The 57,671-nt window shown below is 71.2% G+C and carries 46 protein-coding genes and 1 pseudogene (2 of these 47 running past the window's edge); 31 read left to right on the top strand and 16 right to left on the bottom strand.

All coding sequences use genetic code 11. The annotated features are described in order from the left end of the window. From AC3AGO_RS14610 to AC3AGO_RS14575, 8 genes are all read left to right on the top strand, one after another. A protein-coding gene (locus tag AC3AGO_RS14610) for a GMC family oxidoreductase (RefSeq protein WP_487820632.1) crosses the window boundary here: on the top strand, positions 1-1,076 show its 3' portion. It extends 481 nt beyond the left edge of the window; only the last 1,076 of its 1,557 coding nucleotides appear in the window; the start codon falls outside the window, past its left edge; the stop codon is at positions 1,074-1,076. After that, complete coding sequence (locus tag AC3AGO_RS14605) at positions 1,076-2,212, top strand: quaternary amine ABC transporter ATP-binding protein (protein ID WP_487820631.1); 1,137 nt, start codon at positions 1,076-1,078, stop codon at positions 2,210-2,212. The genes AC3AGO_RS14610 and AC3AGO_RS14605 overlap by 1 nt, the downstream gene beginning before the upstream one ends. Next, positions 2,209-4,254 carry an ABC transporter permease gene (locus tag AC3AGO_RS14600; protein ID WP_487820630.1) on the top strand — a complete coding sequence of 682 codons (2,046 nt, stop codon included), beginning with the start codon at positions 2,209-2,211 and terminating at the stop codon, positions 4,252-4,254. Before AC3AGO_RS14605 ends, AC3AGO_RS14600 begins: the two co-directional genes overlap by 4 nt. Before the next feature lie 50 nt (positions 4,255-4,304). Continuing rightward, a complete protein-coding gene (locus AC3AGO_RS14595) occupies positions 4,305-5,309 on the top strand; it encodes a glycine betaine ABC transporter substrate-binding protein (RefSeq protein WP_487820629.1) in 1,005 nt (334 codons plus the stop codon). A 184-nt stretch (positions 5,310-5,493) separates the two neighbouring features. Further along, on the top strand, positions 5,494-6,576 hold the full coding sequence (locus AC3AGO_RS14590) for a quaternary amine ABC transporter ATP-binding protein (protein WP_487820628.1): 1,083 nt from the start codon (positions 5,494-5,496) through the stop codon (positions 6,574-6,576). Beyond that, positions 6,573-8,651, top strand: coding sequence for an ABC transporter permease (locus AC3AGO_RS14585; protein ID WP_487820627.1), 2,079 nt, complete (start codon positions 6,573-6,575; stop codon positions 8,649-8,651). Before AC3AGO_RS14590 ends, AC3AGO_RS14585 begins: the two co-directional genes overlap by 4 nt. A gap of 62 nt (positions 8,652-8,713) precedes the next feature. Beyond that, entirely contained in the window at positions 8,714-9,679 is a 966-nt protein-coding gene (locus AC3AGO_RS14580; protein WP_487820626.1) for an ABC transporter substrate-binding protein, read from the top strand. A gap of 224 nt (positions 9,680-9,903) precedes the next feature. Then, the gene (locus AC3AGO_RS14575) at positions 9,904-10,680 is read left to right on the top strand and encodes an MBL fold metallo-hydrolase (RefSeq protein WP_487820625.1); all 777 of its coding nucleotides are present in this window, start codon (positions 9,904-9,906) and stop codon (positions 10,678-10,680) included. 106 nt (positions 10,681-10,786) lie between these two features. Here AC3AGO_RS14575 and AC3AGO_RS14570 read toward each other — a convergent pair whose 3' ends face one another. Next, positions 10,787-11,263, bottom strand: coding sequence for a carboxymuconolactone decarboxylase family protein (locus AC3AGO_RS14570; RefSeq protein WP_487820624.1), 477 nt, complete (start codon positions 11,261-11,263; stop codon positions 10,787-10,789). A gap of 47 nt (positions 11,264-11,310) precedes the next feature. Between AC3AGO_RS14570 and pdxR the strand changes: the two are divergent. Next, positions 11,311-12,777: pseudogene (gene pdxR / locus AC3AGO_RS14565) on the top strand (MocR-like pyridoxine biosynthesis transcription factor PdxR); the annotation flags it as partial. Between the two features lie 43 nt (positions 12,778-12,820). Here pdxR and rocD read toward each other — a convergent pair. Then, positions 12,821-14,035 (bottom strand): ornithine--oxo-acid transaminase, encoded by a 1,215-nt coding sequence (gene rocD / locus AC3AGO_RS14560; RefSeq protein ID WP_487820623.1) that lies wholly within the window; start codon positions 14,033-14,035, stop codon positions 12,821-12,823. A 206-nt stretch (positions 14,036-14,241) separates the two neighbouring features. On the opposite strand from rocD, the gene trpS reads away from it, so the two are divergent. The 3 genes from trpS (at position 14,242) to AC3AGO_RS14545 (ending at position 17,150) form a co-directional block, all read left to right on the top strand. Next, entirely contained in the window at positions 14,242-15,255 is a 1,014-nt protein-coding gene (trpS, locus tag AC3AGO_RS14555; protein ID WP_487820622.1) for a tryptophan--tRNA ligase, read from the top strand. Positions 15,256-15,299: 44 nt separating this feature from the next. Further along, on the top strand, positions 15,300-15,932 hold the full coding sequence (locus AC3AGO_RS14550; RefSeq protein ID WP_487820621.1) for a 2'-5' RNA ligase family protein: 633 nt from the start codon (positions 15,300-15,302) through the stop codon (positions 15,930-15,932). 138 nt (positions 15,933-16,070) lie between these two features. Continuing rightward, positions 16,071-17,150, top strand: coding sequence for a YihY/virulence factor BrkB family protein (locus tag AC3AGO_RS14545; protein WP_487820620.1), 1,080 nt, complete (start codon positions 16,071-16,073; stop codon positions 17,148-17,150). On the opposite strand, the gene AC3AGO_RS14540 is transcribed toward AC3AGO_RS14545, so the two are convergent. Further along, entirely contained in the window at positions 17,041-18,291 is a 1,251-nt protein-coding gene (locus tag AC3AGO_RS14540) for a D-alanyl-D-alanine carboxypeptidase family protein (protein ID WP_487820619.1), read from the bottom strand. The two genes, AC3AGO_RS14545 and AC3AGO_RS14540, sit on opposite strands and share 110 nt — an antisense overlap. A 124-nt stretch (positions 18,292-18,415) precedes the next feature. Between AC3AGO_RS14540 and AC3AGO_RS14535 the strand changes: the two genes are divergently transcribed. Continuing rightward, positions 18,416-18,691 (top strand): SCO4848 family membrane protein, encoded by a 276-nt coding sequence (locus AC3AGO_RS14535; RefSeq protein ID WP_487820618.1) that lies wholly within the window; start codon positions 18,416-18,418, stop codon positions 18,689-18,691. Positions 18,692-18,746: 55 nt separating this feature from the next. Then, positions 18,747-20,069, top strand: a complete 1,323-nt coding sequence (locus AC3AGO_RS14530) for a metallophosphoesterase (RefSeq protein ID WP_487820617.1) — start codon at positions 18,747-18,749, stop codon at positions 20,067-20,069. On the opposite strand, the gene AC3AGO_RS14525 is transcribed toward AC3AGO_RS14530, so the two are convergent. Both AC3AGO_RS14525 and AC3AGO_RS14520 read right to left on the bottom strand, forming a co-directional pair. Further along, on the bottom strand, positions 19,973-21,610 hold the full coding sequence (locus AC3AGO_RS14525) for a sensor histidine kinase (protein WP_487820616.1): 1,638 nt from the start codon (positions 21,608-21,610) through the stop codon (positions 19,973-19,975). The genes AC3AGO_RS14530 and AC3AGO_RS14525 overlap by 97 nt on opposite strands. After that, the gene (locus tag AC3AGO_RS14520; protein WP_487820615.1) at positions 21,607-22,398 is read right to left on the bottom strand and encodes a response regulator transcription factor; all 792 of its coding nucleotides are present in this window, start codon (positions 22,396-22,398) and stop codon (positions 21,607-21,609) included. Before AC3AGO_RS14520 ends, AC3AGO_RS14525 begins: the two co-directional genes overlap by 4 nt. A gap of 166 nt (positions 22,399-22,564) precedes the next feature. Between AC3AGO_RS14520 and AC3AGO_RS14515 the strand changes: the two genes are divergently transcribed. Next, complete coding sequence (locus AC3AGO_RS14515; RefSeq protein ID WP_487820614.1) at positions 22,565-25,123, top strand: MMPL family transporter; 2,559 nt, start codon at positions 22,565-22,567, stop codon at positions 25,121-25,123. A gap of 722 nt (positions 25,124-25,845) precedes the next feature. Here the strand turns inward: AC3AGO_RS14515 and AC3AGO_RS14510 are convergent. Together AC3AGO_RS14510 and AC3AGO_RS14505 are read right to left on the bottom strand one after the other, a co-directional pair. After that, positions 25,846-27,015, bottom strand: coding sequence for an acyl-CoA thioesterase/BAAT N-terminal domain-containing protein (locus AC3AGO_RS14510; RefSeq protein ID WP_487820613.1), 1,170 nt, complete (start codon positions 27,013-27,015; stop codon positions 25,846-25,848). Positions 27,016-27,382: 367 nt separating this feature from the next. Beyond that, complete coding sequence (locus AC3AGO_RS14505; protein ID WP_487820612.1) at positions 27,383-28,399, bottom strand: trypsin-like serine peptidase; 1,017 nt, start codon at positions 28,397-28,399, stop codon at positions 27,383-27,385. Between the two features lie 251 nt (positions 28,400-28,650). Here AC3AGO_RS14505 and AC3AGO_RS14500 point away from each other — a divergent pair, with 251 nt between their 5' ends. Next, complete coding sequence (locus AC3AGO_RS14500; protein ID WP_487820611.1) at positions 28,651-30,126, top strand: protein kinase domain-containing protein; 1,476 nt, start codon at positions 28,651-28,653, stop codon at positions 30,124-30,126. 117 nt (positions 30,127-30,243) lie between these two features. Here AC3AGO_RS14500 and AC3AGO_RS14495 read toward each other — a convergent pair whose 3' ends face one another. The 5 genes from AC3AGO_RS14495 to AC3AGO_RS14475 all read right to left on the bottom strand — a co-directional run bounded on the left by AC3AGO_RS14495 (position 30,244) and on the right by AC3AGO_RS14475 (position 34,407). Further along, entirely contained in the window at positions 30,244-31,008 is a 765-nt protein-coding gene (locus AC3AGO_RS14495) for a succinate dehydrogenase iron-sulfur subunit (protein WP_487820610.1), read from the bottom strand. Then, entirely contained in the window at positions 31,008-32,765 is a 1,758-nt protein-coding gene (sdhA, locus tag AC3AGO_RS14490) for a succinate dehydrogenase flavoprotein subunit (RefSeq protein ID WP_487820609.1), read from the bottom strand. Before sdhA ends, AC3AGO_RS14495 begins: the two co-directional genes overlap by 1 nt. Positions 32,766-32,792: 27 nt before the next feature. After that, positions 32,793-33,290, bottom strand: coding sequence for a succinate dehydrogenase hydrophobic membrane anchor subunit (locus AC3AGO_RS14485; RefSeq protein ID WP_487820608.1), 498 nt, complete (start codon positions 33,288-33,290; stop codon positions 32,793-32,795). A gap of 6 nt (positions 33,291-33,296) precedes the next feature. Next, a complete protein-coding gene (sdhC, locus tag AC3AGO_RS14480; protein WP_487820607.1) occupies positions 33,297-33,677 on the bottom strand; it encodes a succinate dehydrogenase, cytochrome b556 subunit in 381 nt (126 codons plus the stop codon). 175 nt (positions 33,678-33,852) lie between these two features. Further along, positions 33,853-34,407 (bottom strand): 2-oxo-4-hydroxy-4-carboxy-5-ureidoimidazoline decarboxylase, encoded by a 555-nt coding sequence (locus AC3AGO_RS14475; RefSeq protein WP_487820606.1) that lies wholly within the window; start codon positions 34,405-34,407, stop codon positions 33,853-33,855. Positions 34,408-34,576: 169 nt separating this feature from the next. On the opposite strand from AC3AGO_RS14475, the gene AC3AGO_RS14470 reads away from it, so the two are divergent. From AC3AGO_RS14470 to AC3AGO_RS14455, 4 genes are all read left to right on the top strand, one after another. Next, positions 34,577-36,172: a family 20 glycosylhydrolase gene (locus AC3AGO_RS14470; protein WP_487820605.1), complete on the top strand. Its 1,596-nt coding sequence runs from the start codon at positions 34,577-34,579 to the stop codon at positions 36,170-36,172. 266 nt (positions 36,173-36,438) lie between these two features. After that, on the top strand, positions 36,439-37,158 hold the full coding sequence (locus tag AC3AGO_RS14465) for an RNA polymerase sigma factor (protein WP_487820604.1): 720 nt from the start codon (positions 36,439-36,441) through the stop codon (positions 37,156-37,158). 47 nt (positions 37,159-37,205) lie between these two features. Further along, the gene (locus tag AC3AGO_RS14460; RefSeq protein ID WP_487820603.1) at positions 37,206-38,402 is read left to right on the top strand and encodes a hypothetical protein; all 1,197 of its coding nucleotides are present in this window, start codon (positions 37,206-37,208) and stop codon (positions 38,400-38,402) included. A gap of 382 nt (positions 38,403-38,784) precedes the next feature. Continuing rightward, positions 38,785-40,383: an acyl-CoA mutase large subunit family protein gene (locus AC3AGO_RS14455; protein WP_487824660.1), complete on the top strand. Its 1,599-nt coding sequence runs from the start codon at positions 38,785-38,787 to the stop codon at positions 40,381-40,383. A 73-nt stretch (positions 40,384-40,456) separates the two neighbouring features. On the opposite strand, the gene AC3AGO_RS14450 is transcribed toward AC3AGO_RS14455, so the two are convergent. Next, positions 40,457-41,185, bottom strand: a complete 729-nt coding sequence (locus AC3AGO_RS14450; protein WP_487820602.1) for a FadR/GntR family transcriptional regulator — start codon at positions 41,183-41,185, stop codon at positions 40,457-40,459. 173 nt (positions 41,186-41,358) lie between these two features. On the opposite strand from AC3AGO_RS14450, the gene AC3AGO_RS14445 reads away from it, so the two are divergent. Both AC3AGO_RS14445 and AC3AGO_RS14440 read left to right on the top strand, forming a co-directional pair. Continuing rightward, positions 41,359-41,895 carry a gluconokinase gene (locus tag AC3AGO_RS14445; RefSeq protein WP_487820601.1) on the top strand — a complete coding sequence of 179 codons (537 nt, stop codon included), beginning with the start codon at positions 41,359-41,361 and terminating at the stop codon, positions 41,893-41,895. Positions 41,896-41,950: 55 nt separating this feature from the next. Continuing rightward, positions 41,951-43,354 carry a GntP family permease gene (locus tag AC3AGO_RS14440; RefSeq protein ID WP_487820600.1) on the top strand — a complete coding sequence of 468 codons (1,404 nt, stop codon included), beginning with the start codon at positions 41,951-41,953 and terminating at the stop codon, positions 43,352-43,354. A 36-nt stretch (positions 43,355-43,390) separates the two neighbouring features. Here the strand turns inward: AC3AGO_RS14440 and AC3AGO_RS14435 are convergent, their stop codons facing one another. The 3 genes from AC3AGO_RS14435 to AC3AGO_RS14425 are packed head-to-tail and all read right to left on the bottom strand — an operon-like array spanning position 43,391 to position 46,873. Beyond that, positions 43,391-44,524: an acyltransferase family protein gene (locus AC3AGO_RS14435; RefSeq protein WP_487820599.1), complete on the bottom strand. Its 1,134-nt coding sequence runs from the start codon at positions 44,522-44,524 to the stop codon at positions 43,391-43,393. A 13-nt stretch (positions 44,525-44,537) separates the two neighbouring features. After that, a complete protein-coding gene (locus tag AC3AGO_RS14430; RefSeq protein ID WP_487820598.1) occupies positions 44,538-45,896 on the bottom strand; it encodes a polysialyltransferase family glycosyltransferase in 1,359 nt (452 codons plus the stop codon). Further along, positions 45,896-46,873, bottom strand: a complete 978-nt coding sequence (locus AC3AGO_RS14425) for a glycosyltransferase family 2 protein (RefSeq protein ID WP_487820597.1) — start codon at positions 46,871-46,873, stop codon at positions 45,896-45,898. The genes AC3AGO_RS14430 and AC3AGO_RS14425 overlap by 1 nt, the downstream gene beginning before the upstream one ends. 187 nt (positions 46,874-47,060) lie before the next feature. Here AC3AGO_RS14425 and AC3AGO_RS14420 point away from each other — a divergent pair, with 187 nt between their 5' ends. From AC3AGO_RS14420 to AC3AGO_RS14380, 9 genes are all read left to right on the top strand, one after another. Continuing rightward, a complete protein-coding gene (locus AC3AGO_RS14420; RefSeq protein ID WP_487820596.1) occupies positions 47,061-48,479 on the top strand; it encodes a DUF6716 putative glycosyltransferase in 1,419 nt (472 codons plus the stop codon). A gap of 244 nt (positions 48,480-48,723) precedes the next feature. Continuing rightward, positions 48,724-50,028: a cytidylyltransferase domain-containing protein gene (locus AC3AGO_RS14415; RefSeq protein ID WP_487820595.1), complete on the top strand. Its 1,305-nt coding sequence runs from the start codon at positions 48,724-48,726 to the stop codon at positions 50,026-50,028. A 19-nt stretch (positions 50,029-50,047) separates the two neighbouring features. After that, positions 50,048-50,989, top strand: a complete 942-nt coding sequence (locus AC3AGO_RS14410) for an N-acetylneuraminate synthase family protein (RefSeq protein ID WP_487820594.1) — start codon at positions 50,048-50,050, stop codon at positions 50,987-50,989. Positions 50,990-51,072: 83 nt separating this feature from the next. Then, on the top strand, positions 51,073-52,173 hold the full coding sequence (locus AC3AGO_RS14405; RefSeq protein ID WP_487824659.1) for a hypothetical protein: 1,101 nt from the start codon (positions 51,073-51,075) through the stop codon (positions 52,171-52,173). 118 nt (positions 52,174-52,291) lie between these two features. Further along, the gene (locus tag AC3AGO_RS14400) at positions 52,292-53,578 is read left to right on the top strand and encodes a M20 family metallopeptidase (RefSeq protein WP_487820593.1); all 1,287 of its coding nucleotides are present in this window, start codon (positions 52,292-52,294) and stop codon (positions 53,576-53,578) included. Between the two features lie 73 nt (positions 53,579-53,651). After that, positions 53,652-53,873, top strand: coding sequence for a hypothetical protein (locus AC3AGO_RS14395; protein ID WP_487820592.1), 222 nt, complete (start codon positions 53,652-53,654; stop codon positions 53,871-53,873). A gap of 448 nt (positions 53,874-54,321) precedes the next feature. Next, positions 54,322-55,365 (top strand): BMP family lipoprotein, encoded by a 1,044-nt coding sequence (locus AC3AGO_RS14390; protein ID WP_487820591.1) that lies wholly within the window; start codon positions 54,322-54,324, stop codon positions 55,363-55,365. Between the two features lie 225 nt (positions 55,366-55,590). After that, positions 55,591-57,234 carry an ABC transporter ATP-binding protein gene (locus AC3AGO_RS14385; RefSeq protein ID WP_487824658.1) on the top strand — a complete coding sequence of 548 codons (1,644 nt, stop codon included), beginning with the start codon at positions 55,591-55,593 and terminating at the stop codon, positions 57,232-57,234. Then, positions 57,231-57,671, top strand: partial view of an ABC transporter permease gene (locus AC3AGO_RS14380; RefSeq protein ID WP_487820590.1) — the 5' end (the start) only. The gene runs 687 nt beyond the window's last position; the window shows 441 of its 1,128 coding nt (coding positions 1-441); it begins with the start codon at positions 57,231-57,233; its stop codon lies beyond the right edge, outside the window. Before AC3AGO_RS14385 ends, AC3AGO_RS14380 begins: the two co-directional genes overlap by 4 nt.

The following is a 57,671-nucleotide window of genomic DNA, read 5'->3' as shown; positions in this document are numbered from 1 at the left end:
ACGACCAGCCCTTCGAGGAGGGCGTCGGCTTCTTCGACCTCTCGTACCACCCGGAGGACAACAAGCGCTCCTCCGCCTCGGTGGCCTATCTGCACCCGCACATCGAGGCCGGTGACCGCCCGAACCTGGACATCCTCCTGGAGACCTGGGCGTACAGGCTGGAGCTCGGCGGCGAGGACGGTCTGACCGCCACCGGCGTGCACGTCCGCACGAAGGACGGCGAGGAGCGGCTGCTGACCGCGGACCGCGAGGTGCTGGTGTGCGCCGGCGCGGTGGACACCCCGCGGCTGCTGATGCACTCGGGCATCGGCCCGAAGAAGGATCTGGAGGCGCTGGGGCTCCCCGTCGTCCTGGACCTGCCGGGCATCGGGGAGAACCTCATCGACCACCCGGAGTCGGTGATCGTGTGGGAGACGAACGGCCCGCTGCCGGACAACTCCGCGATGGACTCCGACGCCGGTCTGTTCGTGAAGCGGGACGCGGACCACAAGGGTCCCGACCTGATGTTCCACTTCTACCAGATCCCGTTCACGGACAACCCGGAGCGGCTGGGCTACGAGACCGTCGAGCACGGCGTCTCGATGACCCCGAACATCCCCAAGTCCCGCTCCCGCGGCCGCCTTTACCTCACCTCCGCGGACCCCGAGGCGAAGCCCGCCCTCGACTTCCGCTACTTCGAGGACGAGGACGACTACGACGGGCAGACCCTCGTGGACGGCGTGAAGATCGCGCGGAAGGTCGCGCAGTCCGAGCCGTTCGCCAAGTGGCTCAAGCGCGAGGTGTTCCCCGGCCCGGAGATCACCACCGACGAGGAGATCTCCGAGAAGGTGCGCAAGGCCGCGCACACCGTCTACCACCCGGCCGGCACCTGCCGCATGGGTGCCGCGGACGACGAACTCGCGGTCGTCGACCCCGAGTTGAAGATCCGCGGCATGAAGGGCATCCGTATCGCCGATGCCTCCGTCTTCCCGACGATGCCCGCCGTGAACCCGATGATCGGCGTGCTCATGGTCGGCGAGAAGGCGGTCGATCTCATCCGACCCGAATCGACTACGGCACCGGGAGGTGTTGCGTGATGTCCGCGACCCAGCAGACCGGGACCCAGGCCCAGACGCAGGAGTCCACCGACGAGTCCCCGGTGTTCTCCGTCCGCAACCTGTGGAAGGTCTTCGGCCCGAAGGCCCACAAGGTCCCCGGCAACAAGGAACTGGCCGGCCTGTCCGGCGCCGAGCTCACGCAGAAGACCGGCTGCACCGCCGCCGTCCGCGACGTCTCCTTCGACGTCCGCAAGGGCGAGGTCTTCGTGGTCATGGGCCTCTCCGGTTCCGGCAAGTCGACCCTCGTACGCTGCCTCACCCGCCTGATCGAGCCGACCTCCGGCCAGCTGGAGATCGACGGCGAGGACGTCATCGGCATGGACCGCAAGCGGCTGCGCGAACTGCGCCGCCGCCGCGCCGCGATGGTGTTCCAGAACTTCGGCCTGCTCCCGCACCGCTCGGTGCTCGACAACATCGCCTACGGCCTGGAGATCCAGGGCCTGGGCAGGGCCGAACGCCGCGCCAAGGCCGCGGAGATGGTGGAGAAGGTCGGCCTCAGCGGCCTCGGCCACCGCCGTCCCGGTCAGCTCTCCGGCGGTCAGCAGCAGCGTGTGGGTCTGGCCCGCGCGCTCGCCGTGGACCCGGAAGTCCTGCTGTTCGACGAGCCGTTCAGCGCGCTGGACCCGCTGATCCGCCGCGACATGCAGGAAGAGGTCATCCGTCTCCACCAGGACGAGGGCCGCACCATGGTGTTCATCACCCACGACCTCAACGAGGCGCTGCGCCTCGGCGACCGGATCGCGCTGATGCGCGGCGGCGAGATCGTGCAGTGCGGCACCCCCGAGGAGATCGTCGCCTCCCCGGCCGACGACTACGTACGGGACTTCGTCCGCGACGTGCCCCGCGAGCAGGTCATATCCGTCGGCCGCGCGATGCGCCCCGCCAACGGTGACGAGAGCGAGACCGGTGTCTCGCTGGCCCCCGACACCGTCGTTGCCGAGGCCGTCGAGGCCGTCGCGCGCAGCGGTGAGCACGCCCGCGTCGTCGACAAGGGCCGCACCCTCGGCATCGTCGACGAGCACCAGCTGCTCAACGTCGTCGCCGGCCTCGACGAGGGCAGCGAGACCGATGAGTCGAAGGGCAAGCCGGAGGAGGAAGAGGTGGCGCCGGTATGAGCACGGCTGCCCCCGAGAAGACCAAGGAGCCCGCGACGGGCGGTGCGACGGCGGCCCCGGCCCCCGCGCCGGCCGACGGTGCGGCGGCGCGCGGCGGGCTGAGCACGCTGCTGAGCCGCGCCAAGCTGCCGGTACTCCTGCTGGTGCTGATCGTCGCGGTCGTCAGCTCCGTCGCCGTCAGCCACGCCGAGTGGCCCAGCGCCCTCACGTACGACGTGAAGACGCCGCTGGACCAGGTGAGCAACTGGCTGACCGACAACCGCGACAAGTCCTGGCTGTTCCTCTACTTCCTGCTGCACATCAGCAACTGGGCCGAGGGCGGCGTCGACCAGCTGTACAACGTCTTCGCCTCCATGGGCTGGGCCGGCGTCACCGTCGTGGCGACGCTGCTGTCCTGGTACGTGTCCGGCGCCGGCCTGCGCAGCCGGTCGCTGCGCGTCGTCGGGATCACCGTGCTCGCCTTCGCGGTCCCCGGCATCCTCGGCATGTGGGACTACATGCTGGAGACGCTCGCGCTGATGATCCTGTCGGTCGTCGTCGCCGCCGTCTTCGGCGTGCTGCTCGGCCTGATCGCCGGGCTGTCCGAGCGCGGCGACCGCATCATGCGGCCGGTGTTCGACACCATGCAGGTCATGCCGGCGTTCGCCTATCTGCTGCCGCTGGTGCTGCTGTTCGGCATCGGCGCGCCCGCCGCGATGGTGGCCACCGTCATCTACGCGGCGCCGCCCATGGCCCGGCTCACCTCGCTCGGCCTGCGCGGCGCGAACCCGGCCGCGCTGGAGGCGTCCGCCTCGCTCGGCGCGACGCCCTGGCAGCGGCTGCGGACGGCCCGGCTGCCGCTGGCGCGCAAGGAGATGCTGCTCGGCCTCAACCAGACGATCATGCTGGCGCTGTCGATGGTCACCATCGCGTCCGTGATCGGCGCCGGCGGCCTCGGCGACAAGGTCTACCAGGGCCTGTCCAAGGACAACGTCGGCATGTCGCTGATCGCCGGTGTGGCCATCGTGCTGATGGCGATCTGGCTGGACCGCGTCACCGCCGCGGCCGGCGAGCAGCTGGACGCGCCGGCGCCCGCGGGTGACGGCGGCGTGCTGCACAAGCTGCGCGGCTGGCCGTCCTGGGCCGCGATCGTCGTGCTCGGCGCCGTCGCCTACCTGGCGGGGCCGGTCGGCGCACGGCAGTGGCCGGACGGCTGGACCGTCCGGCTGTCCGCGCCGATCACCGAGTTCATCACCTCGATCACCGACAAGATCGGCAGCGGGCTGCCCGTGGTCGGCGGCACCGACGTGTGGTCCTCGAACCTGACCGCGTGGGTGCTCAACCCGCTGCGGGACGGCCTCCAGGCCACCCCGTGGTGGGCGATGGTCCTCGTGGTCGCGGCGCTGGCCTTCTGCGTCGGCTCGGTGCGGGCCGGCATCACCGGCATCCTCTCCCTCGCCGTCATCGGCGTCATGGGCCTGTGGAGCAAGTCCATGGACACCCTGGCGCAGGTGCTGGTCTCGCTGGTGATCACGCTGATCGTCGGTGTCGTCATCGGCATCCTCGGAGCCCGGATGGACCGCTTCATGCGCCTCATCCGCCCGGTCCTGGACGTCATGCAGACGATGCCGCAGTTCGTGTACCTGGTGCCGGTGGTCGCGCTGGTCGGCGTCGGCCGTCCCGCCGCCATCTTCGCCGCGGTCATCTACGCCCTGCCCGCGGTCGTGCGCATCACCGCGCAGGGCCTGGCGACCGTCGACGCCGCGTCGATGGAGGCGTCCCGTTCGCTGGGTGCCACGAGCCTCCAGCAGCTCCGTCAGGTGCAGCTGCCGCTGGCCCGCCGCCAGTTGCTGCTCGCCGTCAACCAGGGCGTCGTCCTGGTGCTGGCCATCGTCGTCATCGGCGGTCTGGTCGGCGGCGGCGCGCTCGGCTACGACGTGGTGTACGGCCTGCAGAAGAGCGACCTGGGCGTCGGCATGACCGCGGGCATCGCCATCGTCTGCCTCGGTCTGCTGCTCGACCGCCTCACGCAGTCCGCGGGCACACGGAAGGGCGGCCGTTAGGGGGCGCGGAACTTCCCGTTTCGCCATCCCCCGACGACAAGGAACCTCTCATGCACACACCGACAGACGAGAAGAAGCAGAAGAAGGGCCTGCCGCGGTCCCGCAGGGGCCGCACCGCACTGATCGCCGGCGTCGGCGCGCTCGCGCTGACCGTCTCCCTGAGCGGCTGCGGCAAGGCGGACCCGTACTACACCGGTGCCAAGAACACCGTGACCCTTCCGTACGCCTCCTGGGCGGGCGCCGAGGCCAACGTGGCCGTGGCCGCGCAGATCCTGGAGAAGAAGCTCGGCTACCGCGTGAAGCCCACGCAGATGGACGAGCCGGTCTCTTTCGACGCCCTCAACTCCGGCAAGGCCGACGCGCTGCTCGAGGACTGGCGCGGCGTGCCCAAGAAGGAGAAGAAGTACGTCGAGGAGAAGAAGACCGTCACGTACGAGGGCCCCATGGGCGTGGTCGGCCACATCGGCTGGTTCATGCCCACGTACTACGTCAAGAAGCACCCGGAGCTGAAGACCTGGAAGGGTCTCAAGAAGCGGGCGAAGGACTTCAAGACGCTGGAGAGCGGCAACAAGGGCCAGCTGCTGGAGGGTTCGCCCTCCTTCAGCACGTACGACGACGCCATCATCAAGAACCTCGGTCTGGACATGAAGACGGTCTACGCAGGCAGTGAGGCCGCCCAGACCAAGGAGATGCAGAAGAAGTACGCGGCCAAGGAGCCGTTCATCACCTACTGGTGGACCCCCCAGTGGCTGAACGAGAAGCTCGACCTCACCGAGGTCAAGCTGCCGAAGCGGACGCCCGGGTGTGACGCCGACGAGAAGAAGGTCGACTGCGCCTACCCGCACACCAAGCTCGCGAAGTTCTTCAGCAAGGACTTCGCCGAGAACGGTGGCAAGGCGGCCGAGATGCTGAAGAAGTTCAAGTGGTCCACCGCGGACCAGACCCAGGTTGTCAAGTGGATGACCATCGACAAGATGGACACCGACGAGGCGGCCGCCAAGTGGGTCGAGCAGAACCCGGACAAGTGGAAGAAGTGGATGCCCTCCGAGAAGTAGGCAGCCACCGGAAACGGTCCGCACGAGGCCCGCGCCGCCCGCCCGCACGGGGGAGGCGCGGGCCTCGTCGTGTTCGCAACGTTCCCTGTTCGCAACATCGTTGAAGGCTGCATCTCGTTGCGCAGCGGGTATCTTTCAAGCTTCCCGGCCGAGGGCGCCGGGGCTGGACACCGGAGGTGTCGCGATGACCGCTGAAGCCGATGAAGCAACAGCCCGGCAATCGGTACTGTCCGTCGACGACCTGTGGAAGGTCTTCGGCCCCGCCCCGCAGTCCGTCCCCGGGAATCCCGAATACGCCGGCCTCTCGGCTGCCGAACTGCGCGAACGGACGGGTACGACAGCTGCGGTACGGGGCGTCTCCTTCGACGTACGCAAGGGCGAGGTCTTCGTGGTGATGGGCCTGTCCGGATCGGGCAAGTCGACACTCGTACGCTGTCTGACCCGGCTCATCGAACCCACCGCGGGGAGAGTCGAGATCGACGGCGCGGACGTACGGGCCATGGACCGGAACCGGCTGCGCGAACTCCGCCGCCACCACACCGCGATGGTCTTCCAGAACTTCGGCCTGCTCCCGCACCGCTCCGTCCTCGACAACGTCGCGTACGGCCTGGAGATCCAGGGCATGGGCAAGTCCGAACGGCGCGCCCGCGCCGGTGAGTTGATAACCAAGGTCGGCCTGGAGGGCATGGAGCTCCGCCGTCCCGGCCAGCTCTCCGGCGGCCAGCAGCAGCGTGTGGGTCTGGCCCGCGCGCTCGCCGTGGACCCGGAAGTCCTGCTGTTCGACGAGCCGTTCAGCGCGCTGGACCCGCTGATCCGCCGCGACATGCAGGAAGAGGTCATCCGGCTGCACCGCACCGAGGGCCGCACGATGGTCTTCATCACCCACGACCTCGCGGAAGCGCTGCGCCTCGGCGACCGGATCGCGCTGATGCGCGACGGCGAGGTCGTCCAGTGCGGCACCCCCGAGGAGATCGTGTCGTCCCCGGCCGACGACTACGTACGGGACTTCGTCCGCGACGTGCCCCGCGAGCAGGTCGTCTCCGTACGCCGCGCCATGCGGCCCGCCAACGCGGCCGAGGAGGCGGACACTTCGGGACCGGTGCTCGGACCCGACGCCATCGTCGCCGAGGCCATCACCGCCGTCGCCCGCACCGGATCCCCGGTGCGCGTCATGGAGAACGGTCAACTCCTGGGCATCGTCGACGAACAGCGGCTGCTGGCCATCGTCGCCGGCCTGGACGGACACGGGGCGGAGGCGGCGGCATGAGCGCCACCGGCACGGCCCCGCCCGCTCCCGTATCCGAGCCCGAGCCGCAAAAGGGCGGTTCCGAGCGGCGGTTGGGGGACCGGCTCGCACAGTTCGGCCGGTACCCCTCCGTACGCAAGCTCATGGCGCTGCTCGCCGTCGCCGTCGTCCTCGCCCCCGTCGCGGCCGTGCTGTGGGGCAGCGGTGGCTGGCCCAGCGAGCTGAAATTCGACGTGCAGGGGCCCCTGGACGACGCCAACCAGTGGGTCGCCGACAACCGGGACACCAACCCGGTCTTCCTCTACTTCCTGCTGCACCTCAGCAACGCGGCCGAGTCCTCCGTGGACGGCGTGCTGTCCCTGCTGGACGCCATCGGCTGGGTCGGCTCGCTCACCGCCGTCACCGCCATCGCCTGGTACGCGTCGGGGCTGCGCCTCGACCGCCGGGCCGCACGCGTGACCGCCACCGCGCTGGGCGCCTTCGCCGTGTGCGGGCTGCTCAACGTGTGGGAACCGACCATGGAGACCCTGGCGTTGATGGTCGTCGCCGTGGCGGTCGCCGCACTGGTCGGGCTGCTGCTGGGGCTCGCCTCCGGACTGTCCGAGACCTTCGACAAGATCCTGCGGCCGGTGTTCGACACCATGCAGGTCATGCCGGCGTTCGCGTACCTGCTGCCGTTCGTGCTGCTCTTCGATGTGGGCGTGCCCGCCGCGCTGTTCGCCACCGTCATCTACGCGGCGCCCCCGATGGCGCGGCTGACCGCGCTCGGGCTGCGCGGCGCGGAACCCGCGGCGCTGGAGGCCTCGGCCTCGCTCGGTGCGACGCCCTGGCAGCGGCTGTGGACGGCCCGGCTGCCGCTGGCCCGCAAGGAGATGCTGCTGGGCCTCAACCAGACCATCATGATGGCCCTTTCGATGGTGACCATCGCCTCCGTGATCGGTGCGGGCGGCCTCGGCGACGAGGTGTTCCGCGCACTGTCGAAGGTCAACATCGGCGAGGCGCTGGCCGCCGGCACCGCCATCGTCCTGGTCGCCGTGTGGCTGGACAGGACCACGGCCGCCGCGGGGGAGCGGCTGGAGGAGTCCGCCGTCGAGGCGAGCAGCACGGACGACCGCGCGCCCGGCCCGCTCGGATACGCGCGCGTCGCCGTGACGAAGTGGTGGGGCCAGATCGCCGTGGTCCTCGGGCTGACCGCCGTGGCCGCCGCGATCGGCAAGGCCGCGGGCGAGGAGTGGCCCGAATCCTGGACGGTCGAGCTCGCCAAACCGGCGAACACGGCGGTCAACTGGTTCACGGACAACTTCGCCGAGGGAGTGCCCGTCCTGGGCGGCACCCAGGTGTGGGCGGACAACTTCACCCTGTGGATCCTCAACCCGCTGCGGGACGGACTGCAGGGCACGCCCTGGTGGCTGCTGCTGCTCGTGGTCGCCGCGCTGGCGCTGGTCGTCGGCGACTGGCGTACGTCGCTGACCGGCACACTCGGTCTGGCCGCGATCGGCGTCATCGGCGTCTGGGACACCTCCCTCGACACGCTGTCGCAGGTACTGGCCGGTCTGGTCGTCACCCTGCTGCTGGGCTTCGCGATCGGCATCGCGGCGGCCCGCGCCGGCTGGCTGGAACGCACGATCCGGCCCGTACTCGACGTGCTGCAGACACTGCCGCAGTTCATCTATCTGATCCCCGTCGTGGCGCTCGCCGGCGTCGGCAGGGCCGCGGCGATCACGGCGGCGCTGCTGTACGCGCTGCCCGCCGTCGTCCGCATCACCACGCAGGGCATCAAGGGCGTCGACCCCTCCTCGCTGGAGGCGTCCCGCTCCCTGGGCGCGAGCAGCATGCAGCAACTCCGCGGGGTCCAGCTGCCGTTGGCCCGGCCCGCGCTGCTGCTCGCCGTGAACCAGGGCGTCGTCCTCGTCCTCGCCATGGTCGTCATCGGCGGCCTGGTCGGCGGCGGCGCGCTCGGCTACGACGTGGTCTACGGCCTGCAGAAGAGCGAACTCGGTATCGGCCTGACGGCCGGCGCGGCGATCGTGCTGCTCGGTCTGGTACTGGACCGGGTCACACAGCCGGCGGGCGCCGCGCGGCGGCGCGACTGGTGAGGCCCGGCCTCCCGTTGAACCACCCCCCGCCACCACTCCAACTGAAGAAGGCGATGTACTCCATGACAGTTCAGCGGAAACTCCGGCACGTACGTACTCCGTTGGTCGTCGGCGCGGCAGTGCTGGGCCTCGCCGTGGCGACGGCAGGCTGCGGCAAGGCCGACACCGGCAAGGAGGGCGGCGACAAGAACCTCACGCTGCTCGTGCCCTCCTGGGTGGGCGCCGAGGCGAACGTCGCGGTCGCCAAGAACCTCCTCGAGAACGAGATGGACTACAAGGTCAAGTCCCAGCAGATGGACGAGCCTGTGGCCTTCGACGCGCTCAACTCCGGCAAGGCGGACGCCCTGCTGGAGGACTGGCGCGGCGTTCCCAACAAGGAGAAGCAGTACATCGAGAAGAACAAGACGGTCGTGGACGGCGGCGACCTCGGCGTCACCGGACACATCGGCTGGTACGTCCCGAAGTACTTCGCCGACAAGCACCCGGACGTCCTCGACTGGAAGAACCTCAACAAGTACGCGAAGCAGCTGCGGACCACCGAGAGCGGCAACAAGGGCCAGCTGCTGGAGGGTTCACCGTCGTACACCACGAACGACAAGTGGATCATCCAGAACCTCAAGCTGGACTACAAGCCGGTCTACGCGGGCAGCGAGGCCGCGCAGATCACCCAGATGAAGAAGTACGTCAAGGACGAGAAGCCCTTCATCACCTACTGGTGGACCCCCCAGTGGCTGAACGACGAGCTGAAGCTGCAGGAGGTCAAGCTCCCCGCCTACAAGGAGGGTTGTGACAAGCCGGTCAAGAAGACGGCCTGCGCCTACCCGAACACCCCGCTGAAGAAGTTCTTCAACAAGGACTTCTCCGAGAACGGCGGGGACGCGGCGAAGTTCCTGCGGAACTTCAAGTGGTCCACCGAGCAGCAGAACCAGGTGGCCGGATGGATCGCGGGCGACGGCATGTCCTCGGAGGCCGCGGCCGAGAAGTGGGTCAAGGAGAACAAGGCGACCTGGCAGAAGTGGATGCCGTAACCACCCCGGCGCACTCTCCGCGCACAGGCCGAGGGGCACACGGCACGCGCCGTGTGCCCCTCGCCGTGCGCCCGTACGCCGTCCACCGGCCCCGGCAGGCGTCAACCGGCCCCGGAACGAGTACATATGAGGTAACGGAACTTCAGACTCGGGTGGTCAGCAACACCCCCGTGACGCTTCCGCACGACACGGCGTCACGGTGCGCGAACCGGGAGGCGGCGGCTATGACGGCAGGACAACGGGTGGGCAGCGCGGAACGGCCGGCGGTCGAGGAGGTGGCCCGGGACGTCTTCCTCGTACGGGCCAGCGACGTCAACTGCTATCTGCTGCGGGACGGTGAGGACGTCACCCTCGTCGACGCCGGCTATCCGGCGGACAGGTTCACCGTCACCAACGCCCTGGAGAATGTCGGGCGCCGCCCGCAGAACGTCAAGGCCGTCCTCATCACGCACGCGCACGCCGACCACATCGGCGCCGCCTCGTACTTCCACGAGAACTACGGCACCCCCGTCTACGCCGGCGCCCACGAAGTCGCGCACGCCCATCGCGAATACCTCGAACAGGCCACGCCCCTCAGGCTGCTGCTCAACATCTGGCGGCCCGGCGCGATCCCGTGGTCGGTGCGGGCCGCACGGAACGGCGGGCTGAAGAAGCTGAAGCTGCCGTACGCCGAGACGTACGACCCGGACGAGGGCGCCATGGACCTGCCGGGCCACCCGATGCCCGTCACCACGCGCGGCCACACCACGGGGCACACCGCGTTCTGGCTGCCCGACGCGGGCGCCGTCATCACCGGCGACGCCCTCGTGACCGGGCATGCCATCTCCCGGCGCACCGGCCCCCAGTTGCTGCCGAAGGTGTTCAACCACTCGCAGGAGGAGACCCACCGGGCCCTCGGCGAACTCGACAAACTGGAAGCCGACTTGCTCCTCCCGGGCCACGGCGACCCATGGCGGATCCCCATCACAAAGGCAGTGGAGGCAGCCCGCAACGCCAACTGAGGTGTGGGCAGTCGTTCCGCAGGGGCGGAACGGGTGGGCACACCGGAACCGCACCCGCGAGGTCACGTCCCCACGCACCCAACGCAGGCGCCCGCACAGGACCCCGCTACGACGCGCGCTCGCCGGCCGCCAGGCTGGCCGGCACGGCCCGCGTCGTCACCTGAAACCGGTTCCACGCGTTGATCGCCACGATCTGCGCGATGAGCCGCGCCAGTTCACTCTCCTCGAAGTGCCGAGCCGCCCGCCCGTACACCTCGTCCGGAACGAACCCGTCCGTCAGCACGGTGACCGCCTCGGTGAGGGCGAGCGCGGCCTGCTCCCGCTCCGTGTAGAGGGCGCCGCTCTCCTCCCAGGCGGCCAGCAGGTCGAGCCGGAGCTGCGTGATGCCGAGCTTCCGCGCGTCGGCGAGGTGCATGTCCAGGCAGAACGCGCACTTGTTGAGCTGCGAGGCGCGGATCTTCACCAGCTCGCCGAGCACGGGGTCGAGCCCTTCGGACGCGGCGGCCTGGAACGCGGCCATGCCCTGATAGACGTCGGGGGCGGTCTTCCAGAGGTTCATCCGGGGTGCGTCGTGTGTCGTCATACCGGCGACCCTACGGCGCGGGCGTCCCAAGGGTATGGTCCATTTCCATGCCGGATTCCTGGGCCAATTCCCCTGACGACGCACCGGACGGCGCCCCTCTCAGTGCCCCTCTGAACGGCGCCGACCTGCACCTCGACCTGACGGCCGGGGGTGCGGGCCGCCGCGACTCCGTCATCCGGGCACTCCGGGAGGCGGTCCGCGGCGGGCGGCTCGCGCCGGGCACGCGGCTGCCCTCGTCCCGCTCCCTCGCCGCCGACCTCGGCCTCGCCCGCAACACCGTGGCCGACGCGTACGGCGAACTCGTCGCCGAGGGCTGGCTGGTGGCCCGCCAGGGCTCCGGCACCCGCGTGGCGCGGCGCGCGGAGCCGCCGCCCCGGAGCCCGTCCCGTACGGAAACCGGGCCGGCCCGGGCCCGGCCCACCTGGGTGCGTCCGCCGCACAGCCCCTCCCACGACCTGCGCCCCGGCATGCCCGACGCCTCCTCCTTTCCTCGCCGGGACTGGCTCGCCGCGGCCCGCCGCGCCCTCACCGCGGCACCGGCGGAGGCCTTCGGGCCCGGCGACCTTCAGGGGCGCCCGGAGCTGCGCCGCGCGCTGGCCGGCTATCTCGCACGGGCCCGCGGAGTGCGCGCGGAACCCGAACGCATCGTCGTCTGCGCCGGGTTCGTGCAGGCCCTCGCCCTCCTCGCACGGGTGCTGCCGGACGAGGTCGCCGTCGAGTCGTACGGCCTCCCCTTCCACCGCGACATGCTGACCGCCGCCGGCCACCGCACCCCTGCGCTCACCGTCGACGAACACGGCGCGCGGACGGACGAGTTGGACGCACTGCCCTCGGCGGGCGCCGTACTCCTCACCCCGGCGCACCAGTTCCCGACCGGCGTGCCGCTGCATTCCAACAGGCGGGCCGAGGCCGTCGACTGGGCGCGGCGCGGCGGACGGCTCGTCCTGGAGGACGACTACGACGGCGAGTTCCGCTACGACCGGCAGCCCGTAGGCGCGTTGCAGTCCCTCGACCCGGAGCGGACCGTCCATCTGGGCACCGCCAGCAAGTCCCTCTCGCCGGCGCTCCGGCTGGCCTGGATGGTGCTGCCCGAACGCCTCGTCGGCCCGGTGCTCGCGGCCAAGACGCCCGCCGAGTGGACCGTCGGCGTCACGGACCAGCTCACGCTCGCCGAGTTCCTCGAACGCGGCGCGTACGACCGGCACGTACGGGCCATGCGGCAGCGCTACCGGCGGCGCCGCGACCGGCTCGTCGAGGCCGTCGCGGCACACGCGCCCGCGGTACGGGTGACGGGGATCGCGGCGGGACTGCACGCGATCCTCGAACTCCCCGCCGGCTGCTCCGAGTCGGACCTGCTGACCCAGGCCGCGCACCGGGGCCTGGCGCTGGAGGGGCTGGCCGCCTTCCGGCACCCCGCCGCGCCGGACGACGGCCGCGCGGGACTCGTCGTCGGCTACGGCACCCCGCCGGAGCACGGCTTCGGCGCGGCTCTCCACACCCTGTGCACAGTGCTGGAGCGCGGCGTGCAGACCGGGACCCGGCGGGGGAGCGCGGGGGTCAGCCGGCCAGGACCGTACGGAGCTGGTCGAGGCCCCAGTCGAGGTCCTCCTTCGACACGACCAGCGGCGGCGCGATCCGCACCGTCGACCCGTGCGTGTCCTTCACCAGCACCCCGCGGTCCATCAGCCGCTCCGAGATCGCCCGCCCCGTTCCGTGCGACGGGTCGATGTCGACGCCCGCCCACAGGCCCCGGCCGCGCACCTCCCGTACGGCGCCGCCGCCCGTCAGCAGCCCCAGCTCGTCATGCAGATGCTCGCCCAACTCCGTGGCCCGCTGCTGGAATTCACCGGTCCGCAGCATCGCGATCACCTCCAGCGCGACGGCGCACGCGAGGGGGTTCCCGCCGAAGGTCGAGCCGTGCTCGCCGGGCCGGTACACACCCAGCACCTCGGCGGACGACACCACGGCCGAGACCGGCACGACGCCGCCGCCGAGCGCCTTGCCCAGCACGTACATGTCGGGCACCACGCCCTCGTGTTCGCAGGCGAACGTGGCCCCCGTACGCCCGAGGCCCGACTGGATCTCGTCCGCGATCAGCAGCACGTTCCGCGAGCGCGTCAGCTCCCTGGCGCCCGCGAGATAGCCGGGCGGCGGCACCAGGACACCCGCCTCGCCCTGGATCGGCTCCAGCAGCACCGCCACCGTGCTGTCCGGGTCCTCGTCGACGGCGGCGCGCAGCGCGTCGAGATCCCCGTAGGGGACGACGGTGAACCCCGGCGTGTACGGGCCGAAGTCCGCGCGCGCCTCCGGGTCGGTGGAGAAGGAGACGATCGTGGTCGTCCGGCCGTGGAAGTTGTTGTCCGCGACGATGATCCGCGCCCGGCCGTCCGGGACGCCCTTGATCCGGTACCCCCACTTCCGGGCCGTCTTGACCGCGGTCTCCACGGCCTCGGCGCCGGTGTTCATCGGCAGCGTCATCTCCATGCCGCACAGCTCGGCGAGCTGGGTGCAGAAGCCGCCGAACAGATCGTGGTGGAAGGCGCGGGAGGTGAGAGTGACCCGGTCCAGCTGCGCTCTCGCGGCGTCGATCAGCCGCGGGTGCCGGTGGCCGAAGTTCAGCGCCGAGTAGCCGGCGAGCATGTCGAGATAGCGGCGCCCGTCGACGTCGGTCATCCAGGCCCCCTCCGCGGAGGAGATCACGACGGGCAACGGGTGGTAGTTGTGCGCGCTGTGCGCGTCGGCGGCGGTGATCAGCCCTTCCGTTGCGGACATGGTGATGTCTCCCATCTTTCCGGCCTGGTGCTGCGCGAGTGCCTCTTTCTATGGTCGGCCGCCCGGTACGCGAAGAAACCATCCCGGGGAGCTGTTTGCGGTCCGTGGCGGAACCGTCGCGGGGCGGGACGTGCCGTCCGTCTCGGTGCCGGAACTCACGTGGGAACGGGGCCGGACGGGGTCCGGGACCTGAGAGAATGGGCCGCATGGCCAATGATCGTCCTCGCGTGTTGTCCGGTATCCAGCCCACCTCGGGCTCGTTCCACCTCGGCAATTACCTCGGCGCCGTGCGCCAGTGGGTTGCCCTGCAGGAGTCGCACGACGCCTTCTACATGGTGGTCGACCTGCACGCGATCACGGTCCAGCAGGACCCGAAGGAGCTGCGGAACAACACGCGGCTGGCCGCGGCGCAGCTGCTCGCCGCCGGCGTGGACCCGGAGCGCTGCACCCTCTTCGTGCAGAGCCACGTCCCGGAGCACACCCAGCTGAGCTGGGTGATGGAGTGCCTGACCGGGTTCGGCGAGGCCTCCCGGATGACGCAGTTCAAGGACAAGTCCGCGAAGCAGGGCACCGACGGCACGTCCGTGGGCTTGTTCACATACCCCGCGCTGATGGTCGCCGACATCCTCATCTACCTCGCCGACCAGGTGCCGGTGGGCGAGGACCAGCGGCAGCACATCGAGCTGACCCGCAATCTCGCGGAGCGCTTCAACACCCGGTACGGGCACACGCTGACCGTCCCGGAGCCGTACATCCTCAAGGAGACGGCGAAGATCTACGACCTGCAGGACCCGTCGGTGAAGATGAGCAAGTCGGCGTCCACGCCGAAGGGCATCATCAATCTGCTCGACGAGCCGAAGGCCTCCGCGAAGAAGATCAAGAGCGCGGTGACCGACACGGACACCGAGATCCGCTTCGATGAGCAGGAGAAGCCGGGGGTCTCGAACCTCCTCACGATCTACTCCTCGCTCACGGACACCGGAATTCCGGAACTGGAAGACCGGTACGCCGGCAAGGGCTACGGTGCTCTGAAGACCGACCTCGCCGAGGTCGTCAGCGACTGGGCCGCCCCCTTCCGGGAGCGGACCTGGGAATATCTGGGTGATCCGGAGACGCTGGACGGCATCCTGGCCAAGGGCGCGGAGAAGGCGCGCGCCGTGGCCGCGGAGACCGTGGCCCAGGTGTACGACAGGGTGGGCTTTCTGCCCGCGAAATACTGACGCATGACGCACGGACGGACGAGCTGGTGAAGGAGGGAGAAGCGGTGGGGACTGCGGGCACAGTGACACTCGGCGTATCGCTGGCCGTCCCGGAGCCGTACGGTCGTCTGCTCCAGGAGCGGCGCGCGGGCTTCGGCGACGCCGCGGCGTACGGCATTCCCACGCACATCACTCTCCTTCCGCCGACGGAGGTGGACGCGGCCCTGCGGCCGGCGATCGAGGCGCATCTGGCGCGGGTCGCCGCGGCGGGCCGGCCGTTCACCGTCCGGCTGTCCGGCACGGACACCTTCCGTCCGCTGTCCCCGGTGGTCTTCCTCCAGGTCGCCGAGGGCGGCCCGGCCTGTCACCGGCTCCAGGAGCGGGTGCGTTCCGCCGAAGGGCCGCTGGTGCGGGAGCTCCACTTCCCGTACCACCCGCACGTCACCGTCGCGCACGGCATCGACGAGGCCGCGATGGACAAGGCGTACGAGGAGCTGGCCGGTTTCGAGGCGGCCTGGACCGCCACCGGCTTCGCGCTCTACCAGCAGGGGACCGACCATGTATGGCGGCTGCAGCGGGAGTTCGGCTTCGGCCCGCAGACGCCCGGGGGATCCGAGATCGGCGGCGCGGCGCTGACGGCGGTGCCGCGCCAGCCTTCGACCGCCTGCGGCGGCGCCTCCTTCGCCCCCCTCGGCTGAGCCCACCGCCCCACCGCTCGCCTGTCACCCCGCCCCGGCCCGCCGCGACCCGGCGGGCCTGATCGTCGCTGTCACGGGTACCGATTACGCTGACGTGGTGACAGGACTGCAGAGCGTGACCACAGGCAGGCGGTGATCATGGACTGGCTCACCAGGCTTCCGGTGATCGGGCCGGCGGCGAAGTGGTTCTTCGCCTCCCGTATCTGGCGGGTGTACGAGCACCTGGACGAGCGGAAGTGGACCCGGCTCGCGGCGGCCATCACCTTCACCAGTTTCCTGGCGCTGTTCCCGATGCTCGCCGTCGGTGCCGCGATCGGCGCCGCGCTGCTGACGCCGACCCGGATGCGTACCGTGCAGGACTGGCTCTCGGACCAAGTGCCGGGCATCTCCGACCAGTTGAACCTCCAGTCGCTCGTCGACAACGCCGGCACGGTCGGCTTCATCGCGGGCATCCTGCTGCTGTTCACCGGCGTCGGCTGGGTCGGCTCGATGCGCGAATCCCTGCGCGTCCTGTGGGACTTGGAGGAGGACCCGGGCAACCCCGTACTGCTCAAGATCAAGGACCTGGGCGCGCTGATCGGCCTCGGCGTCATCGGGGTGCTGTCGATGGCCGCCTCGGCGTTCGCGGTCAACGCCGTCGGCTGGGTCGCCCGTCAACTCGGCCTGGTCGAGGGCGGTGTCGGCACGGTGCTGCTGCGCATCGCCGGGTACGCGGCGGCCGTCGCGGCCGACTTCGTGCTGCTCTGGTACGTACTGACGATGCTTCCGCGGGTCCGCCCGCCGCGCCGCGCGACGATCGCCGCCTGCCTGATGGGCGCCGTCGGGTTCGAGCTGCTCAAGGCGCTGCTCAGCGGCTATCTGCAGGGCGTCGCCGCGAAGAGCATGTACGGCGCGTTCGGTGTGCCCATCGCGCTGCTGCTGTGGATCAGCTTCATGACCAAACTCCTGCTGTTCTGCGCCGCCTGGACGGCGACGAGCAGCAAGGAGACCGTGGACGCCGAGCCGTTGGCGCCCACGGAAGAGCCGTCCCCGGAGGAGCCTTCTTCCGAGGACGGGTCCTCGGACGCTGAGCCCTCGGAGGACAGCGGGACCTCCTCCGGAGCGGGCGTCAGGCGTCCGGGCCGGGGTGACGGCGGAACCGGGCCGGGCCGGGCAGCGGCCACCGCCGGTGGACCGCGTATCCGACGATGGCGAGCAGCACGAGGCAGCCGCCCGTGATGCCGAGCGCGGTGCCGACGCCGCCGGACGGGCCGTGCTTCGTGGTCACCGCGTGGTCGGCGGCGTGCCCGGCGTCGGCGGCGCCCGCCGTGTCGCCGGCGCCCTGCGGGCCGCCGGCCGCGCCCGGCGCGACGAGCGAGCCGACGGGGTCGACCTTGCCGGCCGCAGCGAAGCCCCAGTCGAAGAGCTTCGCCGTCTCCTTGTAGATCCGCTGCATGTCGCCCTTCTTGGGGTGCATGGCGGTCACCAGCAGCACCCGGTCGCCGTGCTGGGCGACACCCGTGAAGGTCGAACCGGCGTTGGTGGTCGTGCCGTTCTTCACGCCGGCGATGCCCGGGTACGGCTTCAGCCCCAGATCACCGGTCAGCAGCCGGTTGGTGTTCTGGATCTCGAAGTGCTCGCGCTTCTTCTTCCCGTTCTTGCCCTTCTTCGTCTCACCGGGGAACTTCGCGTGCGCGGTCGCCGCGTACTCCCGGAAGTCCGCCTTCTGCATGCCGGAGCGGGCGAACAGCGACAGGTCGTACGCCGAGGAGACCTGGCCCTTCTCGTCGTACCCGTCGGGGCTGACGACGTGGGTGTCGCCGGCGTTCAACTTCTCGGCGTGCGCCTGCATTTCGCGCACGGTCGACTCGGTGCCGCCGTTCATGGCGGACAGCACGTGCACCGCGTCGTTGCCGGAACGGAGGAACACGCCGCGCCACAGGTCGTGCACGCTGTACGTCTCGCCCTCCTTCACGCCGACCAGGCTGCTGCCCTCGCCCATCCCCTGGAGATCGGCGGGAGCCACCTTGTGGGTACGGGACTTGTCCAGCTTCGGCAGCACCGTGTCGGCGAACAGCATCTTCAGGGTGCTGGCCGGCGGGAGCTTCCAGTGCGGGTTGCGTGCGGCGAGGACCTCGCCCGACTCCGCGTCGGAGACGATCCACGAACGCGACGTGATCCCCTTCGGCAGCGCGGGCGGTTTCGCGGCGCCCTGCTTCGACCGCATCTGCGTACCGGGGTGGCCGAGCTGCTCACCGCCGACCGCCGACATGGAAGCGGGCGGTCTGGCCTCGGCGTACGCGGGAGCGGCGGCGGTGGGAAGCAGGAGCGCGGTGGCCGTGGCGCCGGCCAGAGCGAAGGTCAGTGAAGAAGTCGGCACGTCGTTGAACGTACAGGGCCGGAGGCCGCTTGTGGACCGATGGTCGTACGGGTGTCGCCTTCCGGGTTTCGCTCGCCGACCCCCATCGTCGGGAAGGTTTCACCTTGTGGCCATACTTGACACCATGCGCCACCCCTCCGGGGGGCATGCTTCCGGCCCCCGCATTCTCAGCCGTCCCGTCTCCTGGTTTCTCCTCGCCTTCGGCGTGTGGTCCTGGTTCGTCTGGATCACCTTTGTGAAAAACCTGTGGAAGGACGGCAGCGGGCTCGCTTTCGACGATGCGGGCGATCCGACGGGCTACTTTTGGGTTCATCTGGTGCTCGCCGTCGTGTCGTTCGCGCTGGGGACGGCGATCGGCGTCATCGGCCTGCGGGGGCTCCGCGCGCTGCGGCGCGCGTAGCCGGCACGCGTAGTCGGCACGCCGGCCGGGCGCGGGGAGAGGGAGGGGAACGTCGATGCTGTTCGTCCTGCTCGGTGTGGCCGTCGTGGTCTGCGTGCTGGGAGGCGTGCACTTCTATCTGTGGCGGCGTCTGGTACGGGATGTCTCCGTGCCGGGCGGCTGGTGGCGGAGGACCGGGACGGTTCTCGCCTTCGCGCTGCCGGCGGTGACGGTCGCCACGTTCGTGTCGGGCCGCGCGAACGCGCCGTTCGCGGTGGAACGGGCGCTGGCCTGGCCGGGCTACCTGTGGCTCGCCCTGATGATCTACCTCCTCCTGTCACTGGCCGCAGGAGAACTCCTCCGCCCGCTCCTGCGGAGGGCCCTCGCCACCTCCTCCCGCCGCAACGGCGGGGGACCGGAGCCGGACGACTCGGCGGTGTCACGCGAAGCGGTGTCCGCGCGGGGCGCGGAAGCGGGGGCGGAGGGGGCCACCCCTTCTTCTTCCCGCCGCGGCGGCGAGGGGCCGGACGCTGACGGGGCGGCGGTTACACGCGAAAGCGAGACCGCACGGGACTTGTCCCGTCGGAAGGCGATTTCGCGTGGTGTCGCGATCGGCGCGGGGATCGTGGCCGGGGCGACCGTGGCCGGGGGCGCGTACGGCGTGCTCAACGGGCCGACGCTGAAAAGGGTGACCGTCCCCCTCGCGAAACTCCCCCGTGCCGCGCACGGCTACCGCATCGCCGTAGTCAGCGACATGCATCTCGGCCCGATCCTGGGCCGCTCGCACACGCGGCGCGTGGTCGACCTCATCAACCGTACGCAGCCCGACATGGTCGCCATCGTGGGCGACCTCGTCGACGGCACCGTGGAGGATCTCGGCCCCGCCGCCGACCCGTTGCGCGCGCTCCGCTCCCGGCACGGCACGTTCTTCGTGACCGGGAACCACGAATACTTCGGCGAACCCCGCCCGTGGATCGACCACCTCCGCGGCATGGGCGTGCACCCGCTGGAGAACGCCCGCCGGGAGATGCCGCACTTCGATCTGGCCGGGGTCAACGACGTACAGGGCGAAGAGAGCGGCCAGGGGCCGGACTTCGGGAAGGCGCTCGGGGACCGGGACACGTCCCGCGCCTCCGTGCTGCTCGCGCACCAGCCCGTACAGATCCACGAGGCCGTGGACCACGGCGTCGACCTGCAGCTGTCGGGACACACGCACGGCGGCCAGATGTGGCCGGGCCCGTACCTCGCCGCGCTCGCCAACCCGACCGTCGCGGGCCTGGAGCGGTACGGCGACACGCAGCTCTACGTGACGCGCGGCGCCGGCGCCTGGGGCCCGCCCGTACGGGTCGGCGCGGACTCCGACATGACGGTCGTGGAGCTCGCCTCCAAGCAGTCCTGACCCTTCCCGGACGACGCGCCGCCGGCCGACGCGCCGCCGGCCGACGCGGCGTCGCACGCCGCGGCGTCAACGGGCAGTGACACCGTCACACTCAGCCCCGCACCCGGAGCGGTGATCACCCGTACGGTGCCCCCCAGGGCCTCGACTCCCGCCCGTACGACGGACATTCCCAGTCCGCTGCCGCCGCCCCCGTCCGCGCGGAAGAACCGGTCGTAGACGCGTTCCGCGTCCTCGGGGCGCATGCCGGGCCCCTCGTCGGCGACGCGCAGCACCCCGTGGCCGTCCTCCTGCCGGACGGCGACCGCCACCGGTACGTCGTGGGGCGTGTGCACCCGTACGTTGGCGACGAGGTTCCCCACGACCTGCCGCAGCACGGACTCGTCGGCCAGGACGGAGCAGCCGTCGCGGCCGGTGAACTCCACGGGCCGGTCCGGCTGTTGGGCCGTCAGGTCGTCCAGCGCCTCCTGGGCGAGCCGGGCCAGGTCGACGGGGCGGGGCCGGAGTTCGGGCTGCTGGTCGAGGCGGGCCAGCGCCAGCAGCTCGTCGACGAGCCGGCCCATCCGCTCGGACTCGGCGGTCATCCGGGACAGCGCCCGGTCCCGCTGGGCCTGTTCGCCGAGCATGCCCCGCTCGTACAGCTGGAGGTAGCCGCGGATCGCGGCGAGCGGCGTGCGCAGTTCGTGCGAGGCGTCGGCGACGAATCTGCGCAGCTGCGCCGCCGCGTGTTCCCTGGTGAGGAAGGCCGCCTCGACCTGGTGCAGCATCGCGTTGAGCGCGACCCGCAGCTGTTCGACCTCGCCGACGGTGTGCCGGCTGGGCGGTGCCGCGACCCGCCGGGACAGGACGAGCCCGGACGCGCCGCTTCCGTCGTCCTTCTCGGCGCTGCCCTCCGCGATCGCGGACGCGGTCTCCACCATGTCCTCCAGGGGCCGCAGCCGGCGCCGCGAGCCGAAGAAGGTGACGGTGCCGAGTCCCGCCGTCAGGACGATTCCGGCGAGGAGTTCGAGCCGGATGACCTTCGTCATGACCTTGCCGACGCCGGTCGCCTCGGTGGCCAGCACCAGCACGTTCCCGTCGCCCAGCCGGAGCGCCGTGGCCCGGTACGGGCGGCTGTCGACGGTGAGGTCCCGCGGCTCCTTGCCGCGCAGCATCGCACCGGGCCCGGAGCCGGTCGCGGCATGGGCCAGGGCGCGCTGCCTGCCGTCCGGCATCTCCCCGGCGAACTTCGCCGCCTCGCCGTCCTTGCCGAGCAGCGCGAACGTCATACGGCTGCCGCTGGCCCTCGCCAGGTCGCGGGAGATGATGCTGCTGTGCTGTCCCGCCGCGGAACTGATCGCGGCGATCTGGCCGGTGGTCAGCCCGGTCTGCGCGATGCCGCTCCGCGAGTGCATCAGCTCGGAGTCGACGGCGGAGACCAGATAGTGCTTGATGCCCATCAGGCTGATGCAGGTGGCGACGACGATGCCCGCCGCGAGCATCGCCAGGCTGCTCAGCGTCAGCTTCGCGCGGAGCGTTCCCGGGCGCAGGCCGCAGAATCTCACGGCGCACCGGCCCCGTCCCCGGCCGGCCGCAGCCCGTAGCCGACGCCCCTGCGGGTGCGGATCAGCGGCGGCCCGAGCGGGGCGAGCTTGCGGCGCAGATAGCTGACGTACGTCTCGACCACCGTCGACTCCACCGGCTGGTCGAACCGCCAGACCTGGCGCAGCAGTTGCTCCTTCGGCACGATCCGGTCCGCGTGCCGTACCAGATGCCGCAGCAGCGCGAACTCCGTCGGTGTCAGATCGGCGCTCCGGCCGCCGCGGCGCGCGGTGTACGTGGCCTCGTCCAGCTCCAGGTCGCCGTGGCGGAGCACCGGCGGACGGGGCGCGGGCTGCGCGTCGGCGCCGTCGAGTGTGCCGCGGGTGCGGCGCAGCACGGCACGCAGCCGCGCCACCACCTCGTCGACGTTGAACGGCTTGGTGATGTAGTCGTCGCCGCCCAGCGTCAGGCCCTGGACGGCCTCGGTGGGCGCGTCCCGCGCGGTGAGGAACACGACGGCCAGGTCGGCCCGTTCGGCCCGCAGGACCCGGCACACCTGCCGGCCGTCGCCGTCGGGCAGCGCGATGTCGAGCAGGACGGCGTCCGGCCGTGTGGCGTGCGCGGCCTCCACGGCGGACCGTACGCCGTCGGCCGTCACCACCTCGAAGCCGTGGAAGCGCAGAGTGATCGCGAGTACGTCGGCGATGCTCGGTTCGTCCTCGACGACGAGCACGGTCGCCTGTGTGGCGGAGCCCGGACCGGCGCCGGCCGGCGTGCCGGCGGCGCCCTCGGAAGCGGCGGAAGGCCTCATCTCCCCAGTATCGGGGCGGAATTGCCAATTCCCGGTGCACAGCATGAGAGCTTCCTGAGAGTCATGGACGTGTCCATGCGGCGGCGCGCCGCCATCCCGAGGCTGGGGCCGTCAAGCAGCACCTCGGGGGAGGGGCCTCGGCCCCTGGACACAAGGAGTGTGGGGGATGGCGGCACTGGCGCGATGGTGCCTGCGGCACCGCTGGGCGGTACTCCTGCTGTGGGTGGGGGCACTGCTGGGAACGGTCGTGGCGAGCGGGGTGACGGGCAGCTCGTACGCGAACCAGTTCAATCTGCCCGGCACGGAGTCCTCGCGGGCCATCGACCGGATGGAGAAGGCGTTCCCGGACCGGTCGGGCGACACGGACATGGTGGTCTGGCACACCGGGGACGGCAGCGTACGGGACGCGGACGTGCGGCAGCGGATGGACGCGGCGCTCGCGGACATCGCGAAGCTGCCGGACGTCGGCGACGTGGCGAGCCCGTACGAGGGGCGCGCGGGAGCGGAGCGGATCAGCCGGGACGGCACGATCGCGTACGCCGAGGTCACCTTCACCAAGCAGGCCTTCGAGCTGGACAAGGCCGACATCGTGAAGGTCGTCGAGCGCGCGGAGGAGGCTCGTACGGACGGGCTCGACGTGGAGCTGGGCGGCCAGGCCATCGAACAGGCGCAGGAACCGCCGGGCGGGCTGGCCGAGGGAACGGCCGTGCTGGCGGCGGCACTTGTCCTCTTCCTCGCCTTCGGCTCGCTGTACGCGATGCTGCTGCCGCTGCTGAACGCGGTGTTCGCGGTCGGCATCGGACTGTCCGGGCTGATGGTGCTCAGCCACGTGGTGGACCTGCCCGACGTGGCGCCGCTGCTCGGCTCGCTGATCGGGCTGGGCGTCGGCATCGACTACGCGCTGTTCATCGTGACCCGGCACCGGAAGGCCGTACGCGCCGGAACTCCCCCTGAAGAGGCGGCCGTCCGGGCCATGGACACCTCGGGCCGCGCGGTCCTGTTCGCCGGGGGAACGGTGTGCATCGCGCTGCTGGCGATGTTCACCCTCAACCTGGACTTCCTGAACGGCATCGCCATCGCCACCACCGCGACCACGCTGCTGAGCGTGCTGGCGGCGGTGACGCTGCTGCCGGCCATGCTGGGCTTCCTCGGCGTGAAGGTGCTGTCCCGGCGCGAACGGCGGCGCCTCGCGGACGGGTCGGAGCCGCAGACCAAGCAGGGTCTGGCGGTCCGCTGGGCCCGGCTGCTGGAACGCCGGCCCCGGATGCTCGCGCTGGTGGCGCTCGTCGTCATGGGGGCGCTCGCCGTGCCCGCGCTGTCGCTGCGGCTCGGCGCCAACGACCAGGGCAACCAGCCCGAGTCGCAGACCACCCGGCAGGCGTACGACCTGCTCGCCGAGGGGTTCGGGCCGGGCTTCAACGGGCCGCTGCTGCTGGTCGGTTCGACCCCGGGCGGCGAGGCGGACCGCGCCGCGCTGAGCGGGCTCGGTGACGACATCTCCCGGATGGAGGGCGTGGCCCGCGTCGTGCCCGTACCCGCACCGGCCGGCTCGTCCGCCGGGGTCATCCAGGTGATACCCGAGACGTCACCGCAGTCCGTCGAGACGGAGCAACTGATCGACACCCTGCGGGAGGAGACCGTACCCGCGGCCGAACAGGGCACCGGTCTGGAGGTCGACGTCGGCGGACCGACCGCCATCCAGAAGGACTTCGCCTCCGTCGTCGGCGACAAACTGCCCCCGTTCATCGGCCTCATCGTGGGCCTGGGCGCGCTGCTGCTGCTCGTCGCGTTCCGCAGTGTGGTCGTACCGCTGACTGCGGCGGTCATGAACCTCATCGCCGCGGCCGCGTCGTTCGGGGTGCTCGTCGCCGTCTTCCAGTGGGGCTGGGGCGTCGAACTGCTCGGCCTCGGCAAGGAAGGGCCGATCATCACCTTCCTGCCGGTCATCATGCTGCCGCTGCTGTTCGGACTGTCCATGGACTACCAGGTGTTCCTGGTGAGCCGCATGCACGAGGAATGGGTGCACACCAAGGACAACGCCCACGCCGTACGGACCGGCTTCGCCGACACCAGCCGGGTCATCACGTGTGCGGCGCTCATCATGGTGTGCGTGTTCGGCTCCTTCGTGCTCAGCGGGGACCGTGGCGCGCTGATGGCGGGCATCGGCCTCGCGGGAGCGGTGGCGCTGGACGCGTTCATCCTGCGCACGATCCTGGTGCCGGCCGTGATGTTCCTCTTCGGGCGGGCCAACTGGTGGCTGCCGGGCTGGCTCGACAAGGCGCTGCCGCATCTCGCGGTCGACCCGCCGGACGAGCCCGTACGGGCCGTGGCCCCGTCGGTGCCGCCGGTACCGCCTGTACGGGACACCGACCGCGAACTGGTCCCCGCGGGGGCGGCCCTGTCGGGGTCCGCGGGGGCGGAGCGGTCGGGGGCGTCCGAGCCTTCCGAGCCTTCCGAGCCGGAGGTGACCCTTGTACGGGGCACGGTCCGCGACACGCTCGGTACGCCCGTCGCCCACGCGTCACTGACCCTCCTGTCGGCCGACGGCCGCCAACTGGGCACGGCGACAAGTGAGATGGACGGCGGCTACGTGCTGCCCACGCCGGGCAGTGGCGCCTACATCGTCGTCGCCACGTCCCCCGCGCTCGGCGCCACCAGCGCGGGAGTCCTGGTCACCAACACCCCCACCCAACTGGACCTCCACGTCCAGCCTCCGGCGGAGTAGCGCGGCCAACGAGGGCGCGCCCGGGGTTCGACCCTGGGCGCGCCCTTCCGCGCGTCGGGGCGCAGCCCCGAGCGGGTTCGGGGCTCCGCCCCGAGGGGGATGGGGCGAAGCCCCGAACTTCGCGCGCTGCGCGGCGGGGGTCTGGGGGCACAGCCCCCGGTCTTTCGCGCGCCAGCGCGGTGGGGTGCGGGGGCGGAGCCCCGCCGGGGTCCGGGGCGGAGCCCCGTTCTTTCCGCGCGGAGCGCGGCTGGGGGCGGGGGCGGAGCCCTGGAAGAAACGGGTAGGGGCGGGTCTGGGGCTCAACCCCTCACGGCGGCGCGTGCGTTGGGTGCGGGGTGCGGAACCCTGCGCGGGTGCGGTCCGGTGTGCCCACCCGTTCCGCCCCTTGGCGGACCGCGTGCCCACACCTCGGTGGGTGCAGGGGCGTAGCCCCGCGGGGGTCTGGGGGCGTAGCCCCCATTTCTTTCGCGCGCCAGCGCGGTGGGGGCCGGGGCGGCAGCCCCGGAAGAAACGGGTAGGGGCGGGTCTGGGGCCAAGCCCTCACGGCGGCGCGGGTGTTGGGTGCGGGCGGGACAGGCCTCGCGGCTGGCGGTCCGGTGTGCCCACCCCGCGCGGCGGAGCCGCACATCCAACGCAGCCGCCCCTTGGCGGACCAGCTGCCCACACCTCGCGCGGAGCGCGTGCCCACACCGGGGAGGGGGCGCGGGCCCCACGGCCTCGGGTCAGTTGGCCAGGAGGCGCAGGGCTCGTGGCCATGCCGCCTCGCGCGCGCGTTGGTCCGCGCGCGACGTGGACCGCGTCGCGCCGTCCGCGCCGCCGTCCTCCCCCGGCTGCCCGTAGGGGAACCAGTTCACGTGGTGGCCCGCCCCCGCGTACGTCAGGCGGCGGCCGCCCCGTGAGGCGATGTCCTTCGCCGACTCCGCTGAGCCCCACATCTTGTCGTTGCCGCCGGCGACGGCCAGGACCGTGCCGCGTACCCGGTTCAGGGGGACGGGGCCCACCGGGACCGGCTTGCCGCCGTCGGCCCACGCGGCCTGCCCGGTCGGGTAGGGCCCGATCACCTTGGAGGACGGCGCGTACGCGATGACGTCGCGGACGACGGACGGCCGCCGCTGGCCGAGGAGTTGGGCCGCCTCGCTGCCGCGCGAGTTGCCCATGACGGCGAGCCGGTCGGGGTCCGCGCCCGGCTGCCGCCCCAGCAGCTTCGCCGCGCGCGTGAAGTAGTCCAGGTCGATCATGTCGATGGCGTCGGGCCGGCCGGAGCCGTCGCCGCAGCGGAAGTAGCAGAGCGACAGCGCCGGATGGCCGTGCGCGGCGAGCAGCGCCGCCGCGTACTCGCCCGCGTTGCCGCCCTCGGAGCCGCCGAAGACCAGGACGGGTGCCTTCTTCGCCGCGCCCTCCGGCGGCGTGTACAGCTCGCCGTCGACCTTGTCCCGGGCCACCGTCAGCTTCCGGTGCCCGCTGTCCTCGTTCAGCCAGCGCCGCGTCAGGTCCGTCCGCGCGACGGTCTTCCCGCCGGAACCGGTCTTCCCGCCGGAGCCGGCCTTCCCGCCGGAGTCGGAACCGGAGGCCCCGCCGGCCCGTACGGACAGCCGCACCGTGTACGAGGCCCGCTTGTCCGGTGTCGCCGGGTGGAACGAGAACGCCTTGCCGGAGCCGCGCAGTTTCCGCTGCGGGCCGGCCAGCGGCTCCATGCCGGACAGCAGGTCCATGCCGCGCGCGCCGAGCCGTACCGTGCCCTGCCCGTCCGCCGTGAACTTCCGCTCCGCGCCCCAGGGATCACCCTTACGGTCCTCGGCGCGGGACGTCACCGTCACCTCGGCGCGGGGCTTCAGCCCCCGGACGGAGAGCTGTACGGCCCGGTCGGCGAGCGCCGACGGATGGTCGGCCACGATCCGGGGCCCGTCACCGCCCCCACCCGACCCCGAGCCGGCCCCGGAACCCGACCCCGAGCCGGACCCCGAGCACCCCGTCACGCCGAGCAGCACGGCAAGTGCCCCCGCCACACCGGCCGTAGCCGCCCGCGTGCCCCGCACCAGCACACCCCGCACCCGTACACCCGCCACACGCCACCCGCTCCGCACCGTGCCTCCGCTCACGCCGGGCACCCTACGCGCACGCCGCCCCACCGCCGCGTACCGCCGCGTACCGCCGCGTACGGCGGGAGGGTGAGCGGCGGGGCACGGACGTGGGGCCGCCCCCGGCTCCGGGGCGGCCCCACGACTGCGCTCGGTTCACCAGCGCTCGGTTCGTCTGCGCTCAGCTCGCCTGCGCCTTCTCGTACAGCGCCTTCGCGTCGTTGCCGAAGTACGGGCCGAACATCGTGTTCGGCAGGAAGGTGTAGCCGAAACTGTTCACCGAGGACTGCAGACCCTTGCCGGTCTTCTCGTCGAACTTCGTGAACCATGGGCCGCCGCTGGAGCCGCCCGTCATGTTGCAGGACAGGCCGTGGTCGGTGGAGCCCAGGAAGTCCTTGAACGTACGGCCGCTGCAGTAGACCAGCTTGGAGCCGTCGTACGGGGACGCGGCCGGGTAGCCGAAGGCGTACATGTCCTGCTTGTAGCCGGAGTTGAAGGACAGGCCCTGGCCGCCGACGGTGTCGGTGAGCTTCTTGCCGCCGAGGGGCTCGACGACGGCCGCGCCGACGTCGTAGTTCAGGTCCTCGCTCTTCTCCCACTGCGGTGTGGACAGCGTCTTCGCCGCGTTCCACTTGCCGTACGGGGCCTGCCCGTCGTGATAGCCGGGCACGAACACCCAGTTGGTGTGCCACTTGCCGTCCATCTTCACGCAGTGCCCCGCCGTGATCACCGTGCTGGCGTTGGCGCTGTTGACGGCGTCGCCCGAACAGGAGGCGGTACGGCCCTGATAGGTGAAGAAGACCCTGCCGGTCGTCTTCGTCACGTCCCCGCCGCCCGTCCACGGGCCGCCCTTGTTCGGGAACGCCTTGGTGCCGCCCTTGCCGCCCAGCGGTGGAACCTCCAGCTTGTCCCCGCCGGGCACGGCCTTGCGGACCGAGTCCGCCGCGCGTTTGCCCAGGTCCTGCAGATCGAGCGGGGCGGCAGAGCGCATCCGCTCCGACGTCCAGAACCCCGACGCGTCCCGGTCCTGCGCCTGTTGGGCGGACGCCCCCTGTGCCGAGGACCCCTGTGCGGCGGCCCCCTCGTCCTGCTGCGGCGCCGCCGTGGCGGGCCCCGCCTGCGCCCCGAGGGCGAACAGTGTCGCGGCGGATATGACAGCCCCGGCGGCACGCCGGGATGTGCGGTGTGCAGATCTCACGCGGTACTCCTTCTGCGGTCGTCGGCAGATGAGCGGTGCGTACGCAACGGCAAGCGTGCCCCGAAATCACCGCATCCGAACAGAAGCCGACCGGACGTTATGTGAATCGGTGTGGACCCCCAACTCCCCTCACAGCCTGTGCCGTTCCGGGAACCGAGGGTGCGGGCCGGGCCCGGAGCCCGTGACGCCGGTGCTGTTCTGTGACACGCGTGTCAGAGTCACGTCGGGGGGCCGTGACTACACTGCTGCCCATGGATCTTGCCCAGGGCCGCTATGCGATAGGGGAGTTGATCGGCGAGGGCGGCATGGCCTCGGTGTACGAGGCGTACGACACGGCGCTGAAGCGGCACGTCGCGGTCAAGATGATGAACACCGACCTGGTGAGCAACTCCGCGCACCGGGCCCGGTTCCGCCGTGAGGCGGAGGCCGTCGCGGGCTTCCAGCATCCGCATGTCGTCGCCGTGCACGACGTGGGCGAGGAGCCCGTACCGCATCTCGTCATGGAGCGGGTGCGCGGCCGGACGCTCGCCGACCGGCTGGAGAGCGGTCCGCTGCCCGCCGGGCTCGCCCTCGGCTACATCTCCGACGTGCTCGACGCGCTCGCCGCCAGCCATACGCGCGGCATGGTGCACCGGGACATCAAGCCCGCCAACGTGATGATCGCCGAAGGTCCCGGCCCCGCGGGCAACGGCACCGTGAAGGTGATGGACTTCGGCATCGCGCGGGCCCTCCACGACGCGGCCGTGGGCACACAGCTCACCCGGACCGGGCAGGCGGTCGGCACTCCGCACTACATGTCCCCCGAGCAGTTCGAGGGGAGCAGCACGCTCGACGGGCGCAGCGACCTCTACTCGGCCGGCGTCATGCTCTTCCAACTGCTCACCGGCAGGCTGCCGTTCAACGGCGACTCCGTCTTCCAGATCGGCTACCAGCACGTCACCACCGCGCCGCCCTCGCTGACCGACACCGGCGCACACGTACCCGCCGGCCTGGACGCCCTGGTGGCCCGCGCCCTGGCGAAGTCGCCGGCGGAGCGCTTCCCGGACGCCGCCTCCATGCGCGCCGAGGTGGACCGCCTGCGGGAGCTCCAGGACGGTACGGTTCCGCTCCGGGCGGCGGCCCCGGGATTCGGCCCGCCGCCGGGCCCGATGACCGGCCCGCCGTCCGCCCCGTACGCGAGTCCGGCTCCCGCCCCGTCCCCGTACGCGTCCCCGCCGCCTCAGGCCCCGGCGCAGTTCCCGGCCCAACCGTCCCCGCCCCCGCAGCCGTTCGGCGACGCGACCGGGACACCGGGCGGGACTCCGGCCCCGTACGGGAACGACACCCCGGCCCCGTACGGGAGCGGCGACACCCCGGCCCCGTACGCGGGGCACGTACCGGACCCGGCTGTCGCTCCGACCGGTGCGGCGGAACCCACGGCCGCACCGTCACGCCGGAAGCCCGGAATCGTCGACCGGAACCGCCTGCAGGGGCTGCACCTGACATTCGCCCTCGCGGCGGTGAGCATCGTGATGCTGGTGCTGCTGAGCGGCCTCGGCGGCCTCGCTCTCCCGCTGTACGCGCTGCCGGGCGTCTCGTCCGCGTGGGGCTTCTGGGTCGCCGTACGCACCGGACTCACGCCCGTCCGCACCCACCCGAGCCGCCCCGCGCTCCAGACGCGCCTCGTGGCCGGCGGTGCCCTGGTGGTGCACCTCGTTCTCCTGATGAACGTGAGCGCACAGATGTGAGCTCAAGGGCCCAACGCCCCGAGCCGTCAACGCCTCACCCCCACGACGAAGCCCCGCCGTCCCAACTCCGGGACGGCGGGGCTTCGTACGGGCAACCCTGACGGGTTCCCGGAAGGGTCAGAAGCGGCGCGTGATGAGCGCCTTCTTGACTTCCTGGATGGCCTTGGTGACCTCGATGCCGCGGGGGCACGCGTCCGTGCAGTTGAAGGTGGTGCGGCAACGCCACACACCGTCACGGTCGTTGAGGATCTCCAGCCGCTGCTCCCCGGCCTCGTCGCGCGAGTCGAAGATGAAGCGGTGCGCGTTGACGATCGCCGCCGGGCCGAAGTACTGGCCGTCGTTCCAGAACACCGGGCACGACGAGGTGCACGCGGCGCACAGGATGCACTTGGTGGTGTCGTCGAAGCGGGCCCGGTCCTCGTCGGACTGGTAGCGCTCGCGGGTGGGCTCGTTCCCGGTGGTGACCAGGAACGGCATGACGTCCCGGTACGCCTGGAAGAACGGGTCCATGTCGACCACCATGTCCTTGAGGACGGTGAGGCCCTTGATGGCCTCGATGGTGATCGGCTTCTCCGGACCGATGTCCTTGATCAGGGTCTTGCACGCCAGCCGGTTCCGGCCGTTGATGCGCATCGCGTCCGAGCCGCAGATGCCGTGCGCGCAGGAACGCCGGAACGTCAGCGTGCCGTCCAGCTCCCACTTGATCTTGTGGAGCACGTCCAGGACGCGGTCCTTCGGGTCCACGTCGACCTGGTAGTCCTCCCACCACGGGTCCGCCGAGACCTCGGAGTTGAAGCGGCGGATGCGGAAGGTGACGGAGATCAGGTGCGAGGCGGCGGGCTTGTCCTCGGCCTCCACCTTGTCCATGACAGCGGTGCTCATCAGTACTTACGCTCCATCGGCTGGTAGCGGGTCGTCACGACCGGCTTGTAGTCCAGCCGGATCGACTCGTTGCCGTCGTCGCCCACCTCGCGGTACGCCATGGTGTGGCGCATGAAGTTGACGTCGTCGCGGTTCGGGAAGTCCTCGCGGTAGTGACCGCCGCGGGACTCCTTGCGGGCCAGCGCCGAGGTCGCGGTGACCTCGGCCAGGTCCAGCAGGTTGCCCAGCTCCAGGGCCTCCAGCAGGTCGGTGTTGAACCGCTTGCCCTTGTCCTGGACGCTGATGTTCCGGAAGCGCTTGCGGAGGGTGCCGATCTCCTCGACGGCCTCCTTCAGCGTCTGCTCCGTACGGAACACCATGACGTTCTTGTCCATGCACTCCTGGAGCGCCCTGCGGATCTCCGTCACCTTCTCGGTGCCGGTGGCGTCCCGCAGGTTCTCCACCTCGTCGTCCACGAACTTCGTCGGGTCCTCGGGGAGTTCGACGAAGTCGGCGGTCGAGGCGTACTCGGCGGCCGCGATGCCCGCGCGCCGGCCGAACACGTTGATGTCCAGCAGCGAGTTGGTGCCGAGCCGGTTCGCGCCGTGCACGGACACGCAGGCGACCTCGCCGGCCGCGTACAGGCCGGGGATGACCGTGGTGTTGTCGGCCAGCGCCTCGCCCTGCACGTTGGTCGGGATACCGCCCATCGCGTAGTGCGCGGTCGGCTGGATCGGCACCGGGTCGGTGTACGGCTCGATGCCGAGGTACGTCCGCGCGAACTCGGTGATGTCCGGCAGCTTGGCGTCCAGCTGCTCCGGCGGCAGGTGCGTGAGGTCCAGGTAGACGTGGTCCTTCTCGGCGCCGCAGCCGCGGCCCTCACGGATCTCCGTGTAGATGGCGCGGGACACGACGTCGCGGGAGGCCAGGTCCTTCATGACGGGCGCGTACTTCTCCATGAAGCGCTCGCCGTCCTTGTTGCGGAGGATGCCGCCCTCACCGCGGGCACCTTCGGTGAGCAGAATGCCCATCTTCCAGATGCCGGTCGGGTGGAACTGGAAGAACTCCATGTCCTCCAGCGGCAGTCCGCGCCGGAAGGCCGCCGCCTGCCCGTCACCGGTGAGGGTGTGGGCGTTCGAGGTGACCTTGAAGAACTTGCCGTTGCCGCCGGAGGCGAACACCACGGACTTCGCGTGGAAGACGTGGATCTCACCGGTGGCCAGCTCGTACGCGACGACGCCGGCCGTACGCCGCACGCCCTCGTCGTCGGTGTTGAGCAGCAGGTCCAGGACGTAGAACTCGTTGTAGAACTCCACGCCCTCCTTCACGCAGTTCTGGTACAGCGTCTGAAGGATCATGTGGCCCGTGCGGTCCGCCGCGTAGCAGGACCGGCGCACCGGGGCCTCGCCGTGGTTGCGGCTGTGACCGCCGAACCGGCGCTGGTCGATGGTGCCGTTCGGGGTCCGGTTGAACGGCAGGCCCATCCGCTCCAGGTCGAGGACCGAGTCGATGGCCTCCTTCGCGAGGATCTCGGCGGCGTCCTGGTCGACCAGGTAGTCGCCGCCCTTGATCGTGTCGAAGGTGTGCCATTCCCAGTTGTCGTCCTCGACGTTGGCGAGCGCGGCGGCCATGCCGCCCTGCGCCGCACCGGTGTGGGAACGGGTGGGGTAGAGCTTCGTCAGCACGGCGGTGCGGCTGCGCTTCGTCGACTCGATGGCGGCGCGCATGCCGGCGCCGCCCGCGCCGACGATGACGGTGTCGTACTTGTGGATCTTCATGGGGTTACCTCAGCCTCACCCGGTACGTCAGCGAATGTTCGGGTCGAAGGTGAAGATCACCAGCGTGCCCAGCAGGACGGTGAACACCGTGGCGGTGTACAGCAGCATCTTCAGCCAGAAGCGGGTGTTGTCCCGCTCCGCGTAGTCGTTGATGACCGTGCGCAGGCCGTTCGCGCCGTGCAGCATCGCCAGCCACAGCATCGCCAGGTCCCAGATCTGCCAGAACGGGGAGGCCCAGCGGCCGGCCACGAAGGCGAAGCCGATCTTGCTGACGCCGCCGTCCAGCACCAGCTGGATCAGCAGGTGGCCGAGGACCAGCACCACGAGGACGATGCCGGACAGCCGCATGAACAGCCAGCCGTACATCTCGAAGTTGGTCTTCGACGCCTTGGGCGTCTTGGCGGTACGGGTGCGCGGGGGCTCGATGTAGGGAGCCGGGTTCGCCACGTCGTACAGGCGCACGTCATCGGCGCCGCTGCCGGCGGCCGCGGTGGCGCCGGCGTCCTTGGTGGTCTCGGTCGACATCACTCATCAGCTCCCGAACAGCGTGCGCAGGGTGTGCTGAAGGACGGGGTAGAAGGCGCCGATCATGAGAACGGCCCAGATGCCCATCACGGTCCACAGCATCTGCTTCTGGTACTTCGCGCCCTTCGACCAGAAGTCCACGGCGATGACCCGCAGGCCGTTCAGCGCGTGGAACAGGATGGCGGCCACGAGGCCGTACTCCATCAGGTTGACGAGCGGAGTCTTGTAGATCGCGACGGTGTCGTCGTAGGCCTCGGGCGAGACGCGTACGAGCGCGGTGTCGAGGACGTGCACGAACAGGAAGAAGAAGATGAGGACGCCGGTGACTCGATGAGCCACCCAGGACCACATTCCTTCCCGGCCGCGGTACAGCGTTCCAGCCGGCACGGAAAACAACCCTCCGGGAGCGGATATCGGGGCCTGCCGGCGGCGATGCCGTGGGCCCGGCCGGGTACGGTCCACCGGCCGCGGCCATCGTAGCGACGCCGTGTCGGAACGATGCGCCCGGGTGCAGGTGGTGTGATCAATCAGGCACGGATGGGTCAGTGACCGTGACGTGCCGTCAGCTCCCGCCGGTGTCCTGCCCGGTGCGGCCGAGCAGGCGGAGCAGCCGCCCGCGTGTCAGCCGGCGCAGCTCCTCGGCGGTCGTCTCGCGCTCCCGCACCGGGTCGTTGGCCAGCCGGGTGCGGACGCCGGCCAGCACCTGGTCCAGCCGCTCGTCCAGCGCGTATCCGTCCAGGCAGATGACGAAGGCGTGGCCGAACCTGCTCTCGTACGCCGAGTGCGCGGCCCGCAGCGCGGTGTGCGCCGCCAGCAGGCCGGGCTGCACGCTCAGCGGGTGGTGCGCGGACTCCACGGCCAGCGCCTCGTCGATGTCCTCGGCCGTGAGGTCGTAGCTCGCCTCGTCGGCCGCGGCGAGCAGCGCGTCCGGATCCGGATACGGGCGGTGGGCCGCGATCCTCTGTGCCCAGCGGCGGCTGCCGCAGCAGTCCCGCAGCGCCGTCTCCGCCTCGTCGGACGGGGCGGAGTTGAACTGCGCGAGGCCGGACGCGGCGCCGCCGCGGGCCCTGGTGCCGGCGTCGGTCGCAGGGTCACTGCGGTCGGTGGGCAGACGCATGATTTCCCGGAGTTGTGACGTTGGCTACAGATGCGATGAGAGGTTGGCGGTCACGGTAATCAGAGAAGACCTCAACGATCCGACGAATGCGCGAATTTCACCCGGACGGAAATTCTCTGTCGCGCATAGGTGACGCTGAGATACCAGAAAGGGGCAATACCGTATTCGTATGGGACGTAACTGGCCAAAGACGTATGCCGTTTCGAGCGCGGCGCTCGGCGCCGTGGCCGTGGGCGCACTGACGCTCAGCGGCTGCGCGGGCGGCGGCTCCGGCTCCGGCGACGACAAGGGCGCGGACGACAAGCCCGCGTCCGTGCCCAGCCCGCCCCCGGCGGGCCCCGCCGAGGTGGGCCCCAAGCCGGCCTCCATCCCCTCCGTACGGGACTGGAAGCCGGTGCGCGGCACGGGCTGGAAGCCCGCGAAGCAGAGCCGCGTCGTGGCCCAGCAGCCGCAGCTGGCCGACGAGGCGAAGCTGCTCGCGAAGGAACTGAAGCTGCCCGCGGCGCGCGGAGAGGCCCGCCCCGGTGATGTCGCCCTCTCCGTCGGGGACAAGAGCCTCGGCCGTGAGGGATACGAACTCACCACCCGTAAGGGCACGGTGACGATCGAGGGCGGATCCGACGCCGGTGTGTTCTACGGCACACGCACGCTGAAGCAGACGATCGCCGACCGCGGCCGGATCGCCGACGGGACGGCGCGCGACAAGCCCGACCGCCCGCAGCGCGGCTTCGCCCTCGACGTGGCGCGGAAGCACTTCAGCGCGGACTGGATCGAGGACCGCGTACGGGACATGGGCGAGCTCAAGCTCAACCAGCTCCAGCTGCACCTCACCGACGACCAGGCGTTCCGCATCGAGAGCGACAGCCACCCCGAGGTGGTCTCGAGTCAGCACCTGACCAAGGACCAGATCCGCCGCATCGTGAAGCTCGCCGAAGAGCGTCACATCTCGGTCATTCCGGAAATCGACTCGCCCGGCCATCTCGGCGCGGTCATCAAGAAGCACCCGGATCTTCAGCTGCGGGACAGCTCGGGGGCGCCGACCCGCGGCGCGGTGGACGTCTCCGACCCGAAGGCCGGGAAGATCGTCGACGATGTGCTGAAGGAGTACGCGGACCTCTTCCCCGGCAAGTACTGGCACTTGGGCGGCGACGAGTACCAGGCACTCGTCAAGGAGAACCCCGAGGCGTCCTACCCGCAGCTGGCCGCGCAGGCGAAGAAGCGGTTCGGCAGCGGCGGAAGGGTCCAGGACCTCGCCACGGCCTGGCTCAACGACCGGGCGAAGACCGTCCGCGACGCCGGCAAGACCCCGCAGGTGTGGAACGACGGCATGCACCGGCAGGGCCGTGTGAAGCCGCACGAGGACCGCGAGGTCGCCTACTGGACCGGCAAGGAGATCGGCGAGCGGCAGCCCGAGGAGTACCTGAAGGAGGGCTGGAAGACGCTCAACCTCAACGACGAGTACCTGTACTACGTGCTGGGCGAGCCGAACGACTTCACGTACCCGACCGGTGAGCGGATCTACAAGGAGTGGACGCCCGCTGTGATGCGCGGCACCAATCCGGTGCCCAAGGAGCTGTCCGGCTCCGACCGGATCCCCGGCGGACGGTTCGCGGTGTGGGGCGACATCCCCGGCGCGCAGACCCAGCAGCAGGTCGCCGACGGCATCCGGATGCCGCTGCGCGCCACCGCGCAGAAGCTGTGGGACCCCGCTCAACCGCAGCTCGGCTGGGCCGACTTCAAGAAGCTCGCGGACCGCGTCGAGTGAGGCGTGCGGGCGCCGGACCGGGCGCCCGCACCTGAAGACGGCCGGGATCGCCACCCCCCACAGGAGAGACCCCGGCCGTCGTCGAGTACGGGCACGCCGGCCCGTAACCTGAACAGCGCCTGCACGGAGCAATCTGTTACCGGACCGTCCGGCATGGACGCCGGAGCACACTTGGCCTTAGCGTGCTGCATCGCGTCGGCGCCGGTCGGGACCGGGGACGCAGACCAGATCCGTCGCGACATCGCGGAGTGGGGCGAGTAACGGGCGTGCAGCGGGACGACGCGGAACTGACCTCCGCCGTGCGCGCGGCACAGGAGGGCGACGAGGCCGCCTTCCGTGCGGTGTACCGCGCGGTGCATCCGAGGCTGCTCGGCTATGTCCGCACGCTCGTGGCCGACGCGGACGCGGAGGACGTGGCCTCCGAGGCGTGGCTCCAGATAGCGCGCGATCTCGCCAAGTTCACCGGCGACGCGGACCGGTTCCGCGGCTGGGCCGCACGGATAGCCAGGAACCGTGCGCTGGATCACATACGGATGCGCGGCCGCCGCCCCGCCGTCGGCGGTGACGAGAGCGAGCTGGCCGCGCTGCCCGACGGTTCCGACACCGCCGACGAGGCGCTCGAAGCCCTCGGTACGGGGCGGGCGATGGCGCTGATCGCCCGGCTGCCGCAGGACCAGGCGGAGGCCGTGGTGCTGCGCGTCGTCGTCGGACTCGACGCGAAGAGCGCGGCACAGGTCCTGGGCAAACGTTCCGGCGCGGTACGCACGGCCGCACACCGGGGGCTGCGGAAACTCGCCGAGCTCCTGGAGGAACAGCCACTGGAGCAGCCGCCGGCGCAGTCGCGGCACGAGGAACGGGAACAGACGGCGGAACGTACGGGGGAGCACGTGAGCGAGCAGGGGGAGCAGCCGGAAACCGACGCCGCGCAACGGGATCCGGCGCGTGGTGTGACGCGTAACGCCACGCGAACGCTGAGGGAAACGTGATGGCGGACGACCGGTACAGGTGGCTTGACTCAGACGCTGCGGAGCGCTTGCTGCGCGGCCTTCCGGTCGAGGCGAGGCAGCCTGCCATCGACGACAGCGGGCCCGCCGGCGAAGGATCCGGTGGCGCGGCCCACGGGGTGACCGACGCGACGGCGCTGTCCGCCGCGCTCGACGAACTCGCAGCCGCCCCTCCGCTGCCCCCGTCCGAACTTCCCGGCGAGGCCGCCGCGGTGGAGGCCTTCCGCACCGCCCACGCGGGCGTGCTGCGCAGCGGGTCGGTGGGCGCCGTCGGCGCCTCGGGCGCCGGCCGTGCCGGGCGCGGACGGACCGGGAGACGCGAGAGAGGATCGGGGCGGCTCGCCCGGCCGCTGCGGGCCGGCTTCGCGATGGCCGTCGCCGGATGCGCACTCGGCGGGGTCGCCGTGGTGGCCGGGGCCGGCGGACTGCCGGGCCCGTTCGGAGGCGGCGGCTCCCCGGCGTCCAGCGTGTCCCCGGCGCCGAACAGTTCGGACGCCCGCGACCAGCAGGCGGCACAGGGCGGCGAGAGCGCCTGGCCCGACCACAGCCCCGGTACGGGCCGCGAATCGGCGGGCAGCAGCATCACGCCGTCCCCCACGGAGAGCGGTACACGCGGCGGGCACGGCGAACACAACGGCGCACACGACGGTCGCGGACACGGTGCGGACGGGCACGGCCGGAACGGGAACGGCGAAGGCCGGGACCGTACGGGCGGCGACAAGCACGACGGCAGCCGCGACGCCGCCCGGAAGAAGGCGGCCCTGGCACGCCAACTGTGCACCGCCTACGAGGAGAAGAAGCTCTCCGCCGAGAACCGCGCCAAGCTGGAGCGCGCCGCGGGCGGCCCCGCCGCGGTGCAGAAGTTCTGCCTGAAGCACCAGCACGGCAGCAGTTCGGGCGGCAGCGCGGACGCGCCCTCCCTCACGTCGGGCTCCGGCAGCGGGAACTCCGGCAACGGCGGCGGCTCCAACGGCGGGGGCACCGGGGGCGGTTCCGGTGACAGCGCCGGCGTCGGCGGCGGTACGGGCTCGGGGCCCCGCCACCCGGGCAACGGCTCGGACAGCGGCTCCGGCAGCGGCGGTTCGGGCAACTCCGGCGGGAACGGCGGCAGCAGCGACCGCGCGGGCGCGGCCGACACGGCGAGCCCCACGCCGTCGGCCACCGCGTCCACCTCGGCGGACCCCTCGTCCTCGCCCTCCGTGACGGAGACCACGCCCGCCGGGTGACGCACCGGTGTGACACTTTCGCGGGTACCGGCGCAGAGATGAGTGAGCCGACTGGTCATCGGCTGCGCGAGAGACCCGAGGTTCCCCCCGTACCTCAGGGTTCGCGCGAATGGCGCGGGCGGGACACGTTCCCCCGGTCCCGCCCGCGCCCCCTTCTTCTCCCTCCTCCTTCGGCGCCGCGGCCTTCCTCCGCGGCGCCGCGCTCTTCCTCTGTACGGCGCGGGAACCGTTTCCCTCCTCCCCCCGTACAGCGCATGCTGTGAGCAAGGTCCCAGCCCGGGGGCCTCCACGGCGCGCGCCGTGCTCGCTACAGTCCGTGGCAACTGGGCAGTAACCAGTGGGGACCTCACGCGCGACGATGACGATGTACGGAGGCAAGGCCATGGCACGCGAGGCGGAGGGCGTCCGACTCAACGAGAGCGGACAGCCCATCCAACCGGTCTACGGTCCGGATGCGCTGCGGGACTGGGACGCGGACGAGAAGCTGGGCGAGGCGGGCTCTTTTCCGTACACGCGCGGTGTCTACCCGACGATGTACACGGGCCGGCCCTGGACGATGCGGCAGTACGCGGGCTTCGGCACCGCGACCGAGTCCAACGCCCGCTACAAGCAGCTCATCGAGAACGGCACGATGGGGCTGTCCGTCGCCTTCGACCTGCCGACGCAGATGGGCCACGACTCCGACGCGAAGATCTCGTCCGGCGAGGTCGGCAAGGTCGGCGTCGCCATCGACTCCATCGACGACATGCGGGTGCTGTTCGGCGGCATCCCGCTGGAGAAGGTCTCCACGTCGATGACCATCAACGCCCCTGCCGCGCTGCTGCTGTTGCTCTACCAACTCGTCGCCGAGGAGCAGGGCGCCGACCCGGCGAAGCTGACCGGCACGATCCAGAACGACGTACTGAAGGAGTACATCGCCCGCGGGACGTACATCTTCCCGCCGAAGCCCTCCCTCCGTCTCATCGCCGACATCTTCAAGTACTGCAAGGCCGAGATCCCGAAGTGGAACACCATCTCCATCTCCGGGTACCACATGGCCGAGGCGGGGGCGACGCCCGCGCAGGAGATCGCGTTCACGCTGGCCGACGGCATCGAGTACGTGCGCACCGCGGTCGCCGCCGGCATGGACGTCGACGACTTCGCACCCCGGCTGTCGTTCTTCTTCGTCGCCCGTACGACGCTCCTCGAAGAGGTCGCCAAGTTCCGTGCGGCGCGGCGCATCTGGGCACGGGTGATGCAGGAGGAGTTCGGCGCGAAGAACCCCAAGTCGCTGATGCTGCGCTTCCACACACAGACCGCGGGCGTGCAACTCACCCAGCAGCAGCCCGAGGTGAACCTCGCACGCGTCACCGTGCAGGCCCTCGGCGCGGTCCTCGGCGGCACGCAGTCGCTGCACACCAACTCCTACGACGAGGCCATCGCGCTGCCCACCGACAAGTCGGCCCGCCTCGCGCTCCGTACGCAGCAGGTCCTCGCGTACGAGACCGATGTGACGGCGACGGTCGACCCCTTCGCCGGGTCCTACGTCGTCGAGTCGATGACCGACGATGTGGAGTCCGCCGCGGTCGAGTTGATGCGCCAGGTCGAGGAACGCGGCGGCGCGGTCGAGGCGATCGAGCAGGGCTACCAGAAGAACGAGATCGAGCGCAGCGCGTACGCCATCGCGCAGGAACAGGACAGCGGCGAACGCGTCGTCGTCGGCGTCAACCGCTTCCGCATGGCCGAGGAGGACCCCTACTCCCCGCTGAGCGTCGACCCCGCGATCGAACAGCAACAGGCGGAACGCCTGGCGCGGCTGCGCGCGGAGCGCGACCAGCAGGCGGTGGACACGGCCCTCCACGACCTCCGCAAGGCCGCAGAGGGCGACGAGAACGTCCTCTACCCCATGAAGGAAGCGTTGCGCGCTCGCGCGACGGTGGGGGAGGTCTGCAACACGCTGCGGGAGGTGTGGGGGGCGTACGTCCCCACGGACGCGTTCTAGCCCCGGCGAACGCCCCTGTGCTTTCCGCGCGCCGCGCGGCGGGCGCAGGGGCGTTTCGCTGCCGGGGCGCGAACTACGGGGCGAGGACGTCTAGTTCTTGCATGGCGTCTACCGTGATCGTGCGCATGATCTCCTCCGCCCGGGCGCCGTCCCCCTCGCGGACCGCTTCCGCGACCTGGACGTGCAGCGTCACCGCCTCCTGGCGCGGGTCGCTGAACATCACCTCGTGTTCGGTGCGTCCGGTGAGGACCGCCGCGACGACGTCGCCGAGCCGCGCGAACATCTCGTTGCGCGAGGCGCGGAGTATCACGCGGTGGAAGGAGATGTCGTGCACCAGGTAGTTCTCCAGCTGGTGGCCGCGTGAGGTGGCCACCATCCCCAGCGCTTCCTCGGTGAGTTCGGCGCACTCCTCGGGCGTCGCCATCTGCGCGGCGAGGCGCGCGGCGACCGGTTCGACGGACGAGCGCAGCACGGTGAGCGAGCGCAGCTGACGGCCGCGGTCGGCGCCGGCCAGCCGCCAGGTGATCACCTGCGGGTCGAAGACGTTCCACTCCTCGGTGGGCCGGATCCTCACCCCCACCCGGCGCCGGGACTCCACGAGGTGCATGGACTCCAGCACCCGCACGGCCTCGCGCGCGACGGTGCGGGACACCTCGTACCGCTCGGCGAGTTCGTCGGTGCGCAGCACCGTGCCCGGCGGGTATTCGCCGGAGGCGATCGCGGGGCCGAGGGCGGCGAGCAACTGGGCGTGCAGTCCGCGCGACGGTTTGTCGTCGGCCCGGTCCGCTGCCTCGCCGGTCATGACTCTCCCCTGTTCCCCGGAAATGGATCCCGCCCCCTGGCGGGTCCACCTTACGTGGTCACCGTCACGCCATTAAGTATGACTATTTAGTTTCGAGCTCTTGAATAGATGTGACCAATGCGGTTGAGTATTCGATGGCCCGGGGTCGACGAGGACAGCGAGGTGTACGGGCGATGAGTGTCGTGGTGGTCATGGGAGTGGCCGGGACCGGCAAGACGACGGTCGGCGATCTGCTCGCCGCCGAGCTCGGCGTTCCGTACGCCGAGGCCGATGCCTTCCATCCCCCCGCCAATATCGCGAAGATGTCCGCCGGTACGCCGCTGGGCGACGCGGACCGCGTGCCCTGGCTCGACGCGATCGGCGCCTGGGCGCACGGTCACGCCGGCAGCTCGGCCGCGCGGGACGGCGAGGTCAGCGCGGTGGTCAGCTGCTCCGCACTCAAGCGCGCGTACCGCGACCGGCTGCGCGCCGCCGAGCCCGGCATCCGCTTTCTCCACCTCACCGGCGACCGTGCGCTGATCGACGAGCGGATGGGGCAGCGGCAGGACCACTTCATGCCCGTCGCCCTGCTCGACTCGCAGTTCGCCACCCTGGAGCCGCTCCAGCCGGACGAGGACGGCGTGGCCGTCCGCGTCGACGCGGAGCCGCACACCATCGTGGAGCGGGGCATCGCCGCACTGGGCGTACGTCCCGCGACGACGCGGACCTGATCCGCACCTCTCCCCACCAGCAACTGGCCCGTAGCGCCGCACAGAAGGAACAGCCGTGCTTCATCTCAGTGCCGAGATGATGGCCGCGGGATCCGAGCCCGCCAAGACCATCACCTCCGCAGGCAGCGCCCAGCTCGGTATCGCCGTGCTGGCCGGCATCGCCGTGATCGTCGTCCTCATCACCAAGTTCAAGCTGCACGCCTTCCTGGCGCTGACGCTCGGCACGCTGGTCCTGGGGTCGGTCGCGGCGGCCGCGCCGGACAAGACCATCGAGGCGTTCACGACGGGACTCGGTGACACCGTCTCCGACGTCGGCGTCCTCATCGCGCTCGGCGCCATCCTCGGGAAGCTGCTCGCCGACTCCGGCGGCGCGGACCAGATCGTCGACACGATCCTCGCCAAGGCGAAGACGAGCCGGATGCCGTGGGCGATCGCGCTGATCGCCGGCATCATCGGGCTGCCGCTCTTCTTCGAGGTCGGCATCGTGCTGCTGATCCCCGTCGTGCTGCTCGTCGCCAAGCGGGGCAACTTCTCCCTGATGCGCATCGGCATTCCGGCGCTCGCCGGGCTGTCCGTGATGCACGCGCTGGTGCCCCCGCACCCGGGCCCGCTCGCCGCGATCACCGCGACCGGCGCCAACCTCGGCGTCACCCTCGCGCTCGGCGTCCTCGTCGGCATCCCCACGCTGATCATCTCGGGGCCGCTGTTCGGCAAGATCGCCGCCCGCTGGGTCGACGTACAGCCGCCGGAGGGCCTGACCCCGGAGCGGCCCTCGGAGCAGCTGGACCGCAGGCCCGGCTTCGGCGCCACCGTGAGCACGGTGCTGCTGCCCGTTGTCCTGATGCTCCTCAAGGCGCTCAGCGACATCGTCATCGACGACCCCGAGAACCACATCCAGCGCATCGTGGACGTCGTCGGCTCCCCGATGATCGCGCTGCTGATCTCCGTACTGGTCGCGCTGTTCACCCTCGGCCGGGCCGCGGGCTTCACCAAGGACCGGCTGGGCGAGTCCGTCGGCGCCGCGCTCGGCCCGATCGCGGGCATCCTCCTGATCGTCGGCGCCGGCGGCGGCTTCAAGGAGACGCTGATCGAGCTCGGCATCGGCGACATGATCCTGGACTTCTCCAAGACCTGGTCGATCCCGGCGATCCTGCTGGCCTGGCTGATCGCCGTCGCGATCCGGCTGGCCACCGGCTCCGCCACGGTCGCGACGATCTCGGCGGCCGGTCTGGTCGCCCCGCTCGCCGCGGACATGAGCACCGCCCACGCCGCGCTGCTCGTCCTCGCGGTCGGCGCCGGCTCGGTCTTCTTCAGCCACGTCAACGACGCGGGATTCTGGCTGGTGAAGGAGTACTTCGGGATGAACGTCGGACAGACCGTCAAGACCTGGTCGGTGATGGAGTCGATCATCTCCGTGGTCGCGCTGGTCTTCCTGCTGCTGCTCTCGCTGGTGCTGTAGCGCGGCAGGTTCCCCGTCCCCGGGCCCTCGTCTCCGTCAGGAGGCGAGGGCCCGTTTCAGTTTCGGACCCAGCGTGCGTTCCACGAAGCGGTGCAGGAGCCAGGCGAGGACGAGCATCGACGCCACCGTGGTCAGCAGCGTCAGCCAGGACGGCACGCCGAGCCAGCGGTGCAGACCGCGGACGGCGACCCAGCCGAGGTGCTCGTGCACCAGATAGAAGGGGTACGTGAGCGCCCCGGCCGTCGTCAGCCACGGCCAGTCCACCCGGCGCAGCGCGCCCAGCGCGACGGCCGCGACCGCGGCGAAGCCGAGCGCGACGAACGCGATGATCCCGGCCGACGGACGGTACGAGAAGGTGCCCGGGCCGCCGTCGTTCCACAGCTCGGCGACCGCGTAGTGCTGGCCGAGCAGGAAGCTCGCGGCGACGATCGCCCACGCCGTCGCGTCGTGGCCGAAGCGGTGCAGCAGATACAGGCCGACGCCGCCGATGAAGAACGGCGCGTACTCCGGCATCAGCACCACGTCGAGCAGTTCCGAACCGGACGCCTCCGCGAGGACAGCGGCCATCAGCCAGCCCGCGCAGAACCACACCACACGCCGGCGCGAGGCGCCGGGGACGACGACGAACAGCGCGAAGAGCAGATAGAAGCGCAGCTCCGCCCAGAGGGTCCAGCACACGCCGAGGACCCGGTCCACGCCCAACGGCTCCTGCAGCATGGTGAGGTTGACCAGCGCGTCGCTCGGCGACACGGCCTCGAACACCACGCCCGGCAGGGAGAAGACGAGCGTCACCAGGACGACGGCCGCCCAGTACGCGGGCATCAGCCGCGACAGCCTGGAGGCGGCGAAGTGCCGCAGCGTACGGCCCCAGCCGCTCATGCAGATGACGAAGCCGCTGATGAGGAAGAAGAACTGGACACCCAGGCAGCCGTACGCGAACAGCTGCGAGAGATAGGGGAACTGGTCGGCGGGGGAGCTGCCCCAGGCTTCACCGATCTCGCCGTTGCGGCCGCCGTAGTGGTAGCAGGCGACGAGCAGCGCGGCGAGCAGCCGCAGCCCGTCGAGGGCGCGCAGCCGCCCGGCGCCGGAACGTTCCCGGCGGCGGGCGTGCGGCAGCACGGCGGAGTCGGAGTGAGCGGGGTCCGTGGAGGTGAGGGTGGTGGTGCTCATCGTGGCGCGCGCCTCAGCCGAGCGCTGCCCGCTTCAGTGCCCTGGCGCGCCGCGCCACTTTTCGCACTGTGCGGTTGCGCGGGACGAACGCGAACTGCTGCGGCAGGGCGCCGGGCAGGCCGAGCGATGTCAGACGGCGCCGTTTGAAATAGCGCCAGGTGTCACCCGTCAGCCGCTCGCTGAGGAAGCGTTCCGCCTCCGGCCGCAGCTCCGGGTAGATCTTCGCCTGCATACAGAAGCCCACGGTCCGTACCAGGCCCGTCAGTTCACGGTCGACGGTCGCCGCGTCCGGGGCGCGCCAGCTGCCGACCGCCTCCGCGTCGGTCAGCTCCGGCAGCACGGCGTCGACGAGCGTGACCGGGATGCGGTTGCTGTTCTGGTACGGCACGACCCGCTCCAGCAGCAGCCCCGTGCCCGTACGGGCGACCCGCAGCCCGTAGAAGGTGGACGCCGTCAGCAGCGCGGTGGAGAAACAGCCCGCCACCAGCGCCGGCTTGAGGTGCTCGTACAGCACCTCGGCCAGTACGGGCGCCTCCAGCACGGTCAGTTCGACGCCGAGCTCCACGGCCTCCTTCTCCAGCGTCCGGGAGAAGTGCGCCGGCGCGATGGGGTGCGGCTTGAACACCACCTTGCGGTGGCCGAGTTCAGCGGCGCCGCGCAGCATCCGTACGTGCAGCTGCTCCTCTTCCTCCGCGCTGAGGATGTCCAGCGCGGACAGGTACTGGCCGAGCAGCAGCGCCGCACCGTGCGGTGCGGTGGTCACGCTCGGCGGCACGTCCCGCGACAGCTCGGACAGTACGGAGCGGAAGGCGTCCGCCGGTACGGTCTCCGGCTCCACGCCGAACTCCGTGAGCAGCAGCGGCCGCAGACCGGGCAGCAGGTCCAGGTGGAGGAGGCGCCGTACGCGGGTGCCGACCAGCGGCGCGAGCTTGTTGCGGGTGGGGCCGTAGCTCATCAGCCCGTCCGCGTACAGGTCGATGGGCGCGTCGGGGAACATCTTGGCGATGGCCAGCGCGGGCTCCACCTGGATGGATTCCAGGGCGAGTTCGACCTGGTCGTCGGCCGCGTCGCCGAGGCCCCAGCGCAGCCGCAGATACCGCTCCCACAGCGGTACGTCGTCCCCGCGCGGTGACCAGCCGGAGGGGTGGAACGGGCTGATGGTCTCGTTCCACGACAGCACCCGGTCGAAGCGGTGCCGCAGCCGCTCGAAGCCCGGCATGGCGTCGAGGGACGGCGAAGTCTCCGGTGTGGCCGCGTTGTTGCTGACCAGCAGCAGCCTGCGGTCGGCCGGCTCGAAGCGGCCCGCGTCCAGCGCGGCGGCGAGCGTCGCCGCCCCGTACAGCGTGGAGGCGAAGAAGATCTGCGTACGCATCAGGCCGCGGCCTCCCCGAGCGAGGCGGGGCGGCGGCGCAGCCGGCGAAGCCGGGTGGCGCGTTCGGTGTCCATGGAGTCCAGCGCGTCCGTGAGGACGTCGGAGGGCATCCGGCGGAGCGCGGCAGCGCTCAACGCGCGCAGCTTACGGGCCACTTGCGGTTCGAACCTTCCGCTCGTCAGATGGTGGGAGATGATCGCGCAGTAGGTGCGGACGGCCTTCGGCAGCAGCGTGCCGGCCTCCGGGTCCTTCGCCGTCTCCTCTATGACCTGGTCGAAGGCGCGCAGGAAGTCCAGCTGCCGGACATCGCCGATCTGGGTCAGCGAGGAGGCCACGCCGCGCCGGTAGAAGACGCCGAGCAGCCCGACCGTCGCGAACGACCCGGCCTCCCGGTGCAGCCGCCAGATCCACGGCCGGTCCTCCGCCGTCCGCAGCCCGTGCGTGAAGTGCAGCACGCCGTCGTCCAGCAGCCTGCGGTGGTAGATGCCGGCCCAGGCGTACGCGTAGTCGACGGACGTCGTGCGGTCGGCGGGCAGGATCGCCTGCCGCGGGTCCATGGCGACGCCGCGGCGGCCGTGCGGCACCCGCGCGAGGGTCCGGTTCCGGCCCGTCACCTGGACATGGTCGGTGCGGACGAAATCGCAGCCCAGCCGCTCGATGGTGGCGACCAGCTCCGGGTAGTAGCCGGGAGCGAGCCAGTCGTCGCCGTCGAGGAACGTGAGGAATTCTCCGTTCGCCGCGTCGAGACCGGTGTTCCGCGCGGTGGCCAGGCCACCATTCTGGGCATGCCGTACGACGACGGCTCCGGGGAGTTCCTGTTCCGCACGCTCCAGAATCTCGGGAGTTCCGTCGGTCGAACAGTCGTCGACCAGAATGAATTCGAAGTCGTCGCGGGCGTTCGCACGGAGGCTTCTGAGCGTGTCCTGTGCATAGGACTGCACGTTGTAGAACGGCACGATGACGGAGAGCTTAACCACCCGGGAGACATTAGGTGTCGCCCCGGCATTCTGCTTGTCCGGCGGCGTACGCAAGGGTGAACGAAGAATGGCGGAATGGTGAACCCGCATTCCGGGCCTGCCGGTTAGCCGTTCGGCGGCGTGTTGTTTACCGGTTGTTGTGGTCGAGTTGGGCCGGGCAGCGGAATCGCTTCCTAACGTCAAGGACGTGCCATCACGTACATCTGGTTCCGCTTCCGTCAGACGAGTTGCAGTTCTCGCTGATTCCGACACGCGGTGGAAATGGGGCGCGCTCACGGCGCGCCGGCTGGCCCCCGAGGCCCGCATCGACGGCCTGCTGCTGCGCGGCCGTGCGACGCCGACGCCCCGGCAGCTCGCCGAGGTCGGCGTGCGCGTCGACTCGCTGCGCGAGGTCACGGGCGCGGGCTTCGTCCAGGCGGCCCGCACCGAGGGATACGACGTGGTGGTGCTCGCCTGCGTGGGCGGCGCCGTCCAGGCCATGGTGCACGGGCTGGCCCGCGCGGCCGCCGACACCCGGGCCGCCGCCGGCCCCCGCGACGCGGCCGGCACCGGGGAGAGCCGCCGGCCCGTCCTCGTCACCGGCTACGTCGGCGTCGTCTACGAGAAGCTCGCCGACGGCCTGCTGCTGCGGCACGGCGCGGACGTGGTGCTCGCCAACTCCCGTGACGACGCGGAGCGGTTCCGCGCCGTCTACGAGGGAGTCGGCGCCGACGCCTCCGCCGTGACCGAGTGCGCGCTGCCGTTCCTCGGCGGCGCCCCGTACGCCGGACCCCCGCCTGCGGGCCTTCTCCACGAGGAGGCGCCCGCCGAGCGTGAAGGCGCCGCGCAGGAGCGGCCGTTCACCGTCACCTTCGCCGCGCAGCCCTCCGTACCGGCAGGACGCGCCGACCGCGCCTACCTGCTGCGCCGCGCCGTCGAACACGCCCGGCTGCGCCCGGAGCGCGAGGTGCTCGTCAAGCTGCGCAGCAAGCCGGGGGAGCACACCACGCACATCGAGGAACAGCCGTACCAGAAGCTCGCCGCGCGGGCGGCGGGCGGACTGCCGCCCAACTGCCGCCTCGTGTACGGGCACATGGGCGAGGTCCTGGACCGCACCGACCTGCTGGTGACGGTCAGCTCCACCGCCGCGCTGGAGTCCCTGCATCGGGCCGTGCCGACCGCGCTCCTCACCGACCTCGGCATCCGCGAAGTGCTCGGCAACCACTACTTCCTCGGCTCCGGCTGCCTCGCCTCCTGGGACGAGCTGGACGCGGGACACCTGCCCAGGGCCGACGCGGAGTGGACCGCGCGGCACGGCGTGTGCGTGTCCGGCGGCCACGAGGAGGCCTTCACGCCGGCCAGGACCCGGGTGGCCGAGCTGACCGCGCGCGGCGAACTCCCGCCGCCCGCCCCGTACTACACGCCGGCCACGGCGCCCGGCTATCTGCCCGGAATCCTCGCCCGCTACGGCTTCGACCCGCACGGCGCGCCCCTGCCGGCCGCCTACGCCGCGGCGGAGGCCCGCCCCTCCCTCCTCCGCACCGCACTGCGCAACACGGCCCGCGCCACGTACCGCCACGGCGTCCAGCGCGTGGCGCCTCTCATCCGGCGGGCGGGCCAACTGTGACGGGGCCGCGGAGCGGGCGCGCCGTCGGGCCTGCGCTGTGGGCTGTCTGCGCCAGGGGCGCAGGGAGGGCACAGCGCAGCAGCGCTGCCGCACACCCTCGCCGTACGCGACCACCTGCCCAACGGGGTGCGGTCCGCGCCGGACCGGGGCGCAGGGGGACAGACCTCGCGGGTGCGGTCCGGTGTGCCCGCCCGTCCCGCCCCTCCGGGCGGACCGATCGCCCACACCTCTGTGAGGAGACGTCATGACCGTTCTCGCTGTGATCCCTGCCCGGGGCGGCTCCAAGGGCGTGCCTGCCAAGAACCTCGCGCCCGTCGGGGGCGTGCCGCTCGTCGCCCGCGCCGTGCGGGCCTGCGTCGAGGCGCGGCTCGTGACCGCCGCGGCCGTCTCCACCGACGACCCGGCCATCGCCGCCGCGGCCCGCGCCGCCGGCGCGCACGTCATAGAGCGGCCCACCGACATCGCGGGCGACACCGCGACCAGCGAGGCCGCCGTACTGCACGCGATGGACACGTACGAGGCCCGGCACGGCCACACCGTGGACACCGTGCTGCTCGTGCAGTGCACCAGCCCCTTCCTCACGCCCGGCGACATCGACGGCGTCACCTCCGCCGTCGTCGAGGGCGGCGCGGACAGCGCCCTCGCCGTCTCCGAGTTCCACGGCTTCGTGTGGCGCGACGGCGCGGAGGACACCGACGCGTCCGACGACTTCGACGCCCAACAGGCCGCCACCGGCGGCGGGTTCGGCGTGAACCACGACAAGGCGTTCCGGCCCCGCCGCCAGGACCGCCCGCAGGACCTCCTGGAGACGGGCGCCGCGTACGCCATGGACGCGGCCGGCTTCCGCAAGGCCGGCCACCGCTTCTTCGGCCGTACGGAACCCGTCCGCACCGACCCCGCGCGCGTGCTGGAGGTCGACGACCCGCACGACCTCGCCCGCGCCCGGGCCCTCGCACCGCTGCTCGACGTCGCCACCCCCGGCATGCTGCCGACGTACGGCGACATCGACGCGGTCGTACTCGACTTCGACGGCACCCAGACCGACGACAGGGTGCTCGTCGACTCCGAAGGACGGGAGACCGTCGCCGTGCACCGCGGCGACGGGCTCGGCATCGCAGCCCTGCGCCGCGCGGGACTGCGGATGCTCATCCTGTCCACGGAACAGAACCCGGTCGTCGCGGCACGGGCCGCGAAGCTCCGCATCCCCGTGCTGCACGGGATCGACCGGAAGGACCTCGCCCTGAAGCAGTGGTGCGAGGAGCAGGGCATCGCCCCGGAGCGCGTGCTCTACGCCGGCAACGACGTCAACGACCTCCCGTGCTTCGGACTGGCCGGCTGGCCGGTCGCCGTCGCGGGCGCCCACGACGTCGTACGCGGCGCGGCCCGCGCGGTCACCTCCGCGCCTGGCGGCGGGGGAGCCATCCGCGAGATCGCCTCGTGGATTCTCGGCCCCTCACTCCAGGCACCTCACCAGGCAGACACGCAGGACAGCACCGGACAGGAAGCCCACGAGGCGGCCCGCCCGGCGTCCCTGCAGCCCTCTCTCTAGCAGAAAGAACTCATCACTCATGAGCACCAACCGCCTGCGCACCCTCGGCAACCGGACGGCCGGCCCCGGCTACCCCGTCTACGTCACCGGCGAGATCGGCATCAACCACAACGGTGAGCTGGAGAACGCCTTCGCCCTCATCGACGCCGCGGCCGAAGCCGGCTGTGACGCCGTCAAGTTCCAGAAGCGCACCCCCGAGATCTGCACCCCGCGCGACCAGTGGGACATCGAGCGCGACACCCCCTGGGGCCGGATGACGTACATCGACTACCGGCACCGCGTCGAGTTCGACGAGGACGGCTACCGGGCGATCGACGAGTACTGCAAGAAGCGCGGCATCGACTGGTTCGCCTCCCCGTGGGACACCGAGGCCGTCGCCTTCCTGGAGAAGTTCGACGTGCCGGCCCACAAGGTCGCCTCCGCCTCCCTGACCGACGACGAGCTGCTGCGCTCGCTGCGCGCCACCGGCCGTACGGTCATCCTCTCCACCGGCATGTCGACGCCGAAGCAGATCCGGCACGCCGTCGAGGTCCTGGGCAGCGACAACATCCTGATGTGCCACGCCACCTCCACGTACCCGGCCCAGGCCGAGGAGCTCAACCTGCGGATGATCCACACCCTGCAGAACGAGTTCCCGAACGTCCCGATCGGCTACAGCGGCCACGAGACCGGTCTGCAGACCACCCTCGCCGCGGTCGCCCTCGGCGCCTGCTTCGTCGAGCGGCACATCACCCTGGACCGCGCCATGTGGGGCTCCGACCAGGCCGCCTCCGTCGAGCCGCAGGGCCTGACCCGCCTGGTGCGGGACATCCGCACCATCGAGGAGTCCCTCGGTGACGGCGTGAAGAAGGTCTACGACAGCGAGCTGAAGCCGATGGAGAAGCTGCGCCGCGTCAAGGGTGTCGTCGCCGAGGCCGACGAGGCCGAGGACACCGAAGAGCGCACCACGGTCTCGGCCTGAGCGGCGGAGAGCACGAGTTGACCGAGCTCGACGGGCCCCGGCGCCCGGCCCCGGAGGCGGTGGAGAGGACGGAAACGGTGGACATCACCACCCGTCCCCGCCGCCTCCGGGGCGTACCCCCGGAACACAGACCCCCCACACTCGCGTTCGTCGAGAGCCCCGTACAACTCCTGAACGTTCTGGAGTGGGCGCACTCGGACGACGCTTCGGATGCCGCACACCTCACCCTCGTGGTGCTGCCACCGCACGACCCCATGACCCGGGGCCAGTTGCGCCGCATGGCCGAACTCGCCCGCGACGAGGGCATCACCGTCCAGTGGCAGGAGGCGCGGGACGGCGTCACCGCGCCCGCGAAGACCATCGGCGCGCTCGCGGGACAGCTCCGCCGCGCCCAGCGGATCGTGATCGGCGACCCGTTCTCGCGCTACGTACAGCTGCTGCTCACACTCACCGCGGCACGCAGCGTGGTCGTCGTCGACGACGGTACGGCGACCATGGAGTTCATCGCCCAACTCGCCCGCGGGGAACGGTTCGTACGCTGGCACAGGAAGGGCACTGAGGAGGGCGCCGACCCGCGGGCCGCGCTCTTCGCGCCGTTCGCGCGCGGCGCCCGCCGCCGGCTGACCCCCGGCGACCGGCGCAGCGTAGAGGTGTTCAGCTCGATGCCGGTGGAGGCCCCGGACGGAGTCGCGGTCACCGCCAACGACTTCGCCTGGACCCGGCGCCGCTTCGGCCCGCCGCGGCTCACCCGCGGCACCGACCTGGTCGGCACCTCACTCGTGGAGACCGGCGTCGTCGACCTCGAACGCTATCTGGAGGCGGTCACCGACCTCGCCCGTACGCACGGCGCCACCCGCTACTTCGCGCACCGCAGGGAGGACAGCGAGAAGCTGCACCGCGTCACGCGGGCCACCGGACTGGAGATCGTACGGCCGGACCTGCCGCTCGAACTCGTCGCCCGGCGCGGGCCGATAGGGCACACCATCCTGAGCTTCCCGTCGACGGTGGTGCACACGCTGCCGCTGGCCCTGGCCGGCACGCCCGTGACGGTGGCGGTGTGCGAGGTGGACCCGGCATGGCTCACGGACCAGGCATCGCCCCGTGCGCAGGGCTTTCTGTCCGGAGTGACGGGCAGCGCCCGCGGTGTGCAGCGGCTGCCCGACACCGGTACGGCAAACGCCTGAGTATACCCACCTGCGTAGACGCACAACCGCCGCACAGCCTACTTTCTCGTCCCCTGTGGGGCTGAACTTTACGAGATCCATTGTCAGTTGCCGCTCTGTCGTGCGTACTCTTCGCGGCATGAACGAACTGCTGTCCCCGGACCCGGAGGTGGGCCCACCCGGTCACCAAGCCCTGCCGGTCTCCCTCCCCGACGGCCGGGAAGCGATGCCCGGCACCCTCCCCGACGCGCTGCGCTGCGAACTGATCACCTTCCGCCGGGATCTGCACATGCACCCCGAGCTGGGAAACCAGGAATTCCGCACCACGCAGGCGATCAGGGCGAGGCTGGAGCAGGCCGGACTGCGACCCCGCGTGCTGCCGATGGGCACGGGCCTCGTGTGCGACATCCACCCCGCCCCGTCGTATGACCACAGCGCCCAGCACGCCGACGGCGCCCGGCCGTTGCTCGCGCTCCGCGCGGACATCGACGCGCTGCCCATCCCGGACACCAAGCCCGTCGCGTACCGCTCGACGGTCCCCGGCCGCGCCCACGCCTGCGGGCACGACGTGCACACCACGGTCGTCCTCGGCGCCGGCCTCGTCCTCGCCGACCTCGCCCGCGCCGGCCGACTCCCGCGCTCCGTACGGCTGTTGTTCCAGCCCGCCGAGGAAGTGCTGCCCGGCGGCGCCACGGACGCCATCGACGGCGGCGCGCTCGACGGGGTGGGCCGCATCCTCGGCGTGCACTGCGACCCGAAGGTCGACGCCGGCCGCATCGGCCTCCGCCCTGGGCCGATCACCTCCGCCTGCGACCGCGTCGAGGTCGCCCTCACCGGCGCCGGCGGGCACACGGCGCGCCCCCACCTGACCACCGACCTGGTCACCGCGGCGGCCCGGCTCGTCACCGACGTACCGGCGCTGCTCGCCCGCCGCGTCGACGCCCGCTCCGGCATGGCCCTCACGTGGGGCCGCATCGACTCCGGGCACGCGCCGAACGTCATCCCGCAGCGCGCCGAACTCTCCGGCACGCTCCGCTGCCTCGACCTCCCCGCCTGGCGGGACGCGCCCGACCTCGTCCACGAGGCCATCGACGAGGTGGCCACGCTGCACCGCGCCAAGTCCGAGATCAACTACGTGCGCGGCGTCCCGCCCGTCGTCAACGAGCCAGATTCGACGGAGCTCCTGCGCGCGGCGATGACGGCCCGCTGCGGCGCGGACGCGGTCGAGACGACGGAACAGTCCCTCGGCGGCGAGGACTTCTCCTGGTATCTGGAGCACGTCCCCGGCGCCATGGCCCGCCTCGGCGTCCGCACCCCGGGCGACCCCGTCCCCCACGACCTCCACCAGGGCGACTTCGACGCCGACGAAACCGCGATCACCGCCGGAGTGGAACTCTTCACGGCGGCAGCGCTCCTGGACGCGTAGCGCTGTCCGGGGTGGTGCGTCGTCACGCTCGTTCAAAGAACACCACGACGCACCACCCCGATACGCTCGCACCATGAACAGCAAGCAGCGGACCGCGGTGAAGGTGGCGGTGTACGGGGTGTGGCTGGTCGCGCTCGTCGTGGCCCAGCGGTCGCTGGACGCGCCGCTGTGGGGGGAGTTGGCGATCGTGGCGGTGTCCGCGGCGGTGGTGACGTTCGTCGCGTCCAAGGTCGACGGCCGGCCCCAGCGGCCGTCGAGCGACCGCGAGACGGTGGACGCCTCCGCCGGGAAGTAGACGGCCCAGGGAGGCTCGGGCTGCCGCGGCGCGTGGCACAGCCTCCCCTCCCGGCTCCACGTGGGGTCCGGGGCGAAGCCCTGGAAGAAACGGGTAGGGGCGGGTCTGGGGCCAAGCCCTCATCGGGGCGCGTGCGTTGGGGGCGGGGTGCGAACCCTGCGCGGGTGCGGTCCGGTGTGCCCACCCGTTCCGCCCCTTGGGCGGACCAGCTACCCACACCTCGCGCGAACCGCGTGCCCACACCGGGGTGGGCGGAGCTCCAACGGCGCCCCCGCCCCAAGCGGTCGCCCGCGCCCCGTCGTTGGGGGCCTTCGGCACCGATCCGGTAACGGGACGCGAACAGGGCTTTACCTGAAATCTACGCGCGTTATCTTCATCCCAAGCCAGCGCTGCCCGCCGGGGGCCTCCCGCAGGGCACCGCTCCGGATGAGCCGAAGGGGACGTCCTCTTGCGTCGCGTAACCAAGCTCAGCGCCGTGGTCAGCGTGACCGCGGCCCTCGCACTGACGGCCACCGCGTGCGGTGGCACCACAGCAGACAAGGGCCCCAGCAAGAAGAAGGGCGCCGCCATCGCGTACGACGTCGGGGGCCGGGGCGACCAGTCCTTCAACGACGCCGCGCACGCGGGCCTCGTGAGGGGCGAGAAGAAGTTCGGGTTCAAGGGGCAGGACGTCGAACCGTCCGACGGTGAGGCCGATGCCGACAAGGTGAACCGCCTCAACGAGCTGGCCCGGCAGGGCTACAGCCCCGTCGTGGGGGTCGGCTTCGCCTACGCCGCCGCGCTGAAGAAGGCGGCGAAGGAGAACCCGAAGACCACGTTCGGCCTGGTCGACGACGAGACCGTGAAGGCGAAGAACGTCGCCAACCTGGTGTTCTCCGAGGAGCAGGGCTCCTATCTGGCGGGCGTGGCCGCGGCGAAGACCACCAAGTCGAAGGTGGTCGGCTTCGTCGGCGGCGTCGACGTACCGCTGATCCAGAAGTTCGAGGCGGGTTTCGTCCAGGGCGTCCAGGACACCGACAAGAACGTGAAGATAAAGCGCCAGTATCTGACGCAGCCGCCGGACACCAGCGGCTTCTCCAAGCCCGACCTGGGCAAGGAGGCCGCCAAGGGCCAGCTGGACGCGGGCGCCGACGTGGTCTATCACGCGGCGGGCCTCTCGGGGCAGGGCGTCATCGAGGCGACGGCGGCCCGCGACAAGTGGGTCATCGGCGTGGACTCGGACCAGTACGAGCAGAAGACGCTCGCCAAGTACAAGAAGCACATCCTCACGTCGATGACGAAGGACGTGTCGGACGCGGTGTACGAGCTGATCGTCTCGGTGCAGAACGGCAAGCCGCAGACGGGTGTGCAGCGGTTCAGCCTGGCCGAGGACGGGGTCGGACTGGCCATGTCCAACCCGGAGTTCACGAAGATGAAGGCCACGCAGGACGCCGTGGCGAAGGCGAAGAAGAACATCGTCGACGGGAAGACGAAGGTCGCCGCCAAGCCGTGACCCCACGGTCCTGCGCGTCAGCGCGCGGAGCCGTGATCCCACGGCCCTGCGTGCAAGCGCGCCGAGCCGTGACTCCACGGTCCCCGCGCGCAAGCCGAGCGCCGAGCCGTGAACGTGTCTGCTGTGAGGGCCGGTTCGCCACGGGCGCCGGTCCTCCGGCAGTGCACGGGGGCCCGTGAAGCCCGTCCGGCCGCAGGCCGGCCCGCCCCCCGAGGAGAGTGCGTCATCACAGCCTCCAGCAGTCCGCCCGCGGCGGACGCGGCGCCCGACGCCGCGCCGGCCGTACAACTGAGCGGCATCACCAAACGTTTCCCCGGCGTCGTCGCCAACCAGGACATCGACATCACCGTGCGCCGCGGCACCGTGCACGCGCTCGTGGGCGAGAACGGCGCGGGCAAGTCGACCCTGATGAAGATCCTCTACGGGATGCAGCGGCCCGACGAGGGCACCGTCTCCGTCGGCGGCGAGGAGGTGTCCCTGCACAGTCCGGGGGACGCGATCGCCCGCGGAATCGGCATGGTGCACCAGCACTTCATGCTCGCCGACTATCTGACCGTCCTGGAGAACACCGTGCTGGGCGCCGAGCGTCTGCACGGCATCGGGTCCCGCGCGCGGGCCAGGATCGCGGAGCTGTCGGAGACGTACGGGCTGGGCATCCGGCCGGACTCGCTCGTCGAGCAGCTGGGCGTCGCCGACCGGCAGCGGGTGGAGATCCTCAAGGTGCTCTACCGCGGCGCCCGCACGCTGATCCTCGACGAGCCGACGGCCGTCCTCGTCCCGCAGGAGGTCGAGGCGCTCTTCGACAATCTGCGGGAGCTGAAGGCGGAGGGGCTCACCGTCCTGTTCATCTCGCACAAGCTGGGCGAAGTGCTGTCCGTCGCCGACGAGATCACCGTGATCCGGCGGGGTACGACGGTGGCCACCGTGCAGCCGGGGGAGACCAGCACGGAGCAGCTGGCGCAGCTGATGGTGGGCAGTGAACTGCCCACGCCGGAGCTGCGCGAGTCGACCGTCACGGACCGGCCGGTGCTGGAGGTCGAGGGGCTGACGCTGTACGAGCAGGACCCGGAGCAGGGCGCCCGTACCGTCCTGGACGGCATCGGCTTCACGATCCACGAGGGCGAAGTCCTCGGCCTGGCAGGGGTGGAGGGCAACGGGCAGACGGAACTGATCGAGGCGCTGATCGGCCTGCGCAGCCCCGAGCACGGCACGGTCACCCTGGCCAGTGAGGACATCGGCGGGCTCTCCACGCGCCGCCGCCGCGAGAGCGGCATCGGCTACATCCCGGAGGACCGGCAGCGGCACGGGCTGCTGCTGGAGGCGCCGCTGTGGGAGAACCGCATCCTGGGCCATGTCACGGAGAAGCCCAACAGCCGCGGCGGCAGGGGCTTCTGGCTGGACCTGAAGTCGGCCCGCGCGGACACCGAGCGGATCGTGGCCGAGTACGACGTCCGTACGCCCGGTGTCGACGTCACCGCGGCCAGCCTCTCCGGCGGCAACCAGCAGAAGCTGATCGTCGGCCGGGAGATGAGCCACAGCCCCAAGTTCCTGATCGCCGCGCATCCCACGCGGGGCGTGGACGTGGGGGCGCAGGCGCAGATCTGGGAGCAGATACGGGTGGCCCGGCGTGCGGGTCTCGCCGTACTGCTGATCTCCGCCGACCTGGACGAACTCATCGGCCTGTCCGACACGTTGCGGGTCATCTACCGGGGCCGTCTGGTCGCGGACGCCGACCCGGGCACGGTGACGCCCGAGGAGCTGGGCTCCGCGATGACGGGCGCGGCCACGGGGCACCTGGAGGCGCCGGAGCCTCCGGAGGAGCCGGAGCATCCGGAGGCGCAGGGGCAGGACGGGGGCGGGGAGCAGTGAAGAGGTTCGACAAGGAGCGGCTGATCCTCGCCGCGGGCGGACCGGTGCTCGCCATCGGTGTCGCCGTCGTTCTGACGTCCGTCGTGCTGCTGGCCTCGGGCCGCAGCCCGGTCGAGCCGTACACGCTGATGATCGAGTACGCCTCCAACGCGGACATCCAGGTCCTGATCATCAATCAGGCCACCACGTACTATCTGGCGGCGCTCGCGGTGGCCGTCGGCTTCCGGATGAACCTGTTCAACATCGGTGTCGACGGCCAGTACCGGCTCGCCGCGATGATTGCCGCCGTGGTCGGCGCGTCCGTCAGTCTGCCGGGGCCGCTGCACATCCTGCTGATCCTCGTCACCGCCATGCTGGTCGGCGGGGTGTGGGCGGGCATCGCGGGGGCGCTGAAGGTCACCCGCGGCGTGAGCGAGGTCGTCTCGACGATCATGCTG

The organism is Streptomyces sp. BL1 (assembly GCF_057628045.1).
This window is presented reverse-complemented; position numbering and strand designations above follow the sequence as displayed.

Bases quoted from the DNA above. Each gene is read 5' to 3' on its own strand.
- AC3AGO_RS14605 (WP_487820631.1), top strand. From the start codon at position 1,076: ATGTCCGCGACCCAGCAGACCGGGACCCAGGCCCAGACGCAGGAGTCC.
- AC3AGO_RS14600 (WP_487820630.1), top strand. From the start codon at position 2,209: ATGAGCACGGCTGCCCCCGAGAAGACCAAGGAGCCCGCGACGGGCGGT.
- AC3AGO_RS14595 (WP_487820629.1), top strand. From the start codon at position 4,305: ATGCACACACCGACAGACGAGAAGAAGCAGAAGAAGGGCCTGCCGCGG.
- AC3AGO_RS14590 (WP_487820628.1), top strand. From the start codon at position 5,494: ATGACCGCTGAAGCCGATGAAGCAACAGCCCGGCAATCGGTACTGTCC.
- AC3AGO_RS14585 (WP_487820627.1), top strand. From the start codon at position 6,573: ATGAGCGCCACCGGCACGGCCCCGCCCGCTCCCGTATCCGAGCCCGAG.
- AC3AGO_RS14580 (WP_487820626.1), top strand. From the start codon at position 8,714: ATGACAGTTCAGCGGAAACTCCGGCACGTACGTACTCCGTTGGTCGTC.
- AC3AGO_RS14575 (WP_487820625.1), top strand. From the start codon at position 9,904: ATGACGGCAGGACAACGGGTGGGCAGCGCGGAACGGCCGGCGGTCGAG.
- AC3AGO_RS14570 (WP_487820624.1), bottom strand. From the start codon at position 11,263: ATGACGACACACGACGCACCCCGGATGAACCTCTGGAAGACCGCCCCC.
- rocD (WP_487820623.1), bottom strand. From the start codon at position 14,035: ATGTCCGCAACGGAAGGGCTGATCACCGCCGCCGACGCGCACAGCGCG.
- trpS (WP_487820622.1), top strand. From the start codon at position 14,242: ATGGCCAATGATCGTCCTCGCGTGTTGTCCGGTATCCAGCCCACCTCG.
- AC3AGO_RS14545 (WP_487820620.1), top strand. From the start codon at position 16,071: ATGGACTGGCTCACCAGGCTTCCGGTGATCGGGCCGGCGGCGAAGTGG.
- AC3AGO_RS14535 (WP_487820618.1), top strand. From the start codon at position 18,416: ATGCGCCACCCCTCCGGGGGGCATGCTTCCGGCCCCCGCATTCTCAGC.
- AC3AGO_RS14530 (WP_487820617.1), top strand. From the start codon at position 18,747: ATGCTGTTCGTCCTGCTCGGTGTGGCCGTCGTGGTCTGCGTGCTGGGA.
- AC3AGO_RS14520 (WP_487820615.1), bottom strand. From the start codon at position 22,398: ATGAGGCCTTCCGCCGCTTCCGAGGGCGCCGCCGGCACGCCGGCCGGC.
- AC3AGO_RS14515 (WP_487820614.1), top strand. From the start codon at position 22,565: ATGGCGGCACTGGCGCGATGGTGCCTGCGGCACCGCTGGGCGGTACTC.
- AC3AGO_RS14500 (WP_487820611.1), top strand. From the start codon at position 28,651: ATGGATCTTGCCCAGGGCCGCTATGCGATAGGGGAGTTGATCGGCGAG.
- AC3AGO_RS14495 (WP_487820610.1), bottom strand. From the start codon at position 31,008: ATGAGCACCGCTGTCATGGACAAGGTGGAGGCCGAGGACAAGCCCGCC.
- sdhA (WP_487820609.1), bottom strand. From the start codon at position 32,765: ATGAAGATCCACAAGTACGACACCGTCATCGTCGGCGCGGGCGGCGCC.
- AC3AGO_RS14485 (WP_487820608.1), bottom strand. From the start codon at position 33,290: ATGTCGACCGAGACCACCAAGGACGCCGGCGCCACCGCGGCCGCCGGC.
- AC3AGO_RS14475 (WP_487820606.1), bottom strand. From the start codon at position 34,407: ATGCGTCTGCCCACCGACCGCAGTGACCCTGCGACCGACGCCGGCACC.
- AC3AGO_RS14470 (WP_487820605.1), top strand. From the start codon at position 34,577: ATGGGACGTAACTGGCCAAAGACGTATGCCGTTTCGAGCGCGGCGCTC.
- AC3AGO_RS14455 (WP_487824660.1), top strand. From the start codon at position 38,785: ATGGCACGCGAGGCGGAGGGCGTCCGACTCAACGAGAGCGGACAGCCC.
- AC3AGO_RS14450 (WP_487820602.1), bottom strand. From the start codon at position 41,185: ATGACCGGCGAGGCAGCGGACCGGGCCGACGACAAACCGTCGCGCGGA.
- AC3AGO_RS14445 (WP_487820601.1), top strand. From the start codon at position 41,359: ATGAGTGTCGTGGTGGTCATGGGAGTGGCCGGGACCGGCAAGACGACG.
- AC3AGO_RS14435 (WP_487820599.1), bottom strand. From the start codon at position 44,524: ATGAGCACCACCACCCTCACCTCCACGGACCCCGCTCACTCCGACTCC.
- AC3AGO_RS14430 (WP_487820598.1), bottom strand. From the start codon at position 45,896: ATGCGTACGCAGATCTTCTTCGCCTCCACGCTGTACGGGGCGGCGACG.
- AC3AGO_RS14415 (WP_487820595.1), top strand. From the start codon at position 48,724: ATGACCGTTCTCGCTGTGATCCCTGCCCGGGGCGGCTCCAAGGGCGTG.
- AC3AGO_RS14410 (WP_487820594.1), top strand. From the start codon at position 50,048: ATGAGCACCAACCGCCTGCGCACCCTCGGCAACCGGACGGCCGGCCCC.
- AC3AGO_RS14400 (WP_487820593.1), top strand. From the start codon at position 52,292: ATGAACGAACTGCTGTCCCCGGACCCGGAGGTGGGCCCACCCGGTCAC.
- AC3AGO_RS14395 (WP_487820592.1), top strand. From the start codon at position 53,652: ATGAACAGCAAGCAGCGGACCGCGGTGAAGGTGGCGGTGTACGGGGTG.